Below are 56,614 nucleotides of genomic sequence, written 5' to 3' on the forward strand. Positions count from 1 at the left end.
AGGGGCCTCATGGCCCATGCCGCCGAGGGCCAGGACATCGAAGGCTTCGAACGCTGCGGCCGCACGGCCAACGCCTTCGCCCGCACCGTCGGCCAGGTCGTCCTCCTGAAGCAGCGCTTCGACCGCGAGCAGGCCGAGGCCGCCGCCGGCGCCCGCCGCGAGGCCGAGGCCGCCGAGGTCCGCGCCCGCAAGGCCGACGAGGCCGCCCGCGAGCATCACCGCAAGCGCGTCGACAACCGCCTCGCCCGCCTGGTGTGGGGCCGCTTCGGACAGGTCGAGGCGCTGGACGTCTGGGAAGACCTTGAGCCCCGCCTCGCCGAACTCGCCCACGACGACGACTTCCTGGCCACGCCCGTCGAGGCCCTCGTGCAGCGCCTCGCCGACGAGTTCGACCTCCACGATCAGCCCGACGGCGACGACGACGCCGACACACACGACGCCGCCTACCCGGCCGACGTCGGCGACTTCGGCCCCGTTCCCGAGGCCGCGCCCGAACCTCCGCCCCGACCCCCCGATCCCCCGCCGGAGCCCTACATCCCCCCCTGGGAAAAGCTCCGCCCCGGCCAGATCATGCGCGACAGCGGCTGGTAAAGCCCCCAAATCCCCGGCGCCCCCGCGGGACCGCACCCCCGCACGCCCCCGTCATCCCGCGGCTCGTCCGCGGGACCCATGCGTCCGCCGGCTGTGAGCCGGCCGACGTCGCAGGACCCCTGCCGCGCCATCCGACCGCCCCGCAGCCGCCGGCATGGATCCCGCGGACAAGCCGCGGGATGACGGCGTGGGGTGATGGCGGCTGCACGCCTGACCTGTGCAAGTCCCGCCGCTCCCCCTCTCGCTCCGCGAGCTCCCCCAGAGGGGGAGCACCCTCGCCCCCCAAGATCCTCCCCCCTCGGGGGAGGTCCGGCGGCGCATCGCGCCGGCGGGGAGGGGGTGGCGGGCAGGGCCTTCGCCCCAGGACCCCCTCTCGCTCCGCGAGCTCCCCCAGAGGGGGAGCACCCTCCCCCCAAGATCCTCCCCCCCTCGAGGGAGGTCCGGCGGCGCACCGCGCCGGCGGGGAGGGGGTAGCCGGCAGGGCTTCCGCCCAACAGCCCCCCTCCCCCGCGCTACTTCTTCCTGGCGAGCGGGTGGCGGGTCTGGACCACTTCGCGGAGGCGGTCCGAGGCCACGTGGGTGTAGATCTGCGTGGTGGCGATGTCGGCATGGCCGAGCAGCTTCTGGACGATCCGCAGGTCGGCGCCGCCTTCCAGCAGGTGGGTGGCGAAGGCATGCCGCAGCACGTGCGGGCTCACGCGCTCGGGGTCTATTCCGGCGCCCGCCGCCGCCTCGTCCAGCACCTGCGCGAAGCGGCGCGGCGTCAGCCGGCCGGCGCGGCCGCGTGACGGGAACAGCCAGGGGTTGGTCTTCTCCCCCTTGGGCACGAAGCGCCAGCGTTCGCTGAGATAGGCCCGGACCGCCGCGCGCGCCTTGTCGTTCAGCGGCGCCAGCCGCTCCTTGCCGCCCTTGCCCTTCACGATGAGGTAGGAGGGGTCCCGCGCCAGCGCCGCGAGCGGCAGCGCCGTCAGCTCCGAGATCCGCAGCCCCGAGGCGTAGGCGAGCTCCACCATGCAGCCGAACCGCAGCCCCTGGGCGCCGTCGCGGGCGGATGCGGCGGCGATCAGCCGGTCCATCTCCTCGCGCGTGAGCACCTTCGGCAGCGGCCGCCCCTTCTTCGGCGCCTCGACGCGGCGGGACGGATCGTCGTCGCGCCAGCCTTCGCCCAGCACGAAGCGGTAGAACTGGCGCACCGCCGCCCGCCGCCGCGCCGCCGTCGCCGGCGACAGCCCGCGCGCGCCCAGCGCGGCGAAATAGGCCTCCACGTCCTCGGCGGTCGCGGCCGCCAGGCCCGGGCCGCGCGCCGTGAGATAGGCGCCGGCGTCGGCGAGGTCGCGGGCGTAGGCCGAAAGGGTGTTGCGCGCCGCCGCGCGCTCCACGGCCATCATCTCGAGGAAGGCGTCGACCCAGTCGGCCCCTCTGCCGCTCATTTCAGCGCCGCCAGCCCTTCCAGGACGAACAGGCGTGCGTCGTCCGCCAGGCCCGCGCGGGCCAGGGTCCGCACGATGCGGGCGCGGTCGGCCGTCGCGGGCCCCGCGGCGCCGGCGTCCGCGCAGGTCCACAGCGCCAGAAGCGCCGCCTCGCCGGCCCGCCGGGTGTCCGACGCCGCCTCCAGCGCCTGGTTGCGGCCCGCGGGCGCCTTGCCCTCCGGCACGGCGAACCCGGCCAGCTTCGCCCGGTCGGCGCCGGGCAGGTCGTTGGCCAGCGAGGACACCAGCAGCGCCGCCGCCTGCAGGCGCGCGCGGGTCTTGGGGTCCGCGGCCTCGGCCGCCGCGGCGATCAGGGCCGAGACGCCGGCCTCCGGAGGCAGTCCCGCCCGGACCGCGGCGGCCAGGCCGCCGATCTCGGCGTCGATCGTGGTGGTGTCGAAGCCGGGCGTGGGCGGCGCCTCGCCGCCGGCCAGCGCCGCCGCCACCGCCGGCGCGGGCTTGGCGGCGGCCAGGTCGAGGTTCAGCGCCCGCGAGAGCGCCAGGTCGAGCCCGTTCCGCGCCGAGGCCGCGCCCGGCGGCGTGCCCGCGATCCGCGCCGACATCAGCCGGCCGTAGACGGCGTCCCGCGCCTGGGTCTGGGCGAGCTCGAAGGTCAGCTGGGCCTGCGGCGCCTGGCCCGCTTCCAGCTGGCAGAAGGCCCGCAGCCGTATCCAGTAGATGTCGCCGCGGTTCGTCGCGAGGCGCTCGGCGACGCCGCAGGCCCGCGCCGTGTCGCCGGAAAGCAGCGCGGTCTCGGCCGCGGCCCGCGCCAGTTCGGCGTTGCGGTCGACGCCGGGCGCCCGGTCGAGGATCCGCGTGGCGGCGCCCACGTCGCCCAGGGCGATGAGGGCCGTGGCCCTCTGCCCGGCCAGGGCCTCGTCGCCGGCCGAGCCGTCCGGCCCCTTGGCGCCCGTGGCGAGCACGCGGCGGGCGAGATGGGCGGCCGCCGGCGACAGCGGCTTGGCGGCGAGCTGCGGCAGCACGGCGCGCGCGGTGTCGATGGGCGTTCCGGCCCAGAGGTCCGCGGGCAGCCCCGTGTCGCGGCCGGGGGTCGAGAAGGCGTCCGGCGCGGCGAGCTGGACCACCTCCACCTGCGCCGCGGCGGGCCCCGAGAGGGCGGCGGCGAACAGGGCGGGAAGGACGAAGCGCAACATGGACGGCATCCTAGCCACGACCCCGGATTGGCGCGAGCACACAGGCTCGTGTAAAGGCTCTCCCGTTCATGGACCGCTACGAACCTCTGCGCCGCCGGACCATCGCTCTCGTGGGCCTGATGGGCGTGGGCAAGTCGAGTGTCGGGCGCCGGCTCGCCACCGCGCTCGGGCTGCCGTTCCGCGACGCCGACTCCGAGGTCGAGGCCGCCGCCGGCCGCTCGATCCCCGAGATCTTCGCCCAGCTCGGCGAACCCGCCTTCCGCGATGGAGAACGCCGGGTGATCGCCCGCCTGCTCGAAGGGCCGCCGCATGTCCTCGCCACCGGCGGCGGCGCGTTCATGAGCCCCGAGACCCGCGGGCTCATCAAGGAAAAGGCCGTGTCGATCTGGCTCAAGACCGACCTCGAGGTCCTCGCCCGGCGCGTGGGCCGCAAGGACAATCGTCCGCTGATCGCCGGCAAGGATCCGCTGGAGGTCCTGAAGGCCCAGGCCGAGGCGCGGTATCCGGTCTACGCCGAGGCCGACATCACGGTGGAGACCGGCGACGCGGCGCATCACATCACCGTGGGCCAGGTGATCCAGGCGCTGCAGGCGCACCTGGGCGAGACCGCCCGATGAGCCGCACCATCCCCGTCGGCCTGGGCGAGCGCGCGTACGACGTGCTCGTGGGCCAGGGCCTGCTGGACGACGCCGGCCGCCGGATCGCGCCCTTCGCCCGGCGAGGCCGGACCGCGGTGGTCAGCGACGAGACCGTCTGGGCGCTGCACGGGCAAAGGCTCACGGCCGGGCTGGCCGCCGGCGGCGTCGAGGCCCTGCCCGTGGTCGTGCCCCCGGGCGAGCAGACCAAGAGCTTCGAGGGCCTGGCCGACCTCATGGACCGCCTGCTGGCGCTGGAGCTCGACCGGGGCGACATCGTCACCGCCTTCGGCGGCGGCGTGGTGGGCGACCTCGCGGGCTTCGCCGCGGCGATCTACAAGCGCGGCGTCGACTTCGTGCAGATCCCGACCACGCTCCTGGCGCAGGTGGATTCCTCGGTCGGCGGCAAGACCGCCATCGACACGCCCCGCGGCAAGAACCTCGTCGGCGCCTTCCACCAGCCGCGCCTGGTGCTCGCCGACCTCTCCGTCCTGGAGACGCTGCCGGACCGGGAGATGCGGGCCGGCTACGCCGAGGTGATCAAGTACGGCCTCCTGGGCGACCTCGCCTTCTTCGAATGGCTCGAGGCGCACGTCGCCGAGGTGCTCGCCCGCGAACCGTCGGCGCTGTCCCACGCGGTCGCGCGGTCGATCGAGATGAAGGCCGAGATCGTCGCCGCGGACGAGCGCGAACAGGGCTGCCGCGCGCTGCTCAACCTCGGCCACACCTTCGCCCATGCCCTCGAGGCCGAGACCGGCTACGGCGAGGCGCTGCTGCACGGCGAAGCCGTGGGGGTCGGCATGGCGCTGGCCTTCCGCTTCTCCGCCGCCCAGGGCCTGGCGACCGGCCAGGACGCCGGGCGCGCCGCCGCGGCCATCGGCGCCTCCGGCCTGCCGACGACGCTCGACGCCGTCCCGGGGCATCCGTTCGACGCCGGCCGGCTGGTGGCCCACATGGCGCAGGACAAGAAGGCCGAGGCCGGGCGCCTGACCTTCATCCTCGCCCGCGGGCTTGGGGATGCGTTCGTCGCCAAGGACGTGGACGCGGACGCGGTCCGCGCCTTCCTGGCCGCTGAAGGAGCTCTCGCGTGATCTGGGCGGTCCTTGGGGCGCTCGCGCCGTCCCTGCTGATCCTGCTCACCCTGGCGGCGCTGGTGTCGGCGGCGGAAACGTCGATGACCGCCGCCAGCCGCGGCCGGCTGCACCAGCTGGAACGCGAAGGCGACGCCGCCGCGCGGCGGGTCAATCGCCTGATCGGCAACCAGGAGACCATGATCGGGGCGATCCTGCTCTCCAACAACGTCCTGAACATCGGGGCCTCGGCCCTGACCACGGCGGTGCTGACATCGCTGTTCCCGCCCGGCTCGGCCCTCGGCCCGCTGATCTCCACGGCCATCATGACGGTGCTGGTGGTCATCTTCGGCGAGATCCTGCCCAAGACCATCGCCATCGCCCGCGCGGACGACGTCGCGCGGACGCTGTCGATCCCGACCACCTGGCTGGTGCGCATCTTCGGCCCGCTGGCCGACGGCGCGCAGTGGATCGTGCGCCAGACGCTGCGGCCGTTCGGGATCAAGCTCGACGCCGGCGCCGACGTGCTTGCCGCCCACGAGGAGATCCGCGGCGCGGTCGAGTACCACCACTCGGAAGGGCTCGTGGAGACCCGCGACCGCTACATGCTGGGCGGCGTGCTCGACCTGGGCGAGATGGACGTCTCGGAGGTGATGATCCACCGCCGGTCCATGGCCACGCTGGACGGCGCCCTGCCCGCGCGCGACCTCCTGCGCGCCGCCCTCGACGCCAACCACACGCGCCTGCCGGTCTACCGCGACGAGCCGGACAACATCGTGGGCGTCCTGCACCTGAAGGACCTGCTGGCCGCGCTCGCCGACGCCGAGGGCGACATCGGCGCCGTCGACGTGTCGGCCATCCTGCGCGAGCCCTGGTACATCCCCGAGACCACGACGCTGAAGGACCAGCTCGCCGCCTTCCTGAAGCGCCAGGTCCACTTCGCGCTGGTGGTCGACGAGTACGGCGCGCTGCAGGGCCTCGTCACGCTCGAGGACATCCTCGAGGAGATCGTGGGCGAGATCGAGGACGAGCACGACGTCGTGGCGCGCGGCGTGAAGCCGCTGGCGGACGGCGGCGTCCTGGTCGAGGGCGCGGTCACCATCCGCGACCTCAACCGCGCCATGAACTGGAACCTGCCCGACGACGAGGCGGTGACGGTGGCCGGGCTCCTCATCCACGAGGCCGAGGCGATCCCCGAGGTCGGCCAGGCCTTCACGTTCCATCGCCATCGCTTCCGGGTCGAGGCCCGCAAGGGCGCCCGCATCACCTCGCTGAAGGTCGAGCCGCTGCCGCCGCTCGAGGACGACGAGGAGTAGCGCCCCGCCCGGAACGACGAAGACCCCCTTCCCGAGGGAAAGGGGGTCCCGTCTCGGCGGCCGTCCCGGATCGGGGCCTAGAAGTTCAGGTTCGCGCCGACGAAGAAGAACCGGCCGCGGTTGTCGTACTGCGAGGCGCCGAGCCCCGTGCCGTTGTAGGTCTCAGGCAGGCCGGGGGGCTCGCGGTCGAACAGGTTGATGACGCCCGCCCGGAAGACGATGTCGTCGTTCATCCGGTAGGTGGCGCGCAGGTCGTGCCGGAAGTAGTCGCCCGTGTAGTAGGGGTCGAGCTGGTTCGGCTGGAACGCGTTGTTGGCGATCATCGAGTCGATCCAGAGCGTGTTCCAGGTCACCGACACCTTGCCGTAGGTCCAGCGGGCGGTGGCGTTCACCTTCCACTCGGCCAGCGCGTTGTTGATCGAGTTCGCGAGCTGGGTGAACGCCTGGCCCGGCAGGCCCTGCAGGTGGAAGCGGTACATCCAGGTGGCGTCCAGGCGCAGGGCGACGTCGCCGTAGTCCTGCCCCATCAGATCCTCGGTGCGGAAGCCGTACGACACCGCGTAGTCCCAGCCCTCGACCTTCACGCTGGCGACGTTCTGGTTGATGAGGAAGACCTCGGTGACCCCGCCGACCACGCCGGTGTTCACGCCGGTCGGGTCCCGCACGATCTGGGCGCAGAACGGGTTCGAGGCGATCGGCTGCGTCGAGTCGTAGCAGAGGCCCTGGAACAGCGTGTTGATCGGCACCGTGCCCACCTGCTGGGTCACGTTGTACTTGAAGAAGTCCGCCGAGATCTGGAGGTTCGGGACCCAGCGCGGCTGGATCACGACGCCGTACTGGTAGGTGTGCGCCGTCTCCGGACCGAGGTCCGGATTGCCGCCCACGGTGAGCGGCAGCGACGGCCGGCCGGTCCCGAAGTTCGACTGGAAGGTGGCCGAGTTCCACCCGGGGATCGCCGCCGCGCAGGTGACGCGCCGCGCCGCCTGCTGGGCCGCGGTCGCCCCCGCGAACACCGCCGCGTCGCACGGGTCGGTGGCTGCGGTCGTGAAGTTCCGGCTCTGCGGCGCGAAGAGCTCGACGATGTTCGGCGCACGCACCGCGGTGCTCTGCGAGCCGCGCAACCGGATGTCATCGATCGGCGCCCACTCCAGGTGGATGCGGTACTGGTCGGCGCCGCCGATCGTCGAATAGTCCGAGACGCGTCCGGCCAGCTCCAGCGTCAGCTCCTCGGCGAACGGAACGTCCTTCAGGAGCGGGATGCGGATCTCGCCGTAGGCCTCCTTCACGTCGTACTCGCCCTCGCGCGTGCCGATGGCGTTGATGAACAGCGCGGCGGAGGCGCCCAGCGCATCCTGGGCGAAGCGGCTCTTCTCCTTGCGGTACTCGGCGCCGAAAGCCACGCCCACCGGGCCGGCCGGAAGTTCGAACAGGCTGGTGGTGAAGTTCAGGCCGGCGACCGTCTGCGAGACGTCCTGGTCCGTGGCCGAGTTGGCGTTCGACCACAGGATCGCCTCGCGGGACGGGCCGTTGATCAGGTCCCAGGGCGCGCAGCCGGCCGCGCGGGCCGCCGCGTCGCGGCACACCACCTGCCCGTTGAGCAGAACCGCGTCCACCGCCTGCTGGACGCGCGCCAGGTTCGGGACGTTGTACGAGGTCGTCTTGCCGGCCAGGTCGGAATACTGGACGTAGGCGTCCCAGTTCACCTGGCGGCCGAAGGTCTCGAACTCGCCCTCCATGCCGCCGGCGATGCGGATCTGCTCGCGCTCGGTCTTCACGTCGCGCCAGCCGAACTCCTCCCAGATCTTGCCGACGTTGACGGCGCTCGCCTGGGTGAGCGTCAGGCCCGCGCCCCGCTGGGCGAACGGCAGCGGCTGTCCGTTCGGACCGTTCACGGGCCCCGTCCACACGGCGCGCAGCGCCGCGGCCGTGGCGCCGGGACCGTTCAGGTAGGCGTTGTCGCCCCGCATGACGATCGGCATCGTCCCGCCGCCGCTGGCGTTGGAGAACGCCGGCACGAAGTAGCCGTAGCCGGAGACCTTCACGTAGCTCGCGTCGACGAAGGCCTTCCAGGTGTCGGTGATCTGGTAGTCCACATAGGTCCGCAGGACGGCGCGGTTCGCCTTGCCCTGCAGGGCCGTGTACAGCTGGCTGTAGACGAGCGACGCGTCCTGGCAGGTGGGCAGGACCACCCCGGTCGCGCAGGCCGGCGACAGGCGCACCAGCGAGGCGCCGTTGTCGCGCAGGTCACGGCTGACGGCGAGGCCGCCGACCACCGTGTCGGTCGAGGTGACGTTGGAATTGCGCAGCTGGAAGGTGGCGAACGGCGACAGGTTCGTGCGCGAGTTCGGGACGACGTTCTGGGTCGTCACGCCGGCCGCGTTGTTGCGCCGCACGCCCGGGAAGGCGAAGTCGCGGTCGCGGGCCATGATCTTGTCGATGCTGGCGTACTCGCCGCCCACCAGCACGTTGAGCCGGTCCTCGAAGTACTTCGAGCCCCAGTTGAAGCCGACCCGGAGCTCCTCGCCGTCGCCCTCCTGGGCGATGCCGCCCTGGACGTCGAGCTCGAGCCCGCGCTGCTCCTTCTTCATGATGAAGTTCACGACGCCGGCGATGGCCTCCGAGCCGTAGACCGCCGAGGCGCCGCCCGCGATGGTCTCGACCCGCTCGATCATCAGCGAGGGGATCGTGTTCAGGTCGACCGCGGGCGACGAGGCGTCCGAGAACGGCAGGCGGCGGCCGTCCATCAGCACCAGCGTCCGCTGGGCGCCCAGGCCGCGGATGTCGGCGCGGGTCTGGCCGGCCAGGAACAGCGTCGCCGAGGTGGTCTGGGCGTTCTGGTTGGGGTTCAGGCTGGGCTGCTCCATCAGCACGTCGCCCACCGACACCTGCCCGGCCTCTCGGATCGTCTCGGCCGTGACGACCGAGAGCGGCTGCGGCGCGTTGAAGGTGTCGCGCCGGATGCGCGAGCCGGTGACCACGATCTCGCCGACCTCCGTGCCCTCCTCGGCGGTCTGGGCGACGGCCGCGCCGAACGGCGCCGCGGCCGAGAGGGCCCCGGCGATGAGGGTGGTGGCCAGCAGGCGCTGGCGAATGGAATAGGCCATGGAACTCCGGTCCCCTGTTGCCCCGGCGGTCGCGCCGCGGGAGGTGCGTGCTGCTGTCAGCGGACATGTCGGGACGCGCGCGTGCTGCGGCGCCCCATGCCGCTGCCTGCGTTTCCTCTAGGGAGGCCCCGGCCGGGGGATTAGGGAGATCGCCTCACCCATTGCATGAATAACGTTCAGGCAGGGCGCGCCGCCGGACGCTTCAGCCTGCATCTATGCTTCTGTCTTTGCAGGATTTTCGCTGGCCGCCGCGGCTTCGCCATTCGGCGCCGGGATTCCGTTGCGCGACGGTCACGCACCGATGCGACCGGTCGATCCGGCGCGTTGTGTGGCGCCCGCGCCACGACAATGACGCAAGACGCGCGACGAGCGGCGGCGTGGGGACGGTCGGAAGCGCAGGACGTCCCGGATCCAGCCTGCCGGCGCTGCGGACGGCGGGCCGCCGGGGACCGGCTGGCCTCTCAGCCCTCGCGGAAGTAGGGCTCCACCGGCCCCTGGAGCTTGACCGTCAGGGGGTTGCCGTGACGGTCCTTGGACGCGCCCACGGAGAGCCGCACCCAGCCTTCGCTGACGCAGTATTCCTCGACGTTCGTCTTGTCCTGCCCCTTGAAGCGCACGCCCACGTTCCGCTGCAGCACCGCCTCGTCGTAGTAGGGGCTGCGGGGATCGACGCTCAGCCGGTCGGGAAGGGTCGGAGGGGTCTCGTCGCTCATGGCGGCGAGGTAGACCGCCGGAGGTCACAAGTCGAGCCCTCAGCGGGCGGCGGCCGCCTTGGCGAGCGTCGTCTCGAGGGACGCCTTTAGCTTCGCCATCACCTCGGGGGTCAAGGCGCGCCCGTGGTCGGGATCCATCGCCAGTCCCTCGATGCTGACCCCCGCGAAGATGGTCGCCACCTCCGGGTCCCTCATCCGCTCGGAGAGGCCGGGGAAGTGCCGATCGAGCCAGGCCAGGGTGACCGGGTCTTCCATCAACTGCTCGATGGGCGTGTCGAGGGTGTATCTGGCCGGCGTCTGCGCCATGGCCGGTGCGGCGAGCGCCAGCGCCGCGACGGGGCCCAAGAGACGGTGCAGCAATGGCGTCCTCATGCCCCGCACTCTGCCGCAGCCGGCTCGGCCGACGATTGCGCCCTCCGTTTCAGCGGCGCCACGAACCCAGCGCCTGTGACCGCCGACCGTCACGAGCGCCCCGCTTGCCGCGCCATTCCATGGCGATCGCCGCAGGCGGCGCCGGCGCCGGCCGGACGGGAGATTGCCAAGCGGCCGGCTTCCCTGTTCAACCCCGCCATGAAGTTGCTCACCGCCGCCCTCGCGGCCGCCCTCGTCGCCGCCGCGCCCCTCACCCCCGCCATGGCCGAACGCCTTCCCCCGCTCAGGGTCTTCGAAAGTCCCGACATCTCGGGCCCGCGCGCCCGCGGCGTGAAGCTGTCGCCGGACGGCAAGGCGGTCACCTACATCAAGACCCGCGCCGACGACCTCACCATCTCGGACCTGTGGATCGCCGACGTGGCCGGCGGCGAGCCGCGGATGCTGCTCGACGGTCGCAAGCTCGCGCCCCCTGCCCGCGAGCTCTCCGAGGCCGAGAAGGCGCGCCGCGAGCGGGCCGGCGTCGCCACGCGGGGCGTGGTCGACTACGCCTGGGACGACCAGGCCCGGATGATCCTGGCGCCCGTGGAAGGCGACCTCTGGGTCTACGACATCGCCGCGGGCCAGGCCCGCCAGCTCACCCGCTCGGCCGCCGACGAGATCGACGCGAAGGTGTCGCCGAAGGGCGGCTTCGTCTCGTTTGTCCGCGACGACAACCTCTACATCGTCCCGGCCTCGGGCGGTCCGGAACGCGCGGTGACCGAGGGCGGGACGGAGCTCAAGAGCTGGGGCACGGCCGAGTTCATCGCCCAGGAGGAGATGGACCGATCGACCGGCTACTGGTGGAGCCCCGACGATCGGGCCATCGCGGTCGCGTTCGTGGACCAGACGGGCGTCGACGTCGTTCCGCGGCCCGAGGTGAACGCCACCGGCGCCCAGGTCGTCGCCCAACGCTATCCCCGCGCCGGACGGCCGAACGCCCGGGTGGACCTCTTCGTCCAGCCCCTGGCGGGACCCCGGGTGAAGGTGGACCTCGGGCCCAACGCCGACATCTATCTCGCCCGTGTCGCCTGGGCCAAGGACGGCAGGACGCTCTACGTCCAGCGGCAGAGCCGCGACCAGCGCCGCCTCGACATCCTGGCCGTGGACCCGGCCACCGGCGCCTCGAAGGTCATCCTCTCCGAGACGAGCCCCCACTGGGTGGACCTGACCAACGACTTCCGGCCGCTCAAGGACGGGAACTTCCTATGGTCCTCGGAGCGGTCGGGCTGGCTGCACCTCTACCTGTACGGCCCCGACGGCCGCCTGATCCGCCAGGTCACGCAGGGCGACTGGGCGGTCGAGAAGATCGAGGGCGTGGACGAGGCCACGGGCCGGGTGCTTTTCCTCGGCCGGAAGGACAATCCGACCGAGAACCGGCTGTACGCGGTCTCATACCGTACCCCGGGCCCGCCGAAGGCGCTGACGCCCGGCGGCGGCGTGTGGGCCGTGGCCGTCGCCGAGAAGGGCGGCGCCTTCGTCGGGACCTACGAGGATCCGAAGACGCCGCCGCAGACCGCGCTCTACCGCGCCGACGGCGTGCGGGTGCGGTGGATCGAGGAGAACGCCCTGAAGGCGGGCCACCCCTTCTGGCCGTACGCCGAACGCCTGCGTGAACCGCAGTTCGGGACGATCAAGGCCGCCGATGGCCAGGACCTCTGGTGGTCGCTGCGCACGCCGCCGGGGTTCGACCCCTCGAAGCGGCACCCGGTGATCGTGCAGGTCTACGGCGGGCCCGGGTCGGCCCGGGTGCAGAAGACCTGGCACTCGCCCGAGGACCAGATCCTGCTGGACGCCGGCTACATCCTGTTCCGGCTCGACAACCGCGGCACGCCCAACCGTTCGGTGGCCTTCAAGACCGCCATCGACCGGCGACTCGGCCAGCTGGAGGTCGAAGACCAGATCGCGGGCGCCCGCTACCTGCAGTCCCTGCCCTTCGTCGACCCGGACCGGATCGGCGTCACCGGCTGGTCCTACGGCGGCTACATGACGCTGCTGATGCTCACCGCGCCCGACAGCCCCTTCCGGGCCGGAGTGGCGGGCGCCCCGGTCACGGACTGGGCGCTGTACGACACCCACTACACCGAGCGCTTCATGGGAACGCCCGCGGAGAACGCCGCCGGCTACGCGGCCACCGAGCTCACGTCGCGGGCCTCTAAGCTGAAGCCGGGCGCCGTCCTGATCGTCCACGGCATGGCCGACGACAACGTCACGTTCGACCACACGACCCGGCTGCTGTTCGCGCTGCAGGCGGCGGGGACGCCCTTCGAGACCATGGTCTATCCGGGGCTTCGTCACCGCGGCGGGTGGACGCCGATGAACCGGATGCATCGGGCGGTCCAGACGCTCGACTTCTTCGACCGCAAGCTCAGGACGCCCGGCCGGGACTAGCGTTCCGCGAACGATGCTTCGCGGACCGAGCGTTGCGGCGTACCCTGCCGGCCATGGCTGGTGACACGCAGGGCGAGGCGGACGAGGCAGCCCTCGCCGATCTGGCGGCGCTGCTCCGCACGACGGAAGGCGAGGCGTACGACCTGACGCGCCTGGAGCCGGAATCCACGCCGCTGTTCAACCTCGACAGCATCGCGGCGGCGGTGGTGGACAGCCACGGCGAGACCAGCTTCGCGACGCCGGCGTTCATCGGCATGGAGGGCCCGGCGTGCGTGGACGCCGAGATCGTCCGCCGCGTGCTGCACAGCGACGCCACCGTCTCGGCGCCGGTGGCGCTCGCGGGCGCGGAGGAAAGCGCCGTCTTCCTGTACGCGCGAGCCGAGCGGGCCACGGGCTGGCGGCTGCCGCCCGGCGTGCACGAGGCCGCGGTCGCGCGCCCCGGCCAGGTGGTCGTGCTGACCAGCCACGCCGCACACGTGACCCCGCCGCTGGAGGCCGCCTGCCGCGCCCACGGTCTGAACGGCCTGCAGACCCGCGTGGTGACCGAGATCGTCCGGACCGGGGGCGTGCGGCCCGCTGCCGCGGCGGCCGGCGTCTCCTACAACACCGCCCGCGAGGCGCTCGCCGAGGCGCTGGCGCGCGCGGGGGTGCGACGGCTGCCTGCCCTGGTGACGCAGCTGATGTCGCTGGCGTTCGGGGTCCTGCCCGACGCCGACGCCAGCGAGGTGCTGGGCGACCTGTGGGGTCTCACGCCGAGGCAGGCGGCGATCGCCGGGCTGGTGGCGGGCGGTGCGTCGCGCAAGACGGCGGCCGCGGTGCTGTCGGTCAGCGAGGCCGTGGTCCGGAAGGACCTGGAGCGCGTCCACCTGATGCTGCAGGTGTCCACGGCCAGCGCGCTCTCGCGCAAGGTCGTGGAAGCCCGGGCGCTGCGCTGGCTGACCGAGGCCACGGGTGGCCAGATCGGCTTCGCGGACACCGCCGAGCCGCTGCTGCTGGTTCGCCGTCCCGACGGGCGGCGGATCGCGGTGAGCGACTACGGGCCCTCGTCCGGCCGGCCCGTGCTGGTGGTCCACTCGAGCACCACCACCCGGGTGGTGGCCCGCGGCCTGCTGCGCGCCCTGCACGCCGAGGGCTACCGGCCCATCGCCATCGACCGTCCCGGCTTCGGCCTCACCGACGAGATCGCCGGGCTGGAGGCCGGCGCGCACGACCCCTTCGCGGCGGCGACGGACGATGTCGTCCGGGTGCTCGACCACCTGCGGATCGACCGGACCGACCTGGTCGCCCGGGGCGCCGCGCAGTTCGTCCTGGCCCTGCACCAGGCGGCGCCGGGCCGGCTGGGCCGGGTGGTGCTGGTGAACCCGGACCCGCACATGGCCGCGAGCGGCCGCGGCGTGGGCGGCGTCAACCTCACCAAGCAGGCGTTCCAGCGGAACCCGGCCGTGATCCGCCTCCTGGCCGGACCGCTCACGCGCGGGGTCACGGCCGAGGGGTTCATCCGCCGCCTGCAGCGGGACGTCTGCGGGAGTCCGCCGGACGAGGCCGCCCTGCAGGACCCCGAGCTGACCCGCGACTACTTCCGCGCGGTCCGGACCTTCGCCACGGGCCGCCACGCCGGAATCATCAACGAGCAGGTCGCCTTCGCCCGCGGGACCCGGCCGCCGACCGTTCGGGGCACGAAGGGATGGACGGTCCTGGTGGGGGCTCACGACTTCATGCACGACCCCCAGCGGGTGGCGGTCTACTGGCGCGACGTCCTGCCGGATGCGGAGTTGCGCGTGATCGCCGACGCCGGCCGTTTCCTCGCGCTCAGCCATCCGCACCACGTGCTGGCGGCGCTGCGCCGGGAACCGCCGGCGGGGTCTTGACCTCCTTACCGTCAAGCGGGCCGTGATGGCGCGAACACTCCACGAGGAAGCCCCATGGCCAGCTACGAGACCCTGATCCTGGACGTCGAAGACGGGATCGCCACGATGACGCTGAACCGGCCCGACAAGCTGAACGCCTTCAACACCCAGATGATGAAGGACATGATCGCGGCGTTCGACGAGACCGACGCCAACGACGAGGTGCGCGCGGTGATCGTGACGGGCGCCGGACGGGCGTTCTGCGCCGGCGCCGACCTGTCGGCCGGCGGCGAGACGTTCAACTACGATGCGCGTTCGCCCCAGGACCAGGCGGCGCGCGCGGGCGCTGGCGGCGTGAACCGCGACGGCGGCGGCCTGCTCACCCTGCGGATCTTCGAGAGCCTCAAGCCTGTGATCTCGGCCTGCAACGGCCCGGCCGTGGGCGTGGGCGTCACCATGCAGTGCGCGATGGACATCCGCCTGGCGAGCGAGAACGCCCGCTACGGCTTCGTGTTCGCCCGCCGGGGGCTGAACCCCGAGGCCGCGTCGTCGTGGTTCCTGCCCCATCTGGTGGGCGTCCAGACGGCCCTGGAGTGGTGCTACACCGGCCGCATCTTCCCGGCCTCGGAAGCGCACGAGAAGGGCTTCGTCCGCTCCATCCACGCGCCCGACGATCTGCTGCCCGCCGCCCGCGCCATCGCCCGCGAGATCGCCGACAACACGGCCCCCGTGTCCGTGGCCATCACCCGGCAGCTGATCTGGCGCATGGCCGGCGCCGCGCACCCGATGGACGCGCACCGGGCCGACAGCCGCGGGATCCAGGCGCGGGGCAAGTCGGGCGACGCGCGCGAAGGGGTCACCTCGTTCCTCGAGAAGCGGCCGCCGCAGTATCCGGACAAGGTGTCGAAGGACCTGCCGGACATCTGGGATCACTGGAGCCGGCCCACGTTCAGCTGATCGGGATGTCCCGGCCCGGCGTCGGGGTCCGCGGACCCCGACGGAAGGCTATGTCTCTCCGTCTGCGGGTGTAGGTACAACGCATCCGCTTACTGGACCTGGGGTTACGGTTGTTGGCCCCACGGCGCTCTTCTGTTCTGACGACAGGAGAGTGCGGGTGTTCTCTATTTCACGGTTGTATCGAGCTTTCGATGCCGATAATGACGGCGCAATCATTTGTGAATCACGCGCCGTCGTCTCTTGGCGTGAAAGCAGTGGAATCAAAGAAATGGATGAGAAGACGGACGTCATCGAAATGACGGCGGATATTGTTTCCGCCTACGTGGGCAACAACACTGTCGCCGCGGGCGACCTTCCCGGTCTGATCCAGAGCGTTCACCGCGCGCTGGCCGGCGTGTCCTCGGGCGCCGAGACTGTCGAGGCCGCGCCGAAGGAACCGGCCGTGCCGATCCGCCGCTCGATCACGCCGGACTATCTCGTCTGCCTGGAGGACGGCCGCAAGTTCAAGTCGCTGAAGCGCCACCTGCGGACGAAGTACAACATGAGCCCCGAGGAATACCGGGCGAAGTGGGGGCTGGCGAAGGACTACCCGATGGTGGCCCCGAACTATGCCAAGGCCCGCTCCGACCTGGCCAAGCAGATGGGCCTGGGGCAAGGCGGCCGGCAGGCGCCGAAGCGCAAGCGCTAGACCGCACTGCCCGATCGCAAGATCCGACGCCCGCCGGCCACACCGGCGGGCGTTTTTGCGTGCCGTTAACCACTTTCAGCTTGCCGCCGATTCGCGGGTCAGCGATTGTGATTCGCCATGAATCCAAAAGATTACCGGCGTATCTGAACATGGCGGCGCAGATCGGACCCCCGACGGCGGCGATCCGGGCTCACGAGGAGCTCTTCGCCTACTGGTGCTCGCTGAAGGCCGATGCGCCGGCGCCGCCGCGGCGGAAGATCGACCCGGCGGGGATGAAGCGGCTCCTGCCGACCGTCAGCCTCATCGAGACCCCGCGCGTCACCGGCCAGGACTATCGGGTCCGCCTGGCGGGGACGGGCCTCTACAGCGTCTACGGCCGCGAGATCACCGGGCGGTCGTTCTCCGAGGTCTACAATTCCGCGGCCGCCGACTACTGGCGCAGCGAACTCGACAAGGTGGTCAGCGAGCGCAAGCCCGGCGTGGGCGTCCACAGCCTGTCGTGGCGGGGCGCCTCGCACCTGTCGATCATCTGGATCCGCCTGCCGCTCGCCACCGAGGGCGAGGACGTGGGCATGATCCTGGGCTACGACGCCGTCGTGGGGCTGCCCGCGGGCGCCGCCGCCCCCACGGGGATCCGCCCCGCGGCCTGACCCGAACGCCGCCTCAGGCCACCGTGGCCGTGAGCGGCGAGGGCCGGTTCTCGGCCTTCCAGCGCTTCTCGTCCTCGGTGTCCGGTGCGGGCGGGCGCATACCGTTGATGGACCAGAGCTCGAAGCTGGTCTCGTCGATGTGGAACTCCCAGTCGAAGCCGCGGTCGCCGATGTGCGGCGTGAGGGCCGCGATGACGTGGTTCATCCACCGCGTACGGGCCTCCGCGTTCGGCAGCGTGCGGGCGATGTGGTCGACCCAGATCCGCACGAAGTTCGTGGCCGGCTCGCCGCCCAGGTAGAAGTCGTCGGCGGGGACGGCCTGGAACACCACGCCCACGTAGAAGCGGGGCAGCCGGGGCGCGTAGAGCTCGGTGATGGTCTGCGACAGCGCCCGCTTCTGCTCGGCCGTGAAGGCGTCTTCGGGATGGTAGATCTTCCACAGCGGCACGGTCGTCTCCTGGTGTCGGGGTTGTTATGATGATCATCATCATTATAATTCGCGACCGTCAAGACGGAGGTCGAGGCTTTGAGGATCAGCAAGGCGCAGGCGCAGGCGAACCGCGACCGGGTGCTGGCGGCGGCGGCGGAAATGTTCCGTGCGCACGGTTTCGAAGGCGTCAGCGTCGGCGAGCTGATGAGCGCCGCCGGCTTCACTCACGGCGGCTTCTACAACCACTTCGGCTCCAAGGAGGCGCTGGCCGCCGAGGCGCTCTCGGCAGCGTGGACGCAGATGGAGGCCGAGCGGGCGCGGGCGGCGGACCTGGCGCAGCTGCTGGACGGCTACCTCTCGCCGGCGGCCCGCGGCGCGCCCGGGCGCAGCTGCCCGGCCGCGGCGTTGGCCGGCGAGGTCTCGCGCGGGCCGCCAGCCGTCCGGGCCGCCTTCGCCGAGGGCCTGGAACGGATGATCGCCGAGGTCGAAGGCGGCCTGTCCGGCGAATCAGCCGAGCGCCGCTCGCGGGCCGTGGCGCTGGTTTCCGGCATGGTCGGCGCCCTGATGCTCTCCAGGGCGGTCCCTGAGGCGAGTCCGCTGGCCGACGAACTGCTCGCCGCCACCCGGCGGGAGGCGAAACGGGCTCTCCTGTGACGCGAAGCTGTGGCTCTGCGGCCTCATGACAAAAATGCAGAGCGGCGATGCGAACTCACCGATCCTTAATCGCGTTCGGCGATGCTATCAGAAGCTTGTCCACACGGACGGCCCCGCTCCCCACGGGGTTCCTCCCCAGACTGAAGGCAGACTACGATGAGCGTCGTGCAGATCCGGAGCCTGGTCGATCGGATCGCCCCAGCAGTGCTGCTGACGGCGATGTTCGGCCTGGTGTGCGGGTTCGCCGCGATCGGCATGGTGGGCGTGGCCTGACAGGCCTCGCCAATCCGGCCCCGGCGGGCCTCACTCGCAAGCGGTCAAGGGCTCCATCCGGGGCCCTTTTTCGTTGGCGCCGCCGGCCCCGCTACCTGTCGCGCGGATGAACGGTCGGCTCCGGGGCCGTTCAGGGCGCGGGCTCTAGGTTGGGTCAACTTCTCAAGGAGACCTGCCATGACCAACAAGATTGCAAAGGCCGCGATGGCCCTGACCGTGGCCGGCGCCGTCGCCCTCCCCGCGACCCAGGCCGCCGCCGGCTCGAAGACCGAAGGCGCGCTGATCGGCGCCCTCATCGGCGGCGTCGCCGGCGCCGCCATCGGCGACGGCAAGGGCGAAGCCGTGGCGCTGGGCGCCGTGGCCGGCGCCGCGCTCGGCGCGGCGGCCAGCGATAACGACCGCCGCCACTACCGCTCGGGTTATCGTTACCGCACGACCCAGCCCTACTACGCCCGCGACAGCCGCTACCGCAGCTACGACCGGGGCTACTACGGCTCCTCGTACCGGGGCGACCGCTACGACGGCTACCGTCGCGGCTACAACGACCGCGGCTACTACTACGGCCGCTGACGCCGGGAAGAGGGCCCTTCGGGGCCCTCTTCTTGTCGGTGCGCGAGGGCGGCGGCGCGGCGCGCCGCCCCGAGCGTTCATGCGCAAACGCATAGCCGTCAGGCAAAATCGCTGATCTGTACAACGTTCAGATGGTGGTATCTAAACAGTGTCCAGACGGACAGCCCGCTCCCCCGGGCCTCGACCCAGAGCTGACGGAGACCGCCATGACCTTCTCTCGCATCGAAACCGCCTTCGACCGCATCGCGCCCGCCTTCCTGATGGCGCTCGGCCTGATCGCGGCCTTCGCGACCGCTGGCGTCGGCGTCTGAGCCGCACGCCAACCCTCGCGACGGATCAGGGCCCTTCGGGGCCCTTTTTCGTGTCTCCTACTCCGGCGGATCGCGCCGGTGCTCCCGGTACCAGGCCAGCTGCTCGCTCGTGGCCAGGAGCTTGCCGTCGCGCCGCCAGTAGCTCGACCGCTCGTCCGAGGCGCCGCCCGCGCCCACCCGGCCCTCGCATTCCACCAGGATGAAGTCGTGTCCGACCTCGGCGACCTCCTCGGCAGTGCCGTGCAGGTAGACCGTCAGCGAAAGCGTGGTCGTCATCACCGTCGGGCCCAGGGCGTAGAAGGCGCGCGGGGCGGAGTTGTCGGTGATCATGCCCAGGATCGCCTTGTCGAGCGGACCCCGGCGCGAACGCACCCACGCCAGCGTGCGGGAGTCGCCGGTGGCCTTGGGCGGGAAGGTGTCGAGGCTGCGCCGTTCGAGCGCCTGGGCGCCGAAATGCTGCGACGCGGCGGCGTAGACCGGGCTGGGCAGGCTTTCGGGATCCGGCGCCTCGGGCATGGCGGCGAAGGCGAAAGGCGGGGTCTGCGGCCGGCGCGCCAGCGTGACGATGGCGTGCACGCCCACCTCCTCCGAGCCGGCGGGCAGAAGCTCCACCTCCCACACGCCGATCGAGCCACCCTGGCGCAGGCGGCGCGTCCGGACGTCGAGCTCACCGGCCGGCAGGGCCGCCGCATAGGTGAGCGTCAGCGACAGCGCCTCGCCGCGCGCGTCCGGCTCGGCCTCCATCACGCGGATGCAAAGCCCGATGGCGTAGCCGCCCCACAAGCCACCGCCCGGATTGCGCCACTCCGGGCCGGCGTGCGTGCGCCATCGGCCCGGCCCAACGGCGGTCAGCGGCATGTCCAGGGTGTCTGCGGGCGTGCTCATGCGGGCTCTCTACACAGGCCGCCCAGGGTCACGGAAGACGCATCCGCGGCCGCGCGCATCCAAGGTCAAGCTGGCGCCGTACTTGCTTTGGGAGAGCTTGTCCGGGGTCCTCTTTCTCCTTTTGGGCGAAATTCGCCCCCGGATTGTCCTTGGTTGCGGCGAACTTCGTCGCCTCTAAAGGTCAAGCTTGGTGATCCATGCCGCGGACGTCCGCGGCGGTTGGGGAGCGGTAGATGCGCGGCGAAGGCCTCGCCAGGATGGAATTGCAAGGCCCCCGCGCTGCGGGCGGCCACGGCCGTTCCGCGCCTGCAAAGGCGAGGCACAATGTCGCGCAACGGCCGCGCTTAACGACTTCTAGGCGAATTTGCGGCATCTCTACCGTGAGCGGTGCGCCCGGGGAGGCGATGTCGCGTCCCGATTGGAAGTCTCCTAGCGCCGAACCGTGTCCCGTTTCGAACCAAATGCCCGCCCCGGCCGCCTGTGGGAGGATCCCATGACGGTCGCGATGGACGGCGGCCCGCGCGGCCGCGTCGGCGTGGGCGCCGCACTCCTCACCTGGCTTTGGCCTGAACCCAAGGCGCATCGCGACGCGCGGGCCGGCTGGCTCGGCTCGAGCGCGCTGCTGTCCTGGCTCTGGCCCAGCGCCCTGCATGACGAACCCTACGGGCGCCGCCATGGCATGATGGCCACCGTCTTCGGGTGGGCCTGGCCGGGCGCGCTGGATCGCGGCGTCAAGCGCTGGTGGCACTTCTCCTGGGCCTGGAGCTGGGCCTGGCCGGGCAAGGTCCTGGGACCGGACGGCGAGATCTGCCCCCTGGCCCCCTGGCACCCGGCGCTTCGCCCCGAGGTCTGCCCCGGCGAGACGTGGCGCCACAAGCTCCGCCGGCACGGGCCGGTGATGTTCATGATGTTCTCGGCGACGGCCATCGCGGCGCCGACGCTGATGGAAGGCAACCAGACGCTGGATGGCGGCCGCCTGAGCCTGTTCCGCAGCGACGGCACGGGCGGCGACCAGCCGACGAACGGCGACGGCCCGACGGTCGAGCCCGGCGACGGCCCGGGCGGCGATGGCGGTCCCCTGACCACCCTGGACGCCAGCGGCCTCTCGGGCGGCGGCGAAGGCGGGGGGTCGACCTCGACTCCGAGCGGCGGCTCGACGCCTGGCGACAACAGCTTCGGCGGCGGCGATCCGCCCTCTGACGAGGGTGGCGGCGGCGGCCAACCCGGGGGCGACCCGCCCTCCGGCGATCAACCCCCCGGCGACCAACCGCCCGGCGATGGCGGCCCTCCAGTCGTGGAAGACCCCGACGGCGACCTGAACCCCGGCCTGCCCACGGGCGGCGGTGGTGGTGGCGGCGGCGGCGCGGGCGGCGGTGGCGGCGGTGGCGGCGGCTCCGGCGGCGGCACGGGCGGCGGCGAGCCTACGGGTGGCGAAGATCCCTTCACCCCGACCAATCCGCTTCCGCCCGGCGTGGACCCGCCCGGTCCGCTTCCGCCCCCGAACGCGCCGACTCCTCCGACCCTGCCGACGCCTCCGGGCGGCGGCGGCCCGACGGTGCTGGTTCCGCAGGAATTCGGTGGTGGCGGCGGCGGTGGCGGCGGCGGCGGTGGCGGCGGTGGTCCCGGTGGCGGCGGCGGTCCCGGCGGCGGCGGCACGAACGGCGATCCCGGCGGCGACCCGCGGCTCCAGAACCCGGGCGCCGTGCCCGAGCCCGGCACATGGGCCCTGATGATCATCGGCTTCGGCGCCGTGGGCTACGCCATCCGGCGTCGGCGCATCGTGGCGCGCGTTTCCTAAGCGCCCCGTCGGCGGCGGACGCCGCCCACATCCAGGACCTGCCCCTTCGTCCCGACGCCCTGTGCGCAGGGCTCAGTAGCGTTCGTAGCCGTAGCGCGGCGGCGGCGTGTAGGACCGCGGCGCGGGGTACGGATACGCCGGTCGCGGCGGATACCAGCGGCTGTCCTCCTCCTCCGCGGCGCGGGCCGACTCGTAGGCGCGCCGGCGCTCGTCCTCGTAGGCGCGCTGGCGGGCCTCCTGATAGGCGCGCTCCGCGGCCTGGGCTTCGGCGCGGCGCTGGCGATCGGCCGCCTCCTCCACCTGCCGGCGCTGGGCCTCGGCCGCGGCCTTCTGCGCCTCCACCGCGGCGAGCTGGGCTTCGCTCAGCGCCCGGGCGCGCGCCTCGGCGTCGGCGCGCTCCCGCGCGGACCGTTCGGCGGCCAGCCGTTCGCGATGGCGCGCGGCCGTCTGCGCGCCGCAGACCTTCAGGTCGACGAGTCCCTGTTCAGAGCCGCTGAGCGACGCGGTCAGCGGCTCGTCCGCGAGCCATGCGATCCCCAGCACCCCGCCGCGCCGGATCGCCGCTTCGGTCTCTTCGGACAGGATCAGTTCGCCGGCGCTGCCGGCTCCGCGGAGCATCAGGTTGGAGAAGCGCTGCCGATCGATCCGGATGGGCAGGAAGGCTCGGGCCGGGAGGTCTTCCTTGAAGAAGGCAAGGCTGGTGACCTGGCCGTCCGAAGCCAGGGTCACGGGCGTCACCGACCCGGAACTCCCGACGAGCTCGAGGTCCACGCGGCAGCCGGCCTCGGTCGGCGTCACCACCCATGGCAACGCGGCCGCGCGGGCGGGCGCCTTCGGCGGGGCGGCATGGAGTGGACCGGAAAGGAGCGCAGCAGCCACCGCGCCCCCGATGATCGACCTGATCACGCGAAGGCTCCTAGACTGACACGCGAGGCGAAGAATACGGCCGGCGGTCGCAGATCGCTAGTGGGCGCCGGACGGCAGGTGCTAGACCTCGGGGACGACATGTTGGGAGGGACAACCATGATCCGTAAGGCATTCGCTTCCGCCCTCGCGGCGGCCGCGCTCGGCGGGGCCGGCGGCGCCTGGGCCGCCGACGCGCCCGCGAACATCGCTGCGGCCCTGGCCGACGCGAACCGCCCTGCGGCCGACAAGGCGCGTGACGCGGCCCGCAAGCCGGGCGAACTGCTCGCCTGGGCCGGCGTGAAGCCCGGCCAGCAGGTGGCCGATCTGATCATGGGCGGCGGCTACTTCACCCGCATCTTGTCGGTCGCGGTCGGCCCGAACGGCCGCGTCTACGCCTATCAGCCCGACGAGTTCATCCGCTTCCAGGCCAGCTACGGCGAGGACCAGAAGAAGGTGGCGGGCGCCTACGCGAACATCACCGCGGTGAACGGGACCCTGGGCGGGCTCGACCTGCCTGACGGGCTCGACATGGTGCTGACGGTCCAGAACTACCACGACCTGCACCTGACGCCGTTCCCGAAGGACACGGCCACGAAGGTCAACGCCGAGGTCTTCAAGTCGCTGAAGCCCGGCGGGACCTACGTGATCGTCGATCACGTCGCGCCCGCGGGATCGGGTCTGGAGCCGCCGATGAAGACGCACCGGATCGATCCGGCCATCGTCAAGCAGGAGGTCGAGGCCGCCGGCTTCAGGCTGGAGGCGCAGAGCCCGATGCTGAAACTCGAGTCCGACCCCCACACCACGAACGTCTTCGACGCCTCGATCCGCGGGAAGACGGATCAGTTCGTGATGAAGTTCCGCAAGCCGAAGTAGGCCGCGGCCGCCTCCCCTGCATGCGGGGGAGGCGATGCGCCTCGCCGCGCCGCTTGACGCCCGCAACGTCAACGCCCCTCACTCGCCGTCGAAGCGCGGGCCCTCCAGACCCGCCCGACGGGAGTGACCACGTCCATGCATCCGGCGACCCACGCCAAGACCGACCCCGACCGCGCCGCCTACATCATGGCGGGGTCCGGCGAGACGGTGACCTACCGCCAGCTCGACGAGCGTTCGAACCAGGGCGCGCACCTCTTCCGCTCGCTGGGCCTCAAGCCCGGCGACGTGATCGCCATCTTCCTGGAGAACCATCCGCGCTACTACGAGATCGCCTGGGCGGCGCAGCGCAGCGGTCTCTACTACACCTGCATTTCCTCCAAGCTGACGGCGGGCGAGGTCGAGTACATCGTCGGCGACTGCGGCGCGCAGGTCCTGATCACCTCGGCCGGCGTGGGCTCCGTGGTCGACGAGCTCCCGGGCGTGCTGCCGAAGTCGGTGAAGCTCTTCATGTGCGACCCTGCGCGGGCCCCCTACGAGAGCTGGGAGGCCGCCACGGCCGCCTTCCCCACCACGCCGATCGCCGACCAGATCGCCGGATCGGACATGCTCTATTCGTCGGGCACCACCGGCCGGCCCAAGGGGATCAAGCCGCCGCTCACCGGGCTCGCCATCGACGAGACGCCCGGCATGGGCCAGATCGCCCAGATGCTGTTCGGCTTCCCGGAGAAGCCGATCTACCTGTCGCCGGCGCCGCTCTACCACGCCGCCCCGCTGCGCTGGACCATGGGCGTCCACCGCTCGGGCGGAACGGTCGTGGTGATGGAGAAGTTCGACCCCGAACAGGCCCTGGCGCTCATCGAGAAGTACCGGTGCGACTGCGGCCAGTTCGTCCCCACGCACTTCGTGCGCATGCTGAAGCTGCCCGAGGAGGTGCGCGCCAGGTACGACGTCTCGTCGATGAAGTCGGCGGTGCACGCCGCCGCGCCCTGCCCCGTGCCCGTGAAGGAGCAGATGATCGCCTGGTGGGGCGACGCGATCTACGAGTACTACGCCGGCACCGAGGGCAACGGCTTCTGCTACATCACCGCCCAGGACTGGCTGGCCCACAAGGGCTCGGTCGGCCGTGCGGTGATCGGCGAGCTGCGCATCTGCGGCGAGGACGGCGAGGCGCTGCCGCCCCGCACCGAGGGCGTGGTCCACTTCGCCAACGGCCCGCCGCTCAGCTACCACAACGCGCCCGAGAAGGTGGCCGAGAACACCAACAAGCACGGCTGGACCACGCTGGGCGACGTGGGCTGGGTCGACGAGGAGGGCTTCCTCTACCTCACCGACCGCAAGAGCTTCATGATCATCTCGGGCGGGGTGAACATCTACCCGCAGGAGATCGAGAACCTGCTGATCGGCCATCCCAAGGTCGCCGACGTCGCCGTCGTGGGCGCGCCGCACGAGGAGATGGGCGAGCAGGTGGTGGCGGTGATCCAGCCGGCGAACTGGGCCGACGCGGGCGACGCCCTGCGCGACGAGCTGATGGCCTTCGCCCGGCAGCACCTCAGCCACGTGAAGGCGCCGCGCAAGCTCGACTTCATGGAGGAGCTTCCGCGGCATCCCACCGGCAAGCTCTACAAGCGCCTGATCCGCGACGCCTACTGGGGCAAGGAAGGATCCAAGATCGTCTAGGGACGACCCGCTCCCCGCATCCACTACTATCGTTCGATAGGTGCGGCCCCCTATCCGAAGGCCGTGAAGCCATCGGGCGCGACGTCATCCATACTCAGCAGCTCTGACTGTCGATGAGTTTGCGTGTGCGCCCGGGGCTGGGCGCCGGATGACTGGGGTGCTGCGGATGCGTGCGTTGAAATCCGGCCTGCTGGGCGTCGTGGCGGCGTTCGTCGCCTCGGCCGCGAGCGCGGCCACGATCTACCTCGACGCAGGCTCGATGGAGAAATCACGCCAGGTGACCATCCAGGGTCTCGGCAACGTGCTGGCCCCCCCGGTTCAGTTTCAGGCCACCAAGAACGGCCAGGAGTTCAACTTCATCGGCTGGTGCGTGGACGTCTACCACCACATCAGCCTGAAGGATTACGCGCCCGATCTCGAGTACGTGGACACCAACGCGCTCACCACCGACTTCGGCGGCGCGCCGCTCGACGCCGGCGACGTGCGCAAGGTCGGCCTGCTCGCCAACTACGGCCAGCTCCTGTTCGACGACCGGCCCACGGCGCCGGGGGCCTTCACCCAGGTGAAGCCCGTCCGCAGCAGCTATCCGACCGGTTCGGCCGGGACGGCCGCGTACAATGCCGCGCTCGCCGCCTACAACGCCGCCAAGGCGGCGCACACCGCCGCGACCAACGCCTACAACGCCGCTGTCTCCACGCGCTTCACGCGCCTGTCCGCCGTGCAGGGCGCCATCTGGCAGGTCGTCTCCAACCGCAACGTCACCAGCGTGAACGGCGACGCCGCCTTCGACCTTCTGGTCGATCAGCTCTCGAGCGACAATCTCACCGACTACCTGACCGGCGTGGGCCACGTCCGCCAGGGCTTCCAGCTCATCACCCCCGTGCAGCAGTTCGGCGGCCGCAATGGCCGCACGCCGCTGCCGTTGACGCAGTCGTTCGTGATCGCCGTCCCCGAGCCGACCACCTGGGTCATGATGATCCTGGGGTTCGGGATGGCCGGCGCCGCGATCCGCGGGCGCCGCCGCCACGCCCCGGCCACGCTGTAGGCCACATCAGCGCCGGCGTGCGGCTCGGTCGCGTCGTCCCCACGCCGTGGACGCCGCCACATCGCTCATGACGCTGCGTCCGCCTTGCTCCGATCCCCGCAGGTGCTAGAGCCGTAGCCCGCAACATTCGAGGAGCGCTGCGAGATGAACCCGGTCGAGATCAAGGACCTGCCCGGACTGGTGGGCCAGGAGGTGGGCGTGTCGGACTGGGTCACGATCGACCAGGACCGCGTCAACAAGTTCGCCGAGGCCACGGGCGACCATCAGTGGATCCACGTGGACGTCGAGCGCGCCACCAGGGAGATCGGCGGGCCGATCGCCCACGGCTACCTGACGCTGTCGCTGATCCCGATGCTGGGCGCCGGCATGCTGCCGGTGAAGGGCGTGACCCGCGGCATCAACTACGGCTCGGACAAGGTGCGCTTCACCAACATGGTCCGGGTCGGCAAGCGCGTGCGCATGCGCCAGAAGCTGATCGGCGCCGAGCCCAAGGCCGGCGGCATGCAGATCAAGAACGAGTGCACCATCGAGATCGAGGGCGAAGAGCGCCCGGCCTGCGTGGCCGAGACGATCTCGGTCCTGTACGGCGGCTGACGCCCGGCGAGGCCGCGCCTATTCGCGCGCGGCCTCCTCCGCGCTCGCGGTCCGGCTGCCCGACACCGCGGTCATGCCTTCGGCCAGCGTCTGGGGCGCCAGCGGGTTCTGCATCAGGGCGATCGTCTCGCGGATGTAGCGGGCGTGGGTGACGATGCCGATCTCGAGCCGCTCGTTGTTCAGCTCCACCTGCTGCGTCAGAAGGCCGGCGATGAAGCCCGCCGGCGCCGGCGGGCCGTTGGACGCCTGCAGCACCGGCCCGGTCTGGAGCGGGCGGTTGATGAAGACGGGCCCGCCGGAGTTGCCGGGGAACACCGAGAAATCCAGGAGGAACGTCGGGAAAACCTTGGCCGGCGACAGCGGGTATGACGCGACCCGGCCCGAGCGCAGGATGGGGAAGCCCGCCGAGTTGGCCGAGAGCCCGCGCGGGAAGCCCAGCGCCATCATCTCGTCGCCGGCGGTGACCCGGTAGGTTTCGAAGCTGTCCTCTGCGGCCAGGTAGTCCTGCGGAATGGCGGCCTTCGCGAACTCGGGCGGCGCCTTGATCACCATGGCCGCGACGTCGCGGTTCGGGTGGTGGGTCCAGAGCTCGGCCCCGTCGCCGTCGCGGATCTTCACCTGCTGCGGCGAGTAGCTCCACGAGCCGTCCGGGTTGGCGATGCGGTAGCCGATGCGGGCCGTGGCCCCGGGCATCTTCTGCAGCACGTGGTTGGCGGTGATCAGGACCGTCCGCGGCTTGCCCTCCGGACCCGGCGCGGAGATCAGGAACCCCGTCCCGACGGTCCGCGTACCGTCGCCGAGCGGCTGCTCCAGCTGCACCGTCGCGTGGATCAACTCGACCGCTAGGTCCATGACCATGGGTGGCCCCTGATACTCGATGCCCCGACCGCGTCATTGATGCGCGACGCAGATGCACAAGGAGTGAATCACAGAAGGATTTGCGCCTACAAGTCGCCACATTGGCCTGCGCGGAAGCGCCGCGCGCGGCGGCGTACGCCATCGGCGCTTGAGCGCCGGCCCGAGAGGCCGCATCTAGCGCGCCATGACCCTGCCCACGCCCCCCGTCGCCCCCAAGGTCCCCAAGCGGATCGAGCAGCTCGGGCGCGTGCGCGTGGACGACTACGCCTGGATGAAGGACGACAACTGGCAGCAGGTCCTGCGCGACCCCAAGACGCTGCGCGAGGACGTCCGCGTCCACCTCGAGGCCGAGAACGCCTACACCAAGGCCGTGCTCGCGCAGACCGAGGCGCTGCAGGCGCAGCTGTTCGCCGAGATGAAGGGGCGCATCAAGGAGGACGACTCCTCGGTCCCCTCGCCCGACGGCCCGTTCGAGTACTACGTCCGCTACGCCCTGGGCGCCGAGCACCCCGTCCACGCCCGCCGCCCGCGCGGCGCCGAAGCCGGCGAAGAGGTGCTGCTCGACGAGGAGGCCATGTCCAAGGACAAGGCCTACTTCCATGTGGGGCACGCCGCGCACAGCCCCGACCACGCCCTCTACGCCTGGGCGGCCGACGAGCAGGGCAGCGAGTACTACACGGTCCGCGTGAGGGACCTCTCCACCGGCCAGGCGCTCGGCGCGGCCATGGAGAGCGCCTGCGGCGACTTCGTGTTCTCCCCGGACAGCCAGTGGCTCTTCTGGACCTGGCGCGACGAGAACGCGCGCCCGGCCAAGGTCTTCCGCCGCCCCGCCCGCGGCGGCGAGGACGTGCTGATCTACGAGGAGCCCGACGACGGCATGTTCCTGGGCGTGGGCGTGACCGCCGACGACAGCCACATCCTGATCCAGGTCGGCAACCAGGAAACCACCGAGGTGCTGGTGATCCCCGCCGCCGACCCGACGGCGACGCCCGTCGTCGCCGAGCCGCGGCGCGCGGGCGTGAAGTACGGCCTGGACCACTGGACCGACCGCTGGGTGGTCCGCACAAACGCCGACGGCGCCGTCGACTTCAAGCTGTGCGTCTCCGAGGCCTCGGTTCCGGCGAAGGCGACCTGGCGCGACTGGATCGGCCACCGGCCCGGCCGGTACATCACGGGTTTCGCGGCCTACGCCGGCCACCTCGTCCGCGCCGAGCGGGTGAACGCGCTCGACCGGCTGGTGGTGACGGCCCGTGACGGCGGCGAGCACATCGTCGCCTTCGACGAAGAGGCCTACGCGCTGAACCTCGAGGGCGGCTACGAGTACGAGACGACGACCACGCGCTTCGTCTACCAGTCGCCCACCACGCCCCGGCAGTGGTTCGACTACGACATGGCCACGCGCGAGCGCGCGCTGCGCAAGACCCAGGAGGTTCCCTCGGGCCACGATCCTGCGCGCTACGTCGCGCGCCGGCTTCTCGCCCGCGCCGAGGACGGCGCCGAGGTCCCGATCACGCTCCTGATGCTGAAGGACACGCCGCGTGACGGATCAGCGCCCGTGCTGCTCTACGGCTACGGCAGCTACGGCATCGCGATGGAGCCCAGCTTCTCCATCCGCAACCTCAGCCTCGTGGATCGCGGCTGGATCTGGGCCACGGCGCACATCCGGGGCGGTTCGGACAAGGGCTGGGGCTGGTTCCTCGACGGGCGCAAGGAGAAGAAGCCCAACACCTTCACCGACTTCATCGCCTGCGCCGAGCACCTGATCGCGGAAGGCTACGCCTCGAAGGGCCGGATCGCGGCCTACGGCGGCTCGGCGGGCGGCATGCTGATGGGCGCGGTCGCCAACCTGCGCCCGGACCTCTGGGGCGCGATCATCGCCGCCGTGCCCTTCGTCGACGTGCTCAACACCATGAGCGACACCACCCTGCCGCTGACGCCGCCCGAGTGGCCGGAGTGGGGCAACCCGATCGAGGACCCCGCCGCCTACGACCTGATCGCGAGCTACAGCCCCTACGACCAGGTGAGCGCCCGCGCCTACCCGCCCATCCTGGCCACCGGAGGCTTGTCCGACCCGCGCGTCACCTACTGGGAGCCACAGAAGTGGGTCGCCAGGCTGCGCGAACACACCACGGGCGACGCCCCGATCCTGCTCAAGATCAACATGGAGGCCGGCCACGGGGGCGCCTCCGGCCGCTTCGACTTCCTGAAGGAGATCGCCCTCGACTACGCCTTCGCCATCTGGGCGATGGAGGGGAGCTGGAAGGCGCAATGATCATCCGGGCGGCGACAGCCGGAGACGCCGAGGCGCTGGCGGCCATCTACGGCCATCATGTCCTGCATGGGCTCGGGACGTTCGAGGAAGAGCCTCCGACCGCCGCGGAGATGGAGCGCCGACGCGCCGCTCTCGCGAGCCTGGGACTGCCCTACTGCGTCGCCGAGGCCGACGGGAGGGTCCTGGGCTTCGCCTACGCCGGCCCGTTCCGCCTGCGGGAGGCCTACCGCTACACGCTGGAGGACAGCGTCTATGTGGCCCCCGACGCGATCGGCCGGGGCGTCGGGCGCGCCGTCCTGAGCGCTGTGATCGAGGCCTGCGAAGGCCTGGGCGTGCGCCAGCTCGTGGCGGTGATCGGCGACAGCGGCAACGCCGGCTCGATCGGCCTGCACGCCGCGCTGGGCTTCACGCACCAGGGCGTGGGCCGCAGCTTCGGGTTCAAGCACGGGCGCTGGGTCGACATCGTCTGGATGCAGAAGGCGCTCAACGGCGGTGATCAGACCCCGCCCGGCGGTCCGGGCGTCAGGCTCTCGGGGCACTAGCGCAAGTCTTCGCGCGTAGGGCGAGAGAAGAGACAAGAAATACGCCTGAGAGGCGGCACAATCACCCTTATGTACTTGTACGTAATTGCTTAACTGCGCTTGCTGCCGCAAGAATTGCGCGCCGGCGGGGACCGGCGCGGAATGCAGATTAGATGGCTGGGTTGTGGACGGGAAAACGCACAACCGGCGTGGTCACGAACTCGGCGCTGGCGCCCGGCACGGTCCGGGCCCACGTGCTGGCCGTTGGGCTCTCGGCGCTCCTCGCGGCCGCCGCCTATGCCCTTCGCCCGGTCTTCGGCCACTCGGTGTATCTGCTCGGCGCGCCCGTGCTGCTGGCCTGCGCGTGGTTCGGCGGACCGCTTTCGGCGGCCCTCGCCACAGCGCTTCTCGCGGCGGCCGGCCTCTGGCTGGACACCTTCACGGGCCTGCCCCTCGCCGAGCGGATCGGCCGCGCCGCCGTCTTCGTGATCACAGGCCTGGCCGTCACCGCGGGGGCCAGGGTCGTCTTCGCCCAGCGGCGCGCCGCAGCCGAGCTGATCGCTGATCAGGCGGAACGCGAGGCGCTTCTGCAGGCGGGCCTCGAGATCGTCGCCGACGCCCTGGTCCTGACCGACGAGGGCGGGGTCATCCAGAGCTTCAGCGAGTCGGCCGAACGGGTCTTCGGCTGGACCGCGGCCGAGGTGGTGGGGACCAGCTTCAGCCGGCTCATGCCGCCTGGGGAGGACGCCGCGCTGACCGGCGACGGCGACGACCCCGACGGCAGCACGCGCCAGCTCACGGGACGGCGCCGGACCGGCGAGACCTTCCCCATGGAGGTGCGCGTCGGCGCCGTGCGCTCCGGCGGCCGCCGGCTGTTCACCATCGTCGTGCGCGACCTCACCTCGGTGCAGGCGGCGGAGCGCCGGAACGAAGAGCTGCGCGCCCAGCTCGCGCACGTGTGGAGCGCCCACTCGATGGGCGAGATGGCGCAGGTGCTGGCCCATGAGCTCAACCAGCCGTTGTCAGCCGTCGCCAACTACCTTCGCGCCGCGCGCAACATGATCGCCAAAATGGAGCTCCGGAACGACGATCTGGTGGACGCCGTGAGCCGGGCCGGGGACCAGGCCGTTCGCGCGGGCGAGATCATCCGGACGCTGCGCGACCTTGCGACTCGCGGCGGCGCACTGCAGAAGCCGGAGAGCCTCGGCGCGATCATTCGCGAGGTGGACTTCATCATCGCGCTGATGGCGCGGGACGCCCATGCGCGCGTCGTCTACGATCTCCACAAGGGCGACGACGTGGTGATCGCTGACCGCATCCAGATACAACAACTGATCGTCAACCTCGCGAGAAATGCAATCGAAGCTATCGCGAAGTACCCGCGTCGCCAGCTCAACATTTCGACGCACGTTGATTCTCGAAACCAGATCCTGACGACTGTGGAGGACAGTGGTCCCGGGATCGACCCGAGCGTCGTAGACCGCCTCTTTCAACCACTCGCGAGCACAAAGCCCGAAGGAATGGGGCTGGGCCTGTCGATTTCCAGTGCTATAGTCGAAAACCATAGGGGACGGATCTGGGTCGAGCCTAGCCGTCTGGGCGGCGCCGCCTTCTGTTTTGTATTGGCGCGGGCAGGTGCGGATGATGAACTCAGCGGCCGAGCGGACGGTGTTCGTCGTCGATGACGACGATGCAGCCCGGGATTCGCTGGTCGTGCTGCTGAAGTCGGACGGGCTGTCGGCCTCTCCGTTCGCGTCGGCCTCGGACTTCCTCTCCACCTTCGACGCCCAGTCGCGCGGCTGCATCGTGAGCGACCTGCGGATGCCCGGCATGGACGGGATCGAGCTGATCCGGGCGCTGAAGGGGCTGGGCAGCGCACTACCGGTGATAGTGATCACCGGCCACGCGGACGTCAGCCGGGCCGTGGACGCCATGAAGGCCGGAGCCTCGGACTTCATCGAGAAGCCGTTCGAGAGCGAGCTGATCCTGCGCGTCGTGCGCGCCTGCATGGAAGAGAACGACGCGGCCGTCGATGCGGGCGCGGCGAAGAGCCGCGTGCTGCGGCGGCTCGAGAGCCTCACCGCGCGGGAGCGGCAGGTGCTGGACCTGATCGTGGCGGGCGACAGCAACAAGATGATCGCCGCGAAGCTGGAGATCAGCCCGCGGACGGTCGAGATCTATCGCGCCAACGTCATGTCGAAGATGCGCGCGGACAGCCTGTCGGACCTCATCCGCTCCACCATCACCGCCGGCGCCGCTTAGGGCCCGTCAGGCCCTCGGCAGCACCAGGGTCGCCGTCGTGCCGCGGCCCTCGGCCGAGGCCAGCTTCAGCGCGCCGCCGGCGTCCCGGCAGAAGGCGGTGACGCCGGCGAGGCCCAGCCCTGTGCCGCCGCGCCCGGCGCGGGTGGTGAAGTAGGCGTCGGCGCAGCGCGCCAGCACGTGCGGCGGCATGCCGACCCCGTCGTCGACGACCGACAGCGCGACGTAGCGCCCGGGTCGCACGCCCAGCTCGGCGGCGGCGGCAGGATCGAGGTCGGCGGCGTCCGCCTGCAGGCGCACGGCGCCGCCCCGGGGCAGCGCGTGGCCGGCGTTGATGCACAGGTTCAGCAGCGCAGAGTCCAGGTCTCCGCGGTCCGCGCGACAGGCCAGCGGCTCGCGCAGGCCCAGCGCCACGCAGGTCACGCCCGTCGCGGTGGAGACGTTCGCCAGGCGCGCCGCCGCCGTCAGCGCCTCGGCGCAGTCGACCTGGCCGCTCGGGGCGGCCTGCGGCCTCTCGGCGCCGGCCATCATGCGGGCCAGCAGCTCCGCGCCCTTCTCGGCCGCTTCCAGGGCGATGGAGGCGAGTTCGCGCGCGTCGCCGCCCTGGGGCAGTTGCCGGGCCAGGGCCTCGTTCGCGGCGATGATGACGCCCAGCAGGTTGTTGAAGTCGTGGGCCGCGGTGGCCGCGCCGCCGCCCCGCCCTGTCCGTGTTTCCAGAAGCTCCGCGAAGCCGTCGAAGGCCATGCGCGTCCCCTACCCGATAATGGCCGGAATGCGGCCGTCCAAGCGACTCAAGACACACGCTGCGGCGGATATCACCCCGTCACGACTACCTAGGTAGGTCTACCTATGGCGACCTGCCGCAGCTCCGGCGTGGCCTGGCCCCCAAAAAGAGGCGGCCGACCCTCGCATGGAGGGGTCGGCCGCAGGGTGCTGACGGTGTGAAGTGTGGGATCAGGCGGCGAGGCGTTCGCTCTTGGCGTCGCGCAGCATGTAGCCGCCGCCCCAGACGGTCTCGATCTGGCTGTCGCCGCCCGATGCGGCGGCGATCTTCTTGCGCAGCTTGCAGATGAAGACGTCGATGATCTTGATCTCGGGCTCGCTGATCCCGTTGTAGAGGTGGTTCAGGCACTGCTCCTTGGTGAGCACGCTGTTCTTCCGCAACGAGAGCAGTTCCAGCATCTTGTACTCGCTGGGCGTCAGGTGGATCGCCGCGCCCTTCACCTCGACGGTGCGGGTGTTCATGTTGAGCGCGATCGCGCCGGTGCGGATGATCGACTCCGTGTGGCCCCGGGAGCGGCGGACGACGGCGTTCAGCCGGGCCGCCAGTTCGGCCTTGTGGAACGGCTTGGTCATGTAGTCGTCGGCGCCGGCCGCCAGCGCGGCCACCTTCGAGTCCACGTCAGCGGCGCCGGTGAGCATGATCACGGGCGTGGACACCTTGCGCATGCGCATCTCGCGCAACACGTCGGCCCCGCTGATGTCCTCGAGGTCGAGGTCGAGGAGCACCACGTCGTAGTCGTAGAGTTCGACCAGTTCGATGGCCTCCTCCCCGGACGCGGTGACGGCGAGGTTGTGCCCCTCGGCCTTGAGGATCAGTTCCAGGCTCCGCACGGCGGAGGCGTTGTCTTCGACGACCAGAATGAACACGGCTAGCCCCCTAAGGCGGTTTGCGGTTGGACGGATGGATGGGCGGCGCCGCCGGCGATCACCGACTGCGACATCTTGACGAGCTCCGACATGCGGAACGGCTTGGCGAGCACCTCATCGGCGCCGAGATGCTTGGCCCAGCTCAGGTAATCGGCGCCGCGCGCGCGGCCGGCTCCGGAGATGGCGATGATCTTGGGCGGGCGCGCCACCTGCTTCATGGCGCGGATCGCGCCGATGCCCTCGATGTCGGGCATCACGATGTCGGTGACCACCAGATCCGGCCGGTGGGCGCTGGCGAGGCGGATCCCCTTGCGCCCGTTGTCGGCCGCCACCACGCCAAAGCCCGCCTGCTGGAAGGCCATGGACATGAGGCGCAGCAGCGCCGGGTCGTCGTCGATGATCAGGACTCTGCCGCCCACTCCAGCCCCCAGGCTCGGCCCTGCGGAGTGAGCGCTCGGGAGACCCTCGGGCAGCCCTTCACGGGGCGTCCGAAGCCTTCTCCACCGCGTCCTTCCGCCGGTGTTCACTATGGTTAACGAGAAAGAACCACAGTGATTCGCGGGCTGGAAATCCGTGACGAATCCTTAGGTAGATTCACGTGTGACCGGCTGTCGCATGAACCGTGAGTGGTGGTCCGCCGCCAGGAGCGCCCGCGCGGGCGGCCGGTCGGAAAGCCGTGGCTGGGGAACTAGGACTCGAACCTAGAATAACGGTACCAAAAACCGCTGTGTTACCATTACACCATTCCCCAGCAGGAACGGTCACCGGAGGGGGTCCACCCCCTCGGGAGCGGGGGAAATAGCCTACCGGACCGACGGATGCAACGCCTCTGACGGCGCCGGTTTTCCGCGCGCTTGCGAGGCCTGGAACCCTCCTCTATAAGCCCCTCCTCCAAGTCGGAGTGTGGCTCAGTCTGGTAGAGCACCGCGTTCGGGACGCGGGGGTCGCAGGTTCAAATCCTGCCACTCCGACCATCATTCTTCCCCGATATCCCGGGGAGACATCCTTCCCGCCAATGGATGACAAGACGCCCGCGCATCACGTGGGCGCCGTTGGGCGCGTGCGACGCCGTAGGCGGCGCGAAGCGTCGTCCTCACGCGTGCTTCAAGACCTGCTTGGGCCAATAATGTTCTACTTCTGTTCTTGACAACTTCGCCGCGATGTGCTCTGATGCGGGTCAGGATCAGCGCCTTGTCATCCGCGCAGCGGACACGTCGAGCCGCCAAGATTCCGGTCATCTGAGCTTTCAGGCCTGGGCGGGGATGCCGCGCGGGTACAGCCCGCCTTGAGCGGCGCACCAGCCTCATGGAGATATCTGATGGGAAGAATGCCGCGCGGTGAACCGCGGAGCGTGCCGGATCCAGCCGGCGAACTTTACGACAGGGACATGGCCAAGATCAGAGCTCAGCGGGAGGCTGAGGATCGCGGCGTGCGCGCGCCCCTCGACCTGGCGCAGGACGCATTGGGGGCTTTGCAGGACGCCCCGAAGATCCAGCGGCCGACCACCCTGCAATCCTTCATTCCCGTCGTTGGCCCAGCGTGGGAGGCCGCGGCCGACCTTCAGGACGGGAACTACGGCGGCGCTGCGTTCAACGCTACCATGGCTGTTGCCGACGCCTTGCCGGTCGGCGCGATCGTCAAGGGTACGAGGGCGGCGACCAAGGGAATCGGCCTTGTCACGAAGAAATCGATGAGCGCGGGCGCCACGGCGAAGCGGATTCGCCGGGCCGGCCTTGCGGTCAAGGGCGATGAGATCCACCACACTGTCGCGCTCAACGGCCTAAGCCGCTCCGCGCAGAGCTGGAAGAACAACCCGGCGCTGCTCAAGACGTTGCCTCAGGAGACGCATCGTCGCCTGCACGGCGCCTGGAACGGCAAGCCGCGGTTCAACCCCATCATGCGGGCCTGGCACGGCACGACGGATTGGCAAAAGACGTTTCCGACCGCCATCGGCTCCTATGCTGCCGACGCGTGGGAGAACCTGACCCGCCCGCCTGCGCCGCCCCCGCCGCGCCGCGAATAGTTGAGGTCGGTGGCGGCCGCACGGGCGCAGCCGCCGCCGATTCCCGGCGGGATTGCATTGTTCTTGTTTTGTTCTATACTATCCGAGTGAGTGGTCCGCGGGGGATGCAACATGTCGCTCTTCAAGAGGCTCCTAAAGCCCTTTGGGAAAAAAGCCATCGATCCACCGCGCGATCCCGCGGAACGCGCCAACGCCGTCGTCGCTCGATTGCAGACGTTGGCGCAGCCGTGCGTTCGCATATCGTCGGGCGGGTCCGGGAACTCGCGCCTGGGCGGTGTTCCGGACCTCGCCGGCCCATGGCCGCGCTACGAGGGCCGCCCCCTCTCCTGCGTCGCGCAGCTTGATCTCGCGGAGCTAAGGGCTGCGGACGGCCCCGACTGGCTGCCGGACAACGGACGGCTGATGTTCTTCTACGAACTCGAGCATGGCTCCTGGGGCATGGAGGCGAAGGACGCGGGCAGTGCAGCCGTCGTCTATGAGGTGGGTGAGCCGAAGCCGGCCGTAGAGCCTGCCGACCTTGGTGAAGGTGAGAAGTTCCGAGGACATCCTGTCCAGTTCTCGCCAGCCGTTTCGCTTCCATCAGAGGATCGGCTCGGTCTCGACTGGAGGGGAATGACGAAGGCGGAAAGGCTCGCTGTCCAGGCTGCGGTCGAGGCGCTCCAACCGACAGAACCCGTTCATCAGGTCGGTGGATTCCCTCGTCCCGTGCAGGCGGACGATATGGAGGCGCAATGCCAGCAGGTCACGCAGGGACTGGATCGCCGGCGTACGGGCCCGAAGCCGAATGGCAGAACGTCTTCCGCGGACTGGCGGCTGCTTCTCCAGGTCGATACGGACAACGACGCCGGCATGATGTGGGGCGATACCGGCATGCTCTATTTCTGGATCCGTGAGCAGGACGCGCGCGCTCGTGATTTCTCGAAGATCTGGATGATTCTGCAGTGCTTCTGACGCCCGGGCGGTGAGACTCGCTGCGCCCGGCCGCTCAACTTCCCTGGCTCGTGGACACGCCCTGGGCCAACGATCCGAGACGTTTGGTCCTTAGGCAAACAAGACCTTGCGCGCCTGGTTCTCCGGGCCACCGCCCCATTCCGATAGCGCGCCACGCGACCAAGCGATGGGCGTTGTGCGAGGCATGTTCGCCAGGGGGCCTGCGCCGCCGGGCGGCCGCGCTCGGCGGGGCTACTCCTCGTCCCGGCTGGTCGGGCCGGGCTTGGCGCCGTTCGGCGGGGAGCGAAGGGCGGAGGCGACGCCCAGCCTCGGGCGGTCTTCGAAGATCGCGACGGCGCCGCCGTTCGCATCGCTGCGGGCCGGCCATTCGAAGCCGTCCGCACAGGCGAGCGAGCGTGCGGACGCGGCCGCCTTGGCGAACGCCACCCAGCAGCCGTGCACGCGCGCCGCAACGGCGTGGTCCCTGGGCGTCATCCTCGCGCCGGCCCGGTCCGCCGAGAGCGTGTCGAAGACGTAGGGGATCTCGCCCGCGTGGGGGACGCCGTTCGGCTGTTCGGTCCGTCGCCACTCCGGGACGTAGTCGAAGAAGTACTGCCAGACCGGCGCGCCGCCCATGGCGTAGGCCGCCACCCGCTGCGTGCCGCTCAGGCGGCCCTCGTCGCTGTTGGTGCCGATCATCAGCGGGACATCCAGCGCCGTGCCGGCGGAGAAGGCCTCCATGATCGACTGGGTCTTCACCCGGCCGTCGAGGATCGTGCGGTGGCCGAAGCCGGTGCGGCGGTCGAGGATGATCCGGTCGGCCGGCAGCGCCCGGAGGTCTCCGGCGCTGGCCTCGGCGCCCGGCAGCCCCAGCAGGGTCGCCACCTCGGCGCCCCTGGCCTCGGCGGCCTTCAGGGGGGTCGCGGGCGTCGGCAGCGATCCGGTGCTCTGGATGATCGCCTTGGCGAACAGGCCCTTCGCCATCGGGCTGGTGACCAGGTTCGCCACCATCGTGGCGCCGGCCGACTCGCCGAAGACGGTGATGTTCCCGGGATCGCCGCCGAACGCTGCGGCGTTCGCCTTGATCCAGCGGAGCGCGGCCATCGCGTCCAGCAGGTGGTAGTTGCCGAAGCCCTCGCCGGCGCGGGTCAGCGCCGGGTGCGCGAAGCCGCCCAGCGCGCCCAGCCGGTAGTTGATCGTCACCAGCACGACGCCGTCCCGCGCGAAGGCGTCGCCATTGTAGGCCGGCAGGTGGCCACCGCCCATCGTGCCGCCGCCGCCATAGAGCCAGAGCATGATCGGCGCCTTCTTCGCGGCCGCCGGCGCCCAGACGTTCAGGTAGAGGCAGTCCTCGGACGACGGGCCCGAATGTCCGCCGCCGTTGCGCCGGCCGTCCACGCCGTCGGGCTGCAGGCACGGCAGGGCGAACGCGACCGCGGGCCGGGCGCCCTTCCAGGCCACCGGTCGCGGAGCCGCCCAGCGCAGCGGGCCGACGGGCGGCTGCGCATAGGGCACGCCCTTGAACACGCGCACGCCGTCGCGGCTCTCGCCCACCAGCACGCCCGCCCTGGTGGACACCTGCACGGGCTCCGCGCCGGCGGCGACGGCGGCGAGGGCGGCGACGGCCGCGGCGAGGCCCCGGCGCATCAGCCCGCCGCCGACTGGGCGGCGCGAGCCGCCCACAGCCGGCGGAACGCGCCGCGCGGGTCGTCGGCCAGGCCGCTTCTCGGCTCATCGAACACCATGGTGGCGCGACGGCTCGCGTCGTAGGAAGCCCATGGGCCCAGCGCCTTGCCGTCGGGCCGACCCGTGGCCGCGAACGCCACCAGGGCCGATGACAGTTCGTCGGCCAGCCTCTGGCTTTCCGGGTTGGGGCCCTGCAGCGCGCCGCGGATCTCGCGGCTGCTGGGCCCCACGTCGACGCCGTGCGTGGCGCCGTACCGGCCGCCCCACGCCGGGCTCGCCGCCTTCCACAGGTAGACGTAGGCGGGCGCCTTCCCGAGCGCCGCCTTGCGCTCGGCCATCGCGAAGCTCGCGCCGCGGCCCATGTCCGAGATGATCCGCGCCTGGAGGAGATAGGGCGAGGCCTTCGCGTCCTCCTCGCGGTACATCCGGATGATCTCGTCGGCGTCGCGGCCCAGTCGGGGACCGAGCGCGGCCTTCAGGCCCTCCCAGGTCTGGTCGAAGTTGGCCTGGCGGTAGCTGCGCTCGTCCAGGGTCGTGCTGACGATCATCGGAACGTCGGCGCTGATCGCCGGGGCGTCCGGGTCGAACGGGTGACGCGGCATCGCCACGCCGTCCAGCACCGGCGTGAAGGACGAGGGCGCCTCGCCCCGCGACCGCGCCGAGGCCTCCAGGTCGGCCTGGACCGAGAGGAGATCGTAGAACGGCATCGACTGCAGCTTGCGCACGTCGCCGCCGCGAAGGTTCACGGCCTTGAGCAGGGCGTCCGCGGTTCCCTTGGCCCGGTCGCGGGGCGCCACGCGAAGCATCGCGCCGCTCATCTGGACCGCCCGGTGGAAGAGGCCCTGCGCCGACGGCATCGCCATCAGTCCGCTGACCTTCGCCCCGCCGCCCGACTGGCCGATGATCATCACCCGGCTCGGGTCGCCCCCGAACGCCGCGATGTTGGTCCGCACCCACCGCAGGCAGGCGACCAGGTCCAGCATCCCGGCCATCCCCGACTGGGCGAAGGCGGCCGGCGCGCCCGAGTCGGCCAGGTGGAGGAACCCGAAGGCGCTCAGCCTGTGGTTCACCGACAGCACCACGCAGTCGCCGTAGCGCGCCAGCATCTCGCCATCCATGCCAGGGGAGTTGCTGGACCCGCCGTAGAACCCCCCGCCATGGAAGCGGACGATCACGGGCTTCTTCGCCGTGGGCGACAGGTCGGGGGTCCAGAGGTTCAGGTTGAGGCAGTCCTCGCCCATGCCGCCCGGCTGGTAGTCCAGGAAGATCAGGTTGGCGTAGTCTCGGCGGCGGTCGCCCGGCGTCTGCGGACAAACGTTGCCGTAGTCGAGCGCGTCGCGCACGCCCGCCCACTTCTTCACCGGCTGGGGCGGGCGGAAGCGATTGGGGCCCGAGGTGTCGGCGCCGTAGGGCACGCCCTTGAACACCTTGATCCCTCCGGAAACCAGGCCCCGGAGCTTGCCGTCCGCCGTCTCCACGATCGGGAAGATGTCGCCCACGGCCGCGCGCCCGGCCCCGGCCGCGAAGCTGGCGGCGACCCCGCCCAGGAGGGCGCGGCGGTGGACGTTCGGATGCGTCATGGCAGGTCTCCGGTCAGCTGGCGATGAGGCGGACGAGTTCGGCGCCCGACCTCACGGTTTCGATCTCGCGGCAGCGGGCGATCGCCTCCCGCGCGCGCCGGCTTCCCAGGCGCGGCGCCATGAGGTCGAGGGCCTTGGCCTCCACGTCGGCGCGCGCCATGGGATGCGAGGGGTAGCCCAGCACATAGGGCACGAAGGCCTCGTGGCGGCCGCCGGACGAATCGGTGGCGATCACCCGCGCCGACTCGGCCCGCGGCTGCCCCGGGGGCGTCTCCTGCGCCGGGTCGTGCGCGATCTCCACCCGGCCCATCAGCGCATGGACCGCCGCGTCCGTCCGCATCCGCTCGAGCGACTGGGCCGACACGAAGTCCAGGCGGCGGTCGATGAGGATGATCGCGGTGAGGTAGCGCAGGTTCAGCGCCGGCATCTCGGCGTCACGGAACGCCTGCCAGCGGCCGGGCATCTCGATCCTGACCTGCCGCACCGTCTCGGCGCGCAGCTCCGGCAGCAGCTTCAGCAGGCCCTCGACCGCCGGCTGGGTCGGGCCCCCGGTCGGATAGCGCTTGAAGGCCGCATGCGGCATCTCCCAGCGCTGGCCCAGGCCGTCGATCAGGCGGCTCCGGTCGAGATCGCTGTCCGGCCCCCTGAACACGCCCTGGTCCAGGAAGCCGCCGGGCTGATCCAGGTTGTTCCGCACCCCCGTGAAGCCGAGTTCCGCGAACAGCGCCGCCTGCAGCCCCGCGCGGGCGCCCATCCCGGCGAACACGAAGGCCTTTTCCACATGCTCCACGTCCAGCAGCCACTGCCAGGATCCGGCCGCCTGCTGGGAGCAGTAGGTCAGGAGGTCGGGGATGCGCGCCTCGGGCAGGCGCATCATCGAAGCGGCGGCGGCGGCGACGCCGAACACCGGGCCGATCCCGTGGTTCGCCAGGCCGCTGCGGTTGAGATTGCGCAGGCCCAGCGCCTTGGGGACGCGACTGGCCAGCTCATAGCCGGTGATGGTCGCCCGGAGCACCGCATCCCCGCCCAGCCCGCGCTGTTCAGCCAGGGCGACGGCGGCCGATACGATGGGCGGACCCGGCTGCACGAAGGCCGAGGGGATGAAGTCGTTGATCTCGGCGGCGTGCCCGGTCATCGCCGAGGCGAACACGGCGTCGATCAGGGCGGCCCGCGACTGCGTCCCCAGGATGGTGGCGGCGTTGCGCCGGGGCGCGCCCGACTGCTGCTCGGCGAACCGGCGGGCCAGGACGGCCGGCTGCAGGTCGCGGCAGGCGACGATCGACGCCAGGGTGTCCAGGATGTGGAGCCGGCCGGCTTCGCGCACGTCCTCGGGGATGGACGCAGACGGGCTGGCGGCCACGAAGCGGCTCAGCGCGGGGGTCACCTGCGGCTGCAGCGGCTGCGCCGCAGCCTCGGGCGCCAGCGATCCGAGCGCCGCGGCGGTTGCGCCGGCCAGGAGGCCGCGACGCGAGGCCGAGGTCATCGCCCTACTCACTCCGCGCGGTGGCGCGCACCGGCTCGTATCGCGCCATGAACCGGCGCTCGGCCGCAAAGGGATCGGCGACCACCTTCGCGGGCGTCTCGAACAGCATCGTCCGCCGCTGCGCGCGGTCGTAGGCGGGCCAATGGGGCAGGCCCTTGTGGTTCGGATCGCCCGAGCGCGCGAAGGCCAGCCAGGCGCCGGCCATCGCCTCGGTCATGGCCCGGGTCTCGGCGCTTTCCGGCCCGGTCAGATGAGGCGCCCGCGCCACGTTGTCGAACATGAACGGCAGGTCCAGCGTGTGCTGGCTGATCCGGCGGCCGCCCTCGGCCGGCGAGCGCCAGGTGACCTGGTACATCCAGGTGGGGTTCCGGGCGCCGTTCAGCGTGTCCCGCGCCTCAGCCATGATGGTGGCGTTCAGGATGTACGACCGCCAGGAGGTGATGAGGAAGTAGAGTTCGGTGGGCGACGCAGCCGGGTTTGCGGCCCTGAAAGCGGCGACCGCCTCGTCCAGGTCCGGCGCGGGCAGGAAGGTCCTCAGCCGGGCCTTCAGGCCCGCGTCATCCAGCGCATAGACCGCCGGATCCCGTCCAAGCTGGTTCGAGAGCTCGGTCCGGGTCGTGCCCAGCATCAGCGGGACCCGGGCCGTCCGCTGGGGCGCGTTCGGGATCCACGGATGGGCCGTGAAGGTGACGCCGTCCAGCACGGGCTCGAACCGGTAGCCGGCCTTGACGATGACGTCGCGCTGAGCCGCCGTCAGCCGTTCCTGCGGGACCTCCAGCAGGGCCGCGGCGTTCTTCGGGTCGATGTCGAGCGTCTTCAGCAGAGACGCCGTGAGCGCGCCGGACTGCTCCGGGGTCTGGATCAGCAGGTGCGAGCCCGACTGCACGACGCCCTTGGCGAACAGCCCGGCCGCGTCCTGCCCCGCGTAGCAGATGCTCACCTTCCGCCCGCCGCCCGACTGCCCGTAGATCATCACGTTGGCCGGGTCGCCGCCGAAGGCCGGGATGTTGGCGCGGACCCATCGCATGGCCGCCACGAGGTCGAGGTAGCCGACATTGCCGGACTGCCGGAACGGCTCACCCAGGTACGACGACAGATCGCAGAAGCCGAAGACGTTGAGGCGGTGGTTGATCGTGCAGATCACCGCATCGCCCCGCCGGGCCATCCGCGTCCCGTCGTAGATCGGCGCCGAGCCCGAGCCCGCCTCGAACCCGCCGCCGTGGAACCACAGCAGCACCGGCCGCCTGCGCCCATCGCCCAGGCCCGGCGTCCAGACGTTTATCCGCAGGCAGTCCTCGCTCATCGGCCCAGGGTCGGCGAGGCTCGAGCGCACCTGGGGCGTCTGCTCGCCGTAGTCCAGCGCGTCGCGGACGCCGGCGAACCGCTCGGCCGGACGTGGCGGACGGAAGCGGCCCGCCCCCGCCGTCGAGGCGCCGTAGCGCATGCCCTTGAACACGTGGATCCCGTCGCTGACGCGCCCCCGGTACTTCCCCTCGGTGGTCTCGACGATGGACTCCGACTGCGCCCAGGAGTGCCCGGCGGCCACGGCCAGGCCGCCGGCCGCAAGCGCGGAGCGACGGGTGGGTCCACGCAACGACATCGGCTCTCCCTCCAGCGCCGCTTGTTCCGCTCTGCGGAACGACGTATTGACTGACGGCATTCTCCGACCGGACGTCCATTCGAGTCAATCGTCCCGTCTCGGCATTTTATCGAAGGAACAGTATGGACCAGGCCGTCTCCCGGTCTCTCGCGATCCTCGAGGCGCTCGCGTCGGCCGGGGCGCCGGTGCGACTGTCCCGCCTGTCGGAGCAGGTCGGCCTGCAGAAGAGCACCGCGCACAGGATCCTGCAGACGCTCGTCGCCCTGGGCTACGTGATCCAGGAGGCCGAGACAGGACGGTACGGGGCGTCCCTGAAGCTGTGGGAACTGGGTTCGGCCATCGTCTTCGAGCACCCCGTGAAGCGCGCGGCGGCCTCGTTCCTGCAGTCGCTGCACCGGGAGGTGGGCGAAACCGTCAGCCTGCTGGTCCCGTCCGGCGAGGATGTCCTGTACCTCGAGCGGCTCGTCTCGCCCCGCCCCACCCGGTTCTCCGCGCGCCCCGGCAGCCGGGTTCCCGCGCTGCTGACGTCGGGCGGCCGCGCCATGCTGGCCGAGGCCGCCGACCTCCGCGACGCCGCGGCGCGGGCGCTGGCGCATGCCGGCGACCGGCGCGAGGCTACTCTGGCCGAGATCGTGCGCGACCTGGAAGAAGCCCGACGCCGGGGCTACGCGATCTCACGGGACACGCCGGGCGTGGTGAGCATGGGCTGCGCGATCCCCGGCCGGACGGGATCGCCCGCCGCCGCCATCTCGATCTCCGCGCCCGTCGAGCGGGTCACCCAGGAGGACGAGGCCCGCGTCGCCACGGCGCTGCTCGCCACCTGCGCGGCGCTCCAGGACACGGTCGGCCTGCTCTAGGCGCCGAAGGGCCGCGCCGCCCGGGCGCGTGGCGCTGCGTCACGCCGCTTGGGCGATGGCGGCCGCGAGGGCCGGCAGTTCGGCGTCCGACACGGTGCGCAGTTCCAGCAGCAGGAGATCGCGCTCGATCCGGCCGAGAACCGGCGTCGCCCCATTGCGGAGCCGGCGCGCCAGGTCGTCGGGGCTGAACCGCCGGCTCCGAAGCGCCACCGCCCGGCCCGGCAGCGGGAGCATCGGCATCGCGCCCCCGCCCGCATAGCCCTGGGTCTCTTCGACGGCCGCCTCGAGCGCAGGCACGTCGGCGATCCTTGAGGTCAGGGCTTCCGCGCGTGCGGCGATCGCCGCGAGCGGCTCGGTCAGCATTCGCAGCACGGGAATCCGCTGCGTGGGGTCGACGGGGGCGCGGTACAGGCGCAGCGTCGCGGCCAGCGCCGCGACCGACGGCTTGCCGAGGCGTAGCGCCCGGGCCAGGGGATGGCGGCCCAGCCGCTCGACGAGATCGCGGGAGCCCGCGGCGATGCCCGCCTGCGGCCCGCCCAGCAGCTTGTCGCCGCTGAAGAGCACGAGGTCGACGCCGGCGCGGAGGCTGGCCTGCACCGTGGGCTCGTCGGGGATCCCGTAGGGGCCTAGGTCGATCAGGGCGCCGCCGCCCAGGTCCTCGATCAGCAGCAGGCCGTGGGCGTGCGCGAACCGGGCGAGAGCGTCCAGCGAAGGGCTGCTGGTGAACCCCGTCATGCGGAAGTTGCTGGGGTGGGTGCGCAGGATCACCTTCGCATCCGGGTGCTCCCGAAGCGCCTGTTCGTAGTCGCGCAGGTGAGTGCGGTTGGTGGCGCCGACCTCTACGAGGCGCGAACCGCTCTGCGCCACCACGTCGGGCACGCGGAAGCCGCCGCCGATCTCCACCAGTTCGCCGCGCGACACGATGACCGGCGCGCGGTCCGCCACGGCTGCGAGCGCCAGCAGGACCGCCCCGGCGCAGTTGTTCACCGCCAGCCCGGCCTCGGCGCCCGAAAGCTCGGCGATGAGCGCGTCGAGATGGTCGTGGCGCGAGGCGCGCCGGCCGGTGTCCAGGTTCAGCTCCAGATTGCCGTATCCCGCCGTGGCCTCCATGGCCGCGACGGCCTCGGGCGCGAGGGGGGCGCGGCCGAGGTTGGTGTGGATGACCACGCCGGTGGCGTTGATCACCGGAACCAGGGTCGCCCGCGCGCGCGCCTCCAGCCTGGCGGCGCAGGCGGCGAGAAGCTCGGCGATCGTGGGGACGCGGTTGGGGTCGGACCGGAGCTGGGCCCGGGTCTCGTCCAGCACCGTCCGCACCGCTGCGACGACTGCGGTCGCGCCGAACCTGTCCGTCAGCGCCGACGCCGCGGGGTCCGCGCAAACCGTTCCCACGGCCGGTAATCGGCGGCGCGGATCCGGGTTCCGGGCGTCGGACGCGGCTGTCATCGAGCTCCTCCGGGCAGCGCGCGACAGTAAGGAGTCCGGCGGGCGGCGGGCAAGGCGCGCGGGGTCGGATGACGGCCGGCGCGCTTTTGCGTAGGGACGTCGCCATGGGCCCTGGACCCTCCCTCAGCGTCGCGGTGATCGGCCATGTGAACCACGGCAAGACCGCGCTCGTCCGGGCCCTCACCGGGATCGAGACCGACCGGCTGGCGGAGGAGAAGGCGCGGGGCCTGTCAATCACGCTCGGCTACGCCTGGCGCGACTACCCGGACGGCGCGGTGGATTTCCTGGACGCGCCCGGGCACGAGGACTTCATCCGGGCGATGGTGATGGGGACCACCGGCGCGCGCGCGGCCCTCCTGGTGGTCTCGGCGACCGAGGGCTTCGGCCGGCAGACCCGCGAACACCTGCGCGTGGCCGAGCTGCTGGGCCTGCGCGCCGGGATCGTCGCGATCAGCAAGTCGGACCTGCTCGGCGATGACGCCGCCGCCGCCGTCCGCGCGCGCATCGCCGCCGAGGTCGAAGGCACGTTCCTCGCGGGCGCGCCGATGATCGCATGTTCCGCGCGGACCGGAGCGGGCCTCGCGGCCCTGCACGAGGCCCTGGCGGCCCTCGTGGCCCGCCGCCCTGAACCCGAGCCGGCGCCGGGGGCGATCCTGCCGCTGGACAGGGTCTTCACGATGGCCGGCGCGGGCACGGTGGTGACCGGGACGCTCCACGGCGGGCCCCTGCGAACGGGAGCGCCGGCGATGCTGATGCCCTCGGGCGTGCGGGTCACCCTGCGCCAGCTGCAGGTGCACGGCGCCGCGGTGGAAGGCGCAGCGCCCGGCGGACGCGTGGCGGCGGCGCTGCGCGGCGTCACGCTGGACGAGGTCCGCGCGGGCGACATCCTCTGCACGCCGGACGCCCTCGCGCCCAGCCTGCTGGTCGATGTTCAGCTCGAACTGGCGGCGGAAAGCGCCCGGCCCGTGAGATCGGGCGACGAGGTGCGGGTGATGTGGGGGGCGCGGCAGGACCTGGCGAAGGTGCGGCTGCTGGCCGACGGCGCGCTGGCCCCGGGCGGACGGGGCCTGGCGCAGCTTCGCTTCACCTCGCCGGTGGCGGCGTTCGCGGGCCAGCGCGCGGTGCTGCGCCGTCCCTCCCCGGCCGAGACGATCGGCGGCGCCGTGGTGCTGGATCCCGTCGCGCCGAGGCTGCGGGGAGACGCCGGGGCGCGCGGCGAACTGCTGGAGGCCGCAGCGGCGGGGGACCTCGAGCGGATCGCCGAGCTGCTGGCCCGCCGCGGCGGCGGTGTCCTCTCGACCTCGGAAGCGGCGCGGCTTTCGCGGCGGCCGGCGGCCGAGGTCCGGGCCCTGCTGGGCCCTTTCCGCGAGCTCGCGCCGGACCTGCTGGCCTCGCCCGCCGTCATCGACGCCACACGCGAGTCCTACCGGTCGCGGCTCGCCGAGGCCCACCGCGCGGCCCCGGACCGGGCGTGGGCGCAGGTCGCTGCGATCCGCGCCGGCTTCGGCCGCACGACCTCCCGGGACCTCCTGGATCACGTGGAACGACAGCTCGTCCGCGACGGCGACATCAGGCTGAACGGCGCGCGGGTGGCCTTGGCCTCGCATGACCCGCTGGCGCGGCTTTCCACCACGGCGCTCGCACGCCTGCGCCAGCTGGAGGGCCAGATCCGCGAGGGCGGCGCATCGCCGCCCGACCTGGCCGTGCTTGCGCCGCCGGGCAGCGAAGACGCGGCGCTGGTCGAGCTGTTGATCGACCTCGACCGTCTGGCGCGCCTGCGGAACCACGCCTTGCGCCAGACCCTGGTGTTCCACGTGGCCGCCCTGGACGAGGCGCTCGCCAGGCTGCGGGCCGCCTTTCCGCCGCCCGCCGCGTTTCCCACCGGCGCCGCGCGGGAAGCGCTGGGCACGTCGCGCAAGTTCATCGTCCCGATCCTGGAATTCCTGGACGCCCGCGGGGACACGGTCCGCGAAGGCGACGTGCGCCGGATCGTCGAGTTTCGCGAAAGCGCTTCGGGACGCCACGGAACCCAGCCTAGTGTCGCCCCCTGGAGGTGACTGGAGTCTGGTGGCTTCCCCGGTCTTCAAAACCGGCGACACGTCGACAAGGCGTGTGGTGGGTTCGATTCCCATCCGCCTCCGCCAGATGCGGCCCCGCGCACGCGTGCGAACATGAGGACAGCCCGATGACCGCCACGGCCTTCTCCCTGCCCGACATGGCCGGCGAGCCTCGGCGGTTTCCGACCGGCCGCCCCAGCCTGATCGCCTTCGTCAAGGAGGACTGCGCGACCTGCAACCTGACCGCGCCCGTGCTGGAGGCGTTCCACCGCGCATGGGCCGACGCCGCGGACGTCTGGATGGTGGGCCAGACCGCGGACGGCAATGCGATCCTGAAGGACCGTCACGGCCTGACCCTGCCGATCCTCGACGACAGTGCGCTGAGGACGTCGCTGGCGTGGGGCTTCGACATCGTGCCCGCGGTGTACTGGATCGCTCCGGGCCAGGAACCGGGCGCGCCCCTGGAGGGATTCGTCCGCGAGGAGTGGCGGCAGCTCGCCCAGCGGATCTCCGGAGAGCTGGCCCTGCCGCCGCCCGCGGTGGACTGGCCGCAACTCCCCGACTGGCGGCCGGGATGCGGCTCCAAGCACCTCGATCCCGAGATTCACGACCGCCTGCTCGCGGAAGCCGACGGCAGCCCGATCCGGGCGCGACGCATCGAGGTCGCGCCGTCCGACGACATCGACGAGTTTATGTTCGACCAGGGCTTCTCGGACGGCCTGCCGCTGGTGGCGCCAACGCCCGAGCGCGTGCTGCGCATGCTGACGGGGACGCGGCGGTCGCCGCAGGACATCGTCGCGATCGTCCCGCCCAGCATGGCCCCGGTGACGGTGGAGAAGGTCGCCATCAACGCCGTGATGGCCGGCTGCAAGCCCGAGTACCTGCCGGTCGTCCTGGCGGGGGTCGAGGCGGTCTGCACCGACGAGTTCAACATCCACGGCGTGAACGCCACGACCATGGGCGCCGCCCCCGTGCTGATCGTGAACGGCCCCATCCGTCACCGCATCGGCATGAACATGAAGCAGGCCGCCCTGGGCAACGGCAACCGCGCCAACGCCACGATCGGCCGCGCCGTCCGGCTCGTGGTGCGCAACGTCGGCGGGGCCAGGCCCGGCGGCACCGACCGCTCGACCCTCTCCAATCCGATGAAGTTCACCATGTGCTTCGCCGAGTGGGAGGAAGGCTCGCCGTGGGAGCCCCTGCACGTGGAGCGTGGCTTCGGCCGCGAGGACTCGGTCATCACCGCCTTCGCCATGACCAGCGGTCCGGTCCAGATCGTCGATCAGGAGTCCCGCGAACCGGACCAGATCGCGGGCACGCTGGGCCTGGGGCTGGAGGGCGTCTTCCTGTCGAAGATCCACCGGATCCCGGTCGACGCCCTGCTGGTGGTCTGCCCCGAGCACGTGAAGACGCTCACCTCGCAGGGCGACTACCCCAAGGCCCGCCTGCGCGAGCGCATCCAGGCGGTGACGGCGCGGCCGCTCCGCGAGATGGTCGCCAATGCGGTCTCGGGGGCCGGGATCCCCGTGGCCTCCGCCGCGAAGATGACCGACGCGGTGCTGGATTCGCCCGCGCCCAAGTTCGCCGACGGCAAGTTCATCCACATCGTGGTGGCGGGCTCGGAAGCCGGCAAGTTCTCCGCGGCCTTCCACGGCTGGCTGACGGGATCGGCGGGTTCGGCCGTCGTTTCCAAGAAAATCGAAGACTGATAGCCTCGCGGCATCGTTCGGAGGACGTCGATGACGACAATCCTGGATCCCACAGACGAGCGGGTGCCCGTCGCGCGGCAGATCACGCCGCGGACCGCCAATTCTCCCGGCGTGATCGGCCTGCTCGACATCTCGAAGCCGCGCGGCAACGTCCTGCTGGACGAGCTGGAGCGCCTGCTGGCGGGCCGGTTCCCCGAGGCCGAGATCCGGCGCTACGCGAAGCCGACCTTCGCCAAGCCCTGCCCCTCGGACCTGCGGCTGAAGATCAAGGCCGAGTGCAACGTGGTGGTCGAAGCCCTCGCCGATTGAGGATCATGCACGACGTGCAGTCTGCACGACACCGTGTGGTTCGAGATCCAGGGCCGACCCGCCGTCTCCATAGCGTCCAGCGAGTTCGCCGAGGCCGCCGAAGCCCAGCGCAGGATGCTGGGCATGGATGGCGCACGCTACGTGCTGGTCGACCATCCGATCCAGGATGCGACCGACGACGAGATGCGCGCCAAGGCGCAGGCCGTGCTGGACGCGGTGGTCGCGGCCGTCACCACCTAGCCGCGCCGGTCGCGGCGATCCGTCGACCGGCCGCAGCGGCCCGCTCAGTTTCCGAATCGGTAGGTCACCGAGGCGAAGATCGTGCGCGGACGGCCCAGGGCCCCGAACGCGGAGTTCAGCGCCTGGATGTTGGTCTTCTGCACGAAGTAGTGGTCGTTCGTGAGGTTGCGGACGTAGAGCCCGGCCTCCCAGCGGCCGCCGTCCGGCGTGTACCGGAGCGAGGCGTTGAGGTGGCTGCGCGAGCGCAGCTTGGTCTCGTAGTTGCCGTCGATGGCCGAGGTCTGGGTGTCGGAGTAGCTGAGGTCGAACCGGGCCGCGAGTTTGCCCATCTCGGCCACCCGCGTGGTGGCGGTCACGCCCAGGTTCGCGGTCCATTTCGGCGTGTAGGGCAGATCGGTGGCCGTGGTGACGCCGAACGCGCCCGAGGCCACGCGGCCGCCGAGCACGCTCTGGATGTCGGCGTCCAGGTAGCCCACAGCCCCGTCGACCCGCAGCCACTCGGTGAGGCGCCCGTCGAACTCCACCTCGACCCCCTGCATGCGGGCCTGCGCCAGGTTGAGGATGGTGGACTGCTGGGAGATCTGCAGCGCCGGCGGGACCGTCGCGTCGACCTGCAGGTCCTTGTACTTGGTGTGGAACACCGCCGCGTTCAGGCGCAGCCGCCCGTCGAACAGGACGTTCTTCGAGCCCACCTCGTAGGCTTCCACGAACTCGGGATCGTACGACGGCAGGTTGGCCGGCAGCACGCCCAGGAAGCGGGCGGCGAAGCCCCCGTCCCGGAAGCCTTCCGAATAGGTGGCGTAGAGGTAGGAGTCGGGCGTCGCCTTCCAGCCGACGGTGATCGTGGGGGTCAGCCGCTCGACTTCCTTCACCCCGCGATAGGGACCGTCGGTGGCGCCGCTGGGCAGGATGTTCTTGATCCTGAAGGTCTTGCGCCCCTCGGTGTAGCGGGCGCCGCCGGTGATGCTGAGCGCGTCGGTGAGGTGGTAGGTCACCTGCGCGTAGGCGGCCTTCGACGAGTTGTCGATGTTGCGGAAGATGTCCTGGGCGAGCGAGCCGGGGTTCGTCGTCGCGTTGAAGGCGGTGACGATCTGGTTGAAGATCCGCTCGAGCCCCTTCTCCTCGAAGTAGTAGAGGCCGAGGACGTAATCGACCTTTCCGTTCGCGGTCGAGCCCACCAGCTGGAACTCCTGCGAGTACTGATGCTGGGAGAACTCGGGGTGGTTGTTGGCGAACAGCAGGTAGGGCGTGAAGTCGAGGTCGTTGAAGGTGACGGCGTCGAAGTCACGGTAGGCCGAGATGGACTTGAACTGCCCCAGCGGCGTGTCGGCCGTGAGCGTCGCGCTGATCCCGTTCGTGTCGAGCTGGTTGTCCGGATCCACCTTGCGCCCGTTGCGGTCGGTGAAGACCGCGTTGGAGGCGTAGCGCGACGCGGGCAGCCAGACCGAACCGAAGCAGCGGCTGTTGGTGGCGTGGCCCGCGGTGGTCCGGCAGGCCGCGTCGCCCGACAGGGTCAGGCTGTTGTTGAAGAAGGTGTTGAACGGGCCCGTGCCCACCGTCCCCACGGGCAGCAGGGTGTTCAGCACCACGGGGACCACGGGACCGGGGGTGTTCGACGTGCGGGCGATGTCGCCGGCGAGCTCCAGGCTGACGGACGGGCTGAAGTCGAATACGAGCTTGGCGCGCGCTCCCCGGACGTCGTCCTCGCCCAGCTTCACGTCGTTGTACTGGAGGGCTTTCACGAAGCCGTCCTGGTGGCGGTAGAAGGCGCTGAGGCTGGCGCGCACCGTCTCGGAGAGCGGCACGTTCACGCTGCCCGCCACCTCGGCATAGGTGTCCTCGCCGCCTGACACCCGGATCGAGCCGCCGAACTGCTCGGCGGGCGACTTGGTGACGACGCTGATCGCGCCGCCGATGGTGTTGCGGCCGAACAGGGTGTTCTGCGGGCCGCGCAGGACCTCGACGCGCTCGATCTCGACCAGGTCCATGAGGGCCCCGATGGAGCGGCCGACGTAGACGCCGTCGAAGTAGACGCCGACGGCGGGGTCGATGTTGATGGTGAAGTCGCGCTGCCCGATGCCGCGGATGAACACCGCCGTCGCCCCCGAGAGGCCCGAGGTGGGCTGGTTCGCCGAGAAGTGGACGTTCGGCGCGAGCGTCTCGATCGCGGTCAGGTCCACGGCGCCGCGCGCCTGCAGCTGCTCGCCGCCCACCGCAGTGATGGCGATGGGAGTTTCCTGGAGGTTCTCCTCGCGCTTGCGGGCGGTGACGACCACCTCCTCGATCGCCAGCGCGTCGCGGGTGTCCGCCGCCTGGGCCCTGGAGACCGCCGGAACCGCCGCGACCCCGCCCGAGAGGGCCATGGCGAGCGCAAACGTCAGCCGGTACGGCGACCGTGATGTGCGAGACATTTTACCTCCCCGTATGGCCGGCGGGCCAGCTGGCCCGGTTCTCCGACGCGCCATCGCGTGATGCGACGGCTCCGGCCTGTGAACGGCCCCGAACGCCGTTCAGCGGGGATGCTACGTGGGCTCCGGGCTTTGTCAATTAACCTGACGAAATCGCGATCTGTCAGGTCTGTTGACTAAATCGGCGCCAGCCCCGAGCGTGATCCGGCGCGCGTTTGCAGGGAGAGGCGGGATGTGGATCGGCAGGCTGCCCGGCGCCGGCGTCTTCCGGCGGAGCGCGATGACGCGGCGGCTCCTGCCGCTTGCGCTGCTCGCCTCCCCCCTGCTCGGCTGCGCCTCGGACCCTCCCGCAGCGACGCCCGCTGCCGCCGAGCCCATGGCTCAGGCGCGGCCCTGCCCCGGCGCGCAGCCCGGCGTGAAGCGCGTCTACTGGGGCGATCTGCACGTCCATACCGCCTATTCTCTCGACGCCTACGGCTACGGCACGATCCAGACCCCGGCCGACGCCTACCGGTTCGCCAAGGGTGAGTCGATCCGGCTCGCGGCGGGCCCCGTCCAGCTGGACCGGCCGCTCGACTTCATGGCGGTGACCGACCACGCCGAGTGGCTGGATCTGATGTTCACCTGCACCGACCCGCGGGTCTCCGACCATCCGGTCTGCAAGGACCTGCGCGCAAAGAGCAGCCAGGCGACGGGCAGCCAGGTCTTCCGCGACTACGTGAACCCGACCATCACCCTGGACCGCCCTCAGCCCACCGAGCTCTGCAGGCAGGACCCGAAGGCCTGCGAAGCGGCGCGGGACAGCCAGTGGGCGCGCGTGCAGCAGCAGGCCAACGCCGCCAACGAACCCTGCCGCTTCACCGCCTTCATCGGCTTCGAGTGGTCGGGCACGCCCGGCGCGGCGCACAACCACCGCAACGTCATCTTCGCCAACGAGAAGACCACCGCGGTCCCGATCGACTACATCCGCTATCCATCCGTCTCGCAGCTCTGGAACACCCTGGCGCGTCAGTGCCGGCCGCAGGACGGCTGCGACGCCATCGCGATCCCGCACAACATGAACATGGGCGACGGGCTCAGCTTCGACATCGAGACCGAGGACGAGAGCGACCTGGCCCTGCGCACCCGCTACGAGCGGCTCGTCGAGATCACCCAGGAAAAGGGCGCCAGCGAGTGCATGGCGCCGTACGCGGATCGGCTGACCAGCAAGGACTGCGATTTCGAGCCCTACATCACCTCGCACGCACGTCCGAAGCCCCTGGCCGACTTCGCGCAGGCCGAGTGGGAGAAGGCGCGCTCCACCTACGCCCGCGGCCTCCTGCGGCGGGGCCTGATGGCCCAGGCCCAGACCCGTCGCAACCCCCTGCAGGTGGGCTTCGTCGGATCGACGGACACCCACACCGGCCTCGGCGGCTTCGTCGACGAGGCGCAGTGGCGGGGCACGGTGTTCGGCCTCGACAACTTCGAGCGCAACATGGGCCGGCTCGACTTCAACCCCGGCGGCGTCGTGGGCGTGTGGGCCGAGCAGAACACGCGCGAGTCCCTGTTCGCGGCGATGCGCCGGCGCGAGGTCTACGCCACCAGCGGTCCGCGCATCGCCCTGCGCGTCCACGCGTCGCGCGGGCGGACGCCCCTCGCCTGCGAGGGCGCGGACGGGCGCTCCCTGCAGGCCGCGGTTCCCATGGGCGGGACCCTGGAGGCCGCCGGCGCGGCTCCGGCCTTCCGGATCGAGGCCATCGCCGACCGCGCGCCTCTGGCGCGGATCGAGATCGTCAAGGGCGCGACGCGCCGCGACGGCGGCTACGACGAGCGCGTCGAGACAGTCTGGCGCGGCTCGACCGCGCCGGGCGGGCGCGTCTGCGCGACATGGCGCGACCCGGCGTTCGACGGCGGCCAGCCGGCGTACTGGTACGCCCGCGTCGTCGAGGCGCCCACTCCGCGCTGGTCGGCGCACCAGTGCCGCAAGGCGGGCCGGTGCGACGATTTCCCCGCCGCGGACCGCGCCGTGGAGGAACGCGCCTGGACCTCCCCGATCTGGTACGCGCCGAGCTAAAGGGAGCTTTCGGCTTGACGAGCTTTGTCAAGTTACCTGACAAAGTGCGCAAGGAGGCCGCAATGCCCGACGACATGACCTCGCTGCAGCTCGCGGACCGCCGCATTCCCGCCGGGGGCGACTGGCTGAGCCGCGCGGCCCTGGACGCGCTCACGCCGGCCGAGCTGGTGGCCCGGGCCGAGGCGCTGAGGCCGCTGCTGGCCGCCCACGCCGCCGAGGCCGAGGCCCTGCGCCGGCCGGTGGACACCGTCTGGCAGGCGCTGCGCGACAGTGGAATCTTCTACCACTTCGTGCCCCGGGCCTACGGCGGCCTGGAATTCGATCTCGAGACCTTCATCGACGCCATGCTGCCGCTGGGCGAGGGCTGCGCCTCGACGGGCTGGGTCGCCTCGTTCTGCGTCGAGCACAACTGGATGCTGGCGCAGTTCCCGAAGGCCGCCCAGGACGAGATCTTCGGCGGCGGCTGGCCCTATGTCATCGCGCCCGGCGTGACCATGCCGCCCGGCAAGGCCGAGCCCGTGCCCGGCGGCTACAGGCTGACCGGGCGCTGGCGCTGGGGCACGGGGGTGATGCACGCCGACTGGATCCTGGCGGCGGGGATGGTCCCGGGCGAAGCGCCGCCGCGGATGCTGTTCTTCGCCTTCCCCGCGTCCGAGGCCCAGGTCATCGACACCTGGCATATGGACGGCATGGCCGGGACGGGCTCGAACGACATCGCCACCCATGAGCTGTTCGTACCCGAGCACCGGGTGATCGACATGGGCCACATGCGCGAGGGCCGCGCGCCGGGGGCTGCGCTGCATCCCAACCCGATCTACCGCATGCCCATGCTGCCGTTCCTGGGGATCACGGCGGTGATCCCGGCGGTCGGGCTGGCGCGTTCGGCGGTCGCCGCCTTCCGCCAGCGGCTGGACGTGCGCGTTCTGCATGGAACGACCACCCGGCAGGGGGAAAAGCCTGCGGCCCAGATGCGCCTGGCGCGCGCCGACATGGAGGTCCGCTCGGCCGAGGTCCTCCTGCGCGACGCCGCCCGCCAGGTGATGGTGGTGGCCAACCAGGGCAGCCCCTCGACCGCCGAACAGCGCATCCACCTGCGGGTCCAGATCGCCTGGGTCATGGACGCCTGCCGCAGGGCGGTCCGCGAGGTATGCGAAGCCTCGGGTTCGAGCGCCCACGCCCTGGACAACCCCCTCCAGCGGGCGCTGCGCGACGTCAACGTCATGGCCAGCCACGTGGTCTACGACCTCGACCTGGCGCTGGAGCTTCAGGGACGCGCGCTCGTGGGCCTGCCGCCCAACACCGCGCTGACCTGACGCCCTATCGGATCGGCGGGGCCGCGACCTGCGGCGGGGGGCCCCAGTCGGCGGCCAGCGCGCGGCCCAGGGCCTCGACGGCGTCGGCGCCGATGCGCGCGTCGAGCTCGGCTTCCAGATCCTGCAGAACCTTGAAGGCCGCGTCGCGCAACGGGATGGCCGCCTTGCCGAAGGTCACCACCTGCGCGCGGCGGTCCTCGGGGTCCGGGCCCACCTCCAGCAGACCGCGGGCCGCCAGCTCGCCGATCATCTGGCTCATGTACTGGCGCGTGACGCCCAGGTTCTCGGCCAGCCGCGTCGGCCTGTGGACTCCCGCCGACACGTTGGCGAACAGCAGGGACTGGCCGCGCGTGA

The 56,614-nt window shown here is 71.3% G+C and carries 47 protein-coding genes and 3 tRNA genes (1 of these 50 cut by a window edge); 30 read left to right on the top strand and 20 right to left on the bottom strand.

The window, feature by feature from the left end:
- Positions 1 to 591 (top strand): hypothetical protein (locus tag JNK30_RS09025; RefSeq protein WP_293481802.1); only part of this gene is annotated, 591 nt, incomplete at its 5' end.
- A 512-nt stretch (positions 592 to 1,103) separates the two neighbouring features.
- On the opposite strand, the gene JNK30_RS09030 is transcribed toward JNK30_RS09025, so the two are convergent.
- Together JNK30_RS09030 and JNK30_RS09035 are read right to left on the bottom strand one after the other, a co-directional pair.
- A complete protein-coding gene (locus JNK30_RS09030) occupies positions 1,104 to 2,021 on the bottom strand; it encodes a site-specific tyrosine recombinase XerD (RefSeq protein WP_293481804.1) in 918 nt (305 codons plus the stop codon).
- A complete protein-coding gene (locus JNK30_RS09035) occupies positions 2,018 to 3,214 on the bottom strand; it encodes a hypothetical protein (protein WP_293481806.1) in 1,197 nt (398 codons plus the stop codon). Before JNK30_RS09035 ends, JNK30_RS09030 begins: the two co-directional genes overlap by 4 nt.
- A 68-nt stretch (positions 3,215 to 3,282) precedes the next feature.
- Between JNK30_RS09035 and JNK30_RS09040 the strand changes: the two genes are divergently transcribed.
- Genes JNK30_RS09040 through JNK30_RS09050 form a run of 3 tightly spaced genes read left to right on the top strand, consistent with a single transcriptional unit; the run spans position 3,283 to position 6,235 of the window.
- Positions 3,283 to 3,831 (top strand): shikimate kinase, encoded by a 549-nt coding sequence (locus JNK30_RS09040; protein WP_293481808.1) that lies wholly within the window; start codon positions 3,283 to 3,285, stop codon positions 3,829 to 3,831.
- Positions 3,828 to 4,940, top strand: coding sequence for a 3-dehydroquinate synthase (aroB, locus tag JNK30_RS09045; protein ID WP_293481810.1), 1,113 nt, complete (start codon positions 3,828 to 3,830; stop codon positions 4,938 to 4,940). Before JNK30_RS09040 ends, aroB begins: the two co-directional genes overlap by 4 nt.
- Positions 4,937 to 6,235, top strand: coding sequence for an HlyC/CorC family transporter (locus tag JNK30_RS09050; protein WP_293481812.1), 1,299 nt, complete (start codon positions 4,937 to 4,939; stop codon positions 6,233 to 6,235). The genes aroB and JNK30_RS09050 overlap by 4 nt, the downstream gene beginning before the upstream one ends.
- 77 nt (positions 6,236 to 6,312) lie before the next feature.
- Here JNK30_RS09050 and JNK30_RS09055 read toward each other — a convergent pair whose 3' ends face one another.
- From JNK30_RS09055 to JNK30_RS09065, 3 genes are all read right to left on the bottom strand, one after another.
- A complete protein-coding gene (locus JNK30_RS09055; RefSeq protein WP_293481814.1) occupies positions 6,313 to 9,339 on the bottom strand; it encodes a TonB-dependent siderophore receptor in 3,027 nt (1,008 codons plus the stop codon).
- Between the two features lie 461 nt (positions 9,340 to 9,800).
- The gene (locus tag JNK30_RS09060; RefSeq protein ID WP_293481816.1) at positions 9,801 to 10,052 is read right to left on the bottom strand and encodes a DUF3297 family protein; all 252 of its coding nucleotides are present in this window, start codon (positions 10,050 to 10,052) and stop codon (positions 9,801 to 9,803) included.
- Positions 10,053 to 10,091: 39 nt separating this feature from the next.
- On the bottom strand, positions 10,092 to 10,424 hold the full coding sequence (locus tag JNK30_RS09065) for a hypothetical protein (protein ID WP_293481818.1): 333 nt from the start codon (positions 10,422 to 10,424) through the stop codon (positions 10,092 to 10,094).
- A 198-nt stretch (positions 10,425 to 10,622) separates the two neighbouring features.
- On the opposite strand from JNK30_RS09065, the gene JNK30_RS09070 reads away from it, so the two are divergent.
- The 5 genes from JNK30_RS09070 (at position 10,623) to JNK30_RS09090 (ending at position 16,993) form a co-directional block, all read left to right on the top strand.
- Positions 10,623 to 12,851 (top strand): S9 family peptidase, encoded by a 2,229-nt coding sequence (locus JNK30_RS09070; RefSeq protein ID WP_293481820.1) that lies wholly within the window; start codon positions 10,623 to 10,625, stop codon positions 12,849 to 12,851.
- 53 nt (positions 12,852 to 12,904) lie between these two features.
- On the top strand, positions 12,905 to 14,719 hold the full coding sequence (locus JNK30_RS09075; RefSeq protein ID WP_293481822.1) for an alpha/beta fold hydrolase: 1,815 nt from the start codon (positions 12,905 to 12,907) through the stop codon (positions 14,717 to 14,719).
- Positions 14,720 to 14,773: 54 nt separating this feature from the next.
- Positions 14,774 to 15,655, top strand: a complete 882-nt coding sequence (locus tag JNK30_RS09080) for a crotonase/enoyl-CoA hydratase family protein (protein WP_293481824.1) — start codon at positions 14,774 to 14,776, stop codon at positions 15,653 to 15,655.
- A gap of 268 nt (positions 15,656 to 15,923) precedes the next feature.
- Positions 15,924 to 16,343 carry a MucR family transcriptional regulator gene (locus JNK30_RS09085; protein ID WP_293481826.1) on the top strand — a complete coding sequence of 140 codons (420 nt, stop codon included), beginning with the start codon at positions 15,924 to 15,926 and terminating at the stop codon, positions 16,341 to 16,343.
- 149 nt (positions 16,344 to 16,492) lie between these two features.
- Entirely contained in the window at positions 16,493 to 16,993 is a 501-nt protein-coding gene (locus JNK30_RS09090) for a PAS domain-containing protein (protein ID WP_293481828.1), read from the top strand.
- 13 nt (positions 16,994 to 17,006) lie between these two features.
- Here JNK30_RS09090 and JNK30_RS09095 read toward each other — a convergent pair whose 3' ends face one another.
- Complete coding sequence (locus tag JNK30_RS09095) at positions 17,007 to 17,441, bottom strand: tautomerase family protein (RefSeq protein WP_293481830.1); 435 nt, start codon at positions 17,439 to 17,441, stop codon at positions 17,007 to 17,009.
- A gap of 78 nt (positions 17,442 to 17,519) precedes the next feature.
- Here JNK30_RS09095 and JNK30_RS09100 point away from each other — a divergent pair, with 78 nt between their 5' ends.
- Both JNK30_RS09100 and JNK30_RS09105 read left to right on the top strand, forming a co-directional pair.
- Positions 17,520 to 18,077: a TetR/AcrR family transcriptional regulator gene (locus JNK30_RS09100; protein WP_293481832.1), complete on the top strand. Its 558-nt coding sequence runs from the start codon at positions 17,520 to 17,522 to the stop codon at positions 18,075 to 18,077.
- A gap of 450 nt (positions 18,078 to 18,527) precedes the next feature.
- Entirely contained in the window at positions 18,528 to 18,920 is a 393-nt protein-coding gene (locus JNK30_RS09105; RefSeq protein WP_293481834.1) for a glycine zipper 2TM domain-containing protein, read from the top strand.
- Between the two features lie 368 nt (positions 18,921 to 19,288).
- On the opposite strand, the gene JNK30_RS09110 is transcribed toward JNK30_RS09105, so the two are convergent.
- A complete protein-coding gene (locus tag JNK30_RS09110) occupies positions 19,289 to 20,116 on the bottom strand; it encodes a thioesterase family protein (RefSeq protein WP_293481835.1) in 828 nt (275 codons plus the stop codon).
- A 493-nt stretch (positions 20,117 to 20,609) separates the two neighbouring features.
- Between JNK30_RS09110 and JNK30_RS09115 the strand changes: the two genes are divergently transcribed.
- Complete coding sequence (locus tag JNK30_RS09115; protein ID WP_293481836.1) at positions 20,610 to 21,914, top strand: PEPxxWA-CTERM sorting domain-containing protein; 1,305 nt, start codon at positions 20,610 to 20,612, stop codon at positions 21,912 to 21,914.
- A gap of 72 nt (positions 21,915 to 21,986) precedes the next feature.
- On the opposite strand, the gene JNK30_RS09120 is transcribed toward JNK30_RS09115, so the two are convergent.
- Positions 21,987 to 22,820 carry a hypothetical protein gene (locus JNK30_RS09120; protein WP_293481837.1) on the bottom strand — a complete coding sequence of 278 codons (834 nt, stop codon included), beginning with the start codon at positions 22,818 to 22,820 and terminating at the stop codon, positions 21,987 to 21,989.
- 117 nt (positions 22,821 to 22,937) lie between these two features.
- On the opposite strand from JNK30_RS09120, the gene JNK30_RS09125 reads away from it, so the two are divergent.
- The 4 genes from JNK30_RS09125 to JNK30_RS09140 all read left to right on the top strand — a co-directional run bounded on the left by JNK30_RS09125 (position 22,938) and on the right by JNK30_RS09140 (position 27,009).
- A complete protein-coding gene (locus JNK30_RS09125) occupies positions 22,938 to 23,693 on the top strand; it encodes a methyltransferase (RefSeq protein ID WP_293481838.1) in 756 nt (251 codons plus the stop codon).
- 135 nt (positions 23,694 to 23,828) lie between these two features.
- Positions 23,829 to 25,370, top strand: a complete 1,542-nt coding sequence (locus JNK30_RS09130; RefSeq protein WP_293481840.1) for an acyl-CoA synthetase — start codon at positions 23,829 to 23,831, stop codon at positions 25,368 to 25,370.
- Positions 25,371 to 25,536: 166 nt separating this feature from the next.
- Positions 25,537 to 26,415 carry a PEPxxWA-CTERM sorting domain-containing protein gene (locus JNK30_RS09135; protein ID WP_293481842.1) on the top strand — a complete coding sequence of 293 codons (879 nt, stop codon included), beginning with the start codon at positions 25,537 to 25,539 and terminating at the stop codon, positions 26,413 to 26,415.
- A gap of 144 nt (positions 26,416 to 26,559) precedes the next feature.
- The gene (locus JNK30_RS09140) at positions 26,560 to 27,009 is read left to right on the top strand and encodes a MaoC family dehydratase (RefSeq protein WP_293481844.1); all 450 of its coding nucleotides are present in this window, start codon (positions 26,560 to 26,562) and stop codon (positions 27,007 to 27,009) included.
- 18 nt (positions 27,010 to 27,027) lie between these two features.
- Here JNK30_RS09140 and JNK30_RS09145 read toward each other — a convergent pair whose 3' ends face one another.
- Complete coding sequence (locus JNK30_RS09145) at positions 27,028 to 27,867, bottom strand: serine protease (RefSeq protein WP_293481846.1); 840 nt, start codon at positions 27,865 to 27,867, stop codon at positions 27,028 to 27,030.
- A gap of 184 nt (positions 27,868 to 28,051) precedes the next feature.
- Between JNK30_RS09145 and JNK30_RS09150 the strand changes: the two genes are divergently transcribed.
- The 4 genes from JNK30_RS09150 (at position 28,052) to fixJ (ending at position 32,922) form a co-directional block, all read left to right on the top strand.
- Positions 28,052 to 30,139, top strand: coding sequence for a S9 family peptidase (locus JNK30_RS09150; RefSeq protein WP_293481848.1), 2,088 nt, complete (start codon positions 28,052 to 28,054; stop codon positions 30,137 to 30,139).
- Positions 30,136 to 30,681: a GNAT family N-acetyltransferase gene (locus tag JNK30_RS09155; protein ID WP_293481850.1), complete on the top strand. Its 546-nt coding sequence runs from the start codon at positions 30,136 to 30,138 to the stop codon at positions 30,679 to 30,681. Before JNK30_RS09150 ends, JNK30_RS09155 begins: the two co-directional genes overlap by 4 nt.
- Before the next feature lie 152 nt (positions 30,682 to 30,833).
- The gene (locus JNK30_RS09160; RefSeq protein WP_293481852.1) at positions 30,834 to 32,345 is read left to right on the top strand and encodes a sensor histidine kinase; all 1,512 of its coding nucleotides are present in this window, start codon (positions 30,834 to 30,836) and stop codon (positions 32,343 to 32,345) included.
- Positions 32,302 to 32,922, top strand: coding sequence for a response regulator FixJ (gene fixJ / locus JNK30_RS09165; RefSeq protein WP_293481854.1), 621 nt, complete (start codon positions 32,302 to 32,304; stop codon positions 32,920 to 32,922). The genes JNK30_RS09160 and fixJ overlap by 44 nt, the downstream gene beginning before the upstream one ends.
- Positions 32,923 to 32,928: 6 nt before the next feature.
- On the opposite strand, the gene JNK30_RS09170 is transcribed toward fixJ, so the two are convergent.
- The 4 genes from JNK30_RS09170 to JNK30_RS09185 all read right to left on the bottom strand — a co-directional run bounded on the left by JNK30_RS09170 (position 32,929) and on the right by JNK30_RS09185 (position 35,320).
- Positions 32,929 to 33,663, bottom strand: coding sequence for an ATP-binding protein (locus tag JNK30_RS09170; RefSeq protein ID WP_293481856.1), 735 nt, complete (start codon positions 33,661 to 33,663; stop codon positions 32,929 to 32,931).
- A gap of 210 nt (positions 33,664 to 33,873) precedes the next feature.
- Entirely contained in the window at positions 33,874 to 34,569 is a 696-nt protein-coding gene (locus JNK30_RS09175) for a response regulator transcription factor (protein WP_293481858.1), read from the bottom strand.
- Positions 34,570 to 34,571: 2 nt separating this feature from the next.
- Positions 34,572 to 34,988, bottom strand: a complete 417-nt coding sequence (locus JNK30_RS09180) for a response regulator (RefSeq protein WP_293481860.1) — start codon at positions 34,986 to 34,988, stop codon at positions 34,572 to 34,574.
- A 258-nt stretch (positions 34,989 to 35,246) separates the two neighbouring features.
- A tRNA-Gln gene (locus JNK30_RS09185) sits at positions 35,247 to 35,320 on the bottom strand.
- A gap of 146 nt (positions 35,321 to 35,466) precedes the next feature.
- On the opposite strand from JNK30_RS09185, the gene JNK30_RS09190 reads away from it, so the two are divergent.
- From JNK30_RS09190 to JNK30_RS09200, 3 genes are all read left to right on the top strand, one after another.
- Positions 35,467 to 35,543: transfer RNA gene (locus tag JNK30_RS09190), tRNA-Pro, on the top strand.
- Positions 35,544 to 35,956: 413 nt separating this feature from the next.
- Complete coding sequence (locus tag JNK30_RS09195; RefSeq protein WP_293481862.1) at positions 35,957 to 36,592, top strand: hypothetical protein; 636 nt, start codon at positions 35,957 to 35,959, stop codon at positions 36,590 to 36,592.
- 111 nt (positions 36,593 to 36,703) lie between these two features.
- The gene (locus tag JNK30_RS09200) at positions 36,704 to 37,543 is read left to right on the top strand and encodes a YwqG family protein (protein WP_293481864.1); all 840 of its coding nucleotides are present in this window, start codon (positions 36,704 to 36,706) and stop codon (positions 37,541 to 37,543) included.
- Between the two features lie 231 nt (positions 37,544 to 37,774).
- Here JNK30_RS09200 and JNK30_RS09205 read toward each other — a convergent pair whose 3' ends face one another.
- The 4 genes from JNK30_RS09205 to JNK30_RS09220 are packed head-to-tail and all read right to left on the bottom strand — an operon-like array spanning position 37,775 to position 43,871.
- Complete coding sequence (locus tag JNK30_RS09205; protein ID WP_293481866.1) at positions 37,775 to 39,169, bottom strand: carboxylesterase family protein; 1,395 nt, start codon at positions 39,167 to 39,169, stop codon at positions 37,775 to 37,777.
- On the bottom strand, positions 39,169 to 40,788 hold the full coding sequence (locus JNK30_RS09210; RefSeq protein ID WP_293481868.1) for a carboxylesterase family protein: 1,620 nt from the start codon (positions 40,786 to 40,788) through the stop codon (positions 39,169 to 39,171). Before JNK30_RS09210 ends, JNK30_RS09205 begins: the two co-directional genes overlap by 1 nt.
- Positions 40,789 to 40,801: 13 nt before the next feature.
- Complete coding sequence (locus JNK30_RS09215) at positions 40,802 to 42,271, bottom strand: MmgE/PrpD family protein (protein WP_293481870.1); 1,470 nt, start codon at positions 42,269 to 42,271, stop codon at positions 40,802 to 40,804.
- Positions 42,272 to 42,275: 4 nt separating this feature from the next.
- Complete coding sequence (locus JNK30_RS09220; RefSeq protein WP_293481872.1) at positions 42,276 to 43,871, bottom strand: carboxylesterase family protein; 1,596 nt, start codon at positions 43,869 to 43,871, stop codon at positions 42,276 to 42,278.
- A 122-nt stretch (positions 43,872 to 43,993) separates the two neighbouring features.
- Between JNK30_RS09220 and JNK30_RS09225 the strand changes: the two genes are divergently transcribed.
- A complete protein-coding gene (locus JNK30_RS09225; RefSeq protein ID WP_293481874.1) occupies positions 43,994 to 44,728 on the top strand; it encodes an IclR family transcriptional regulator in 735 nt (244 codons plus the stop codon).
- Between the two features lie 39 nt (positions 44,729 to 44,767).
- On the opposite strand, the gene selA is transcribed toward JNK30_RS09225, so the two are convergent.
- Positions 44,768 to 46,171 carry an L-seryl-tRNA(Sec) selenium transferase gene (selA, locus tag JNK30_RS09230; protein WP_293481876.1) on the bottom strand — a complete coding sequence of 468 codons (1,404 nt, stop codon included), beginning with the start codon at positions 46,169 to 46,171 and terminating at the stop codon, positions 44,768 to 44,770.
- Positions 46,172 to 46,275: 104 nt separating this feature from the next.
- Between selA and selB the strand changes: the two genes are divergently transcribed.
- From selB to JNK30_RS09250, 4 genes are all read left to right on the top strand, one after another.
- Complete coding sequence (selB, locus tag JNK30_RS09235) at positions 46,276 to 48,228, top strand: selenocysteine-specific translation elongation factor (RefSeq protein ID WP_293481878.1); 1,953 nt, start codon at positions 46,276 to 46,278, stop codon at positions 48,226 to 48,228.
- Positions 48,221 to 48,315: transfer RNA gene (locus tag JNK30_RS09240), tRNA-Sec, on the top strand. Before selB ends, JNK30_RS09240 begins: the two co-directional genes overlap by 8 nt.
- A gap of 41 nt (positions 48,316 to 48,356) precedes the next feature.
- Complete coding sequence (locus tag JNK30_RS09245) at positions 48,357 to 49,937, top strand: hypothetical protein (protein WP_293481880.1); 1,581 nt, start codon at positions 48,357 to 48,359, stop codon at positions 49,935 to 49,937.
- 30 nt (positions 49,938 to 49,967) lie between these two features.
- On the top strand, positions 49,968 to 50,486 hold the full coding sequence (locus tag JNK30_RS09250) for a UGSC family (seleno)protein (protein WP_293481882.1): 519 nt from the start codon (positions 49,968 to 49,970) through the stop codon (positions 50,484 to 50,486).
- Positions 50,487 to 50,530: 44 nt separating this feature from the next.
- Here the strand turns inward: JNK30_RS09250 and JNK30_RS09255 are convergent, their stop codons facing one another.
- Complete coding sequence (locus JNK30_RS09255) at positions 50,531 to 52,897, bottom strand: TonB-dependent receptor (protein WP_293481884.1); 2,367 nt, start codon at positions 52,895 to 52,897, stop codon at positions 50,531 to 50,533.
- A gap of 229 nt (positions 52,898 to 53,126) precedes the next feature.
- On the opposite strand from JNK30_RS09255, the gene JNK30_RS09260 reads away from it, so the two are divergent.
- The gene (locus JNK30_RS09260) at positions 53,127 to 54,947 is read left to right on the top strand and encodes a DUF3604 domain-containing protein (RefSeq protein WP_293481886.1); all 1,821 of its coding nucleotides are present in this window, start codon (positions 53,127 to 53,129) and stop codon (positions 54,945 to 54,947) included.
- A 62-nt stretch (positions 54,948 to 55,009) separates the two neighbouring features.
- Positions 55,010 to 56,260, top strand: coding sequence for an acyl-CoA dehydrogenase family protein (locus JNK30_RS09265; protein ID WP_293481888.1), 1,251 nt, complete (start codon positions 55,010 to 55,012; stop codon positions 56,258 to 56,260).
- A 4-nt stretch (positions 56,261 to 56,264) separates the two neighbouring features.
- On the opposite strand, the gene JNK30_RS09270 is transcribed toward JNK30_RS09265, so the two are convergent.
- A protein-coding gene (locus tag JNK30_RS09270) for a MarR family winged helix-turn-helix transcriptional regulator (protein ID WP_293481890.1) crosses the window boundary here: on the bottom strand, positions 56,265 to 56,614 show its 3' portion. 130 nt of this gene lie beyond the right edge of the window; 350 of the gene's 480 nt are visible here — the last part of the coding sequence; its start codon lies off the right edge, out of view; it ends in the stop codon at positions 56,265 to 56,267.

Origin of the sequence: Phenylobacterium sp., assembly GCF_016793225.1 — a bacterium.
GTDB lineage: Bacteria > Pseudomonadota > Alphaproteobacteria > Caulobacterales > Caulobacteraceae > Phenylobacterium.

Coding starts and splice junctions, on each gene's coding strand:
- JNK30_RS09030 (WP_293481804.1), bottom strand. CDS start 2,021: ATGAGCGGCAGAGGGGCCGACTGGGTCGACGCCTTCCTCGAGATGATG.
- JNK30_RS09035 (WP_293481806.1), bottom strand. CDS start 3,214: ATGTTGCGCTTCGTCCTTCCCGCCCTGTTCGCCGCCGCCCTCTCGGGG.
- JNK30_RS09040 (WP_293481808.1), top strand. CDS start 3,283: ATGGACCGCTACGAACCTCTGCGCCGCCGGACCATCGCTCTCGTGGGC.
- aroB (WP_293481810.1), top strand. CDS start 3,828: ATGAGCCGCACCATCCCCGTCGGCCTGGGCGAGCGCGCGTACGACGTG.
- JNK30_RS09055 (WP_293481814.1), bottom strand. CDS start 9,339: ATGGCCTATTCCATTCGCCAGCGCCTGCTGGCCACCACCCTCATCGCC.
- JNK30_RS09060 (WP_293481816.1), bottom strand. CDS start 10,052: ATGAGCGACGAGACCCCTCCGACCCTTCCCGACCGGCTGAGCGTCGAT.
- JNK30_RS09065 (WP_293481818.1), bottom strand. CDS start 10,424: ATGAGGACGCCATTGCTGCACCGTCTCTTGGGCCCCGTCGCGGCGCTG.
- JNK30_RS09070 (WP_293481820.1), top strand. CDS start 10,623: ATGAAGTTGCTCACCGCCGCCCTCGCGGCCGCCCTCGTCGCCGCCGCG.
- JNK30_RS09075 (WP_293481822.1), top strand. CDS start 12,905: ATGGCTGGTGACACGCAGGGCGAGGCGGACGAGGCAGCCCTCGCCGAT.
- JNK30_RS09080 (WP_293481824.1), top strand. CDS start 14,774: ATGGCCAGCTACGAGACCCTGATCCTGGACGTCGAAGACGGGATCGCC.
- JNK30_RS09085 (WP_293481826.1), top strand. CDS start 15,924: ATGGATGAGAAGACGGACGTCATCGAAATGACGGCGGATATTGTTTCC.
- JNK30_RS09090 (WP_293481828.1), top strand. CDS start 16,493: ATGGCGGCGCAGATCGGACCCCCGACGGCGGCGATCCGGGCTCACGAG.
- JNK30_RS09105 (WP_293481834.1), top strand. CDS start 18,528: ATGACCAACAAGATTGCAAAGGCCGCGATGGCCCTGACCGTGGCCGGC.
- JNK30_RS09110 (WP_293481835.1), bottom strand. CDS start 20,116: ATGAGCACGCCCGCAGACACCCTGGACATGCCGCTGACCGCCGTTGGG.
- JNK30_RS09115 (WP_293481836.1), top strand. CDS start 20,610: ATGACGGTCGCGATGGACGGCGGCCCGCGCGGCCGCGTCGGCGTGGGC.
- JNK30_RS09125 (WP_293481838.1), top strand. CDS start 22,938: ATGATCCGTAAGGCATTCGCTTCCGCCCTCGCGGCGGCCGCGCTCGGC.
- JNK30_RS09130 (WP_293481840.1), top strand. CDS start 23,829: ATGCATCCGGCGACCCACGCCAAGACCGACCCCGACCGCGCCGCCTAC.
- JNK30_RS09135 (WP_293481842.1), top strand. CDS start 25,537: ATGCGTGCGTTGAAATCCGGCCTGCTGGGCGTCGTGGCGGCGTTCGTC.
- JNK30_RS09140 (WP_293481844.1), top strand. CDS start 26,560: ATGAACCCGGTCGAGATCAAGGACCTGCCCGGACTGGTGGGCCAGGAG.
- JNK30_RS09145 (WP_293481846.1), bottom strand. CDS start 27,867: ATGGTCATGGACCTAGCGGTCGAGTTGATCCACGCGACGGTGCAGCTG.
- JNK30_RS09150 (WP_293481848.1), top strand. CDS start 28,052: ATGACCCTGCCCACGCCCCCCGTCGCCCCCAAGGTCCCCAAGCGGATC.
- JNK30_RS09155 (WP_293481850.1), top strand. CDS start 30,136: ATGATCATCCGGGCGGCGACAGCCGGAGACGCCGAGGCGCTGGCGGCC.
- JNK30_RS09160 (WP_293481852.1), top strand. CDS start 30,834: ATGGCTGGGTTGTGGACGGGAAAACGCACAACCGGCGTGGTCACGAAC.
- fixJ (WP_293481854.1), top strand. CDS start 32,302: ATGATGAACTCAGCGGCCGAGCGGACGGTGTTCGTCGTCGATGACGAC.
- JNK30_RS09170 (WP_293481856.1), bottom strand. CDS start 33,663: ATGGCCTTCGACGGCTTCGCGGAGCTTCTGGAAACACGGACAGGGCGG.
- JNK30_RS09195 (WP_293481862.1), top strand. CDS start 35,957: ATGGCCAAGATCAGAGCTCAGCGGGAGGCTGAGGATCGCGGCGTGCGC.
- JNK30_RS09200 (WP_293481864.1), top strand. CDS start 36,704: ATGTCGCTCTTCAAGAGGCTCCTAAAGCCCTTTGGGAAAAAAGCCATC.
- JNK30_RS09205 (WP_293481866.1), bottom strand. CDS start 39,169: ATGCGCCGGGGCCTCGCCGCGGCCGTCGCCGCCCTCGCCGCCGTCGCC.
- JNK30_RS09210 (WP_293481868.1), bottom strand. CDS start 40,788: ATGACGCATCCGAACGTCCACCGCCGCGCCCTCCTGGGCGGGGTCGCC.
- JNK30_RS09215 (WP_293481870.1), bottom strand. CDS start 42,271: ATGACCTCGGCCTCGCGTCGCGGCCTCCTGGCCGGCGCAACCGCCGCG.
- JNK30_RS09220 (WP_293481872.1), bottom strand. CDS start 43,871: ATGTCGTTGCGTGGACCCACCCGTCGCTCCGCGCTTGCGGCCGGCGGC.
- JNK30_RS09225 (WP_293481874.1), top strand. CDS start 43,994: ATGGACCAGGCCGTCTCCCGGTCTCTCGCGATCCTCGAGGCGCTCGCG.
- selA (WP_293481876.1), bottom strand. CDS start 46,171: ATGACAGCCGCGTCCGACGCCCGGAACCCGGATCCGCGCCGCCGATTA.
- selB (WP_293481878.1), top strand. CDS start 46,276: ATGGGCCCTGGACCCTCCCTCAGCGTCGCGGTGATCGGCCATGTGAAC.
- JNK30_RS09245 (WP_293481880.1), top strand. CDS start 48,357: ATGACCGCCACGGCCTTCTCCCTGCCCGACATGGCCGGCGAGCCTCGG.
- JNK30_RS09255 (WP_293481884.1), bottom strand. CDS start 52,897: ATGTCTCGCACATCACGGTCGCCGTACCGGCTGACGTTTGCGCTCGCC.
- JNK30_RS09260 (WP_293481886.1), top strand. CDS start 53,127: ATGTGGATCGGCAGGCTGCCCGGCGCCGGCGTCTTCCGGCGGAGCGCG.
- JNK30_RS09265 (WP_293481888.1), top strand. CDS start 55,010: ATGCCCGACGACATGACCTCGCTGCAGCTCGCGGACCGCCGCATTCCC.